Source organism: Frateuria sp. GZRR33, assembly GCF_051900425.1.
Taxonomy (GTDB): domain Bacteria; phylum Pseudomonadota; class Gammaproteobacteria; order Xanthomonadales; family Rhodanobacteraceae; genus Frateuria_A.
The window spans coordinates 107,156-164,826 of record NZ_JBHZGK010000001.1; the positions used below are offsets into that span (position 1 = coordinate 107,156).

The 57,671-nt window shown below is 67.5% G+C and carries 44 protein-coding genes (2 of these 44 running past the window's edge); 26 read left to right on the forward strand and 18 right to left on the reverse strand.

What is annotated here, in order from left to right:
* On the reverse strand, nt 1–197 hold the beginning of the coding sequence (locus ACFWZU_RS00590) for a PilT/PilU family type 4a pilus ATPase (protein WP_231349682.1). It extends 919 nt beyond the left edge of the window; the window shows 197 of its 1,116 coding nt (coding positions 1–197); it begins with the start codon at nt 195–197; the stop codon falls past the left edge of the window.
* Between the two features lie 97 nt (nt 198–294).
* Here ACFWZU_RS00590 and ACFWZU_RS00595 point away from each other — a divergent pair, with 97 nt between their 5' ends.
* The 5 genes from ACFWZU_RS00595 (at nt 295) to glmS (ending at nt 5,521) form a co-directional block, all read left to right on the forward strand.
* Nucleotides 295–870 (forward strand): DUF4398 domain-containing protein, encoded by a 576-nt coding sequence (locus ACFWZU_RS00595; RefSeq protein ID WP_439699467.1) that lies wholly within the window; start codon nt 295–297, stop codon nt 868–870.
* Nucleotides 867–1,526, forward strand: coding sequence for a hypothetical protein (locus ACFWZU_RS00600; RefSeq protein ID WP_439699468.1), 660 nt, complete (start codon nt 867–869; stop codon nt 1,524–1,526). The genes ACFWZU_RS00595 and ACFWZU_RS00600 overlap by 4 nt, the downstream gene beginning before the upstream one ends.
* A 345-nt stretch (nt 1,527–1,871) precedes the next feature.
* Nucleotides 1,872–2,099, forward strand: a complete 228-nt coding sequence (locus ACFWZU_RS00605; protein WP_209622183.1) for a YdcH family protein — start codon at nt 1,872–1,874, stop codon at nt 2,097–2,099.
* A gap of 151 nt (nt 2,100–2,250) precedes the next feature.
* The gene (locus ACFWZU_RS00610) at nt 2,251–3,621 is read left to right on the forward strand and encodes a pyridoxal-phosphate dependent enzyme (RefSeq protein ID WP_439699469.1); all 1,371 of its coding nucleotides are present in this window, start codon (nt 2,251–2,253) and stop codon (nt 3,619–3,621) included.
* Between the two features lie 70 nt (nt 3,622–3,691).
* Nucleotides 3,692–5,521, forward strand: coding sequence for a glutamine--fructose-6-phosphate transaminase (isomerizing) (gene glmS / locus ACFWZU_RS00615; protein WP_439699470.1), 1,830 nt, complete (start codon nt 3,692–3,694; stop codon nt 5,519–5,521).
* 8 nt (nt 5,522–5,529) lie between these two features.
* Here the strand turns inward: glmS and ACFWZU_RS00620 are convergent, their stop codons facing one another.
* The 7 genes from ACFWZU_RS00620 to rfbB form a co-directional block, all read right to left on the reverse strand.
* A complete protein-coding gene (locus tag ACFWZU_RS00620; protein ID WP_439699471.1) occupies nt 5,530–7,203 on the reverse strand; it encodes a hypothetical protein in 1,674 nt (557 codons plus the stop codon).
* A 93-nt stretch (nt 7,204–7,296) separates the two neighbouring features.
* A complete protein-coding gene (locus ACFWZU_RS00625; protein WP_439699472.1) occupies nt 7,297–7,458 on the reverse strand; it encodes a hypothetical protein in 162 nt (53 codons plus the stop codon).
* Nucleotides 7,459–7,926: 468 nt separating this feature from the next.
* The gene (locus tag ACFWZU_RS00630; protein WP_439699473.1) at nt 7,927–10,110 is read right to left on the reverse strand and encodes a TIR domain-containing protein; all 2,184 of its coding nucleotides are present in this window, start codon (nt 10,108–10,110) and stop codon (nt 7,927–7,929) included.
* 112 nt (nt 10,111–10,222) lie between these two features.
* A complete protein-coding gene (gene rfbD, locus ACFWZU_RS00635; protein ID WP_439699474.1) occupies nt 10,223–11,143 on the reverse strand; it encodes a dTDP-4-dehydrorhamnose reductase in 921 nt (306 codons plus the stop codon).
* Complete coding sequence (gene rfbC, locus ACFWZU_RS00640) at nt 11,140–11,697, reverse strand: dTDP-4-dehydrorhamnose 3,5-epimerase (protein WP_439699475.1); 558 nt, start codon at nt 11,695–11,697, stop codon at nt 11,140–11,142. Before rfbC ends, rfbD begins: the two co-directional genes overlap by 4 nt.
* Entirely contained in the window at nt 11,694–12,581 is an 888-nt protein-coding gene (rfbA, locus tag ACFWZU_RS00645; protein ID WP_439699476.1) for a glucose-1-phosphate thymidylyltransferase RfbA, read from the reverse strand. The genes rfbC and rfbA overlap by 4 nt, the downstream gene beginning before the upstream one ends.
* A gap of 10 nt (nt 12,582–12,591) precedes the next feature.
* Nucleotides 12,592–13,641 carry a dTDP-glucose 4,6-dehydratase gene (gene rfbB, locus ACFWZU_RS00650; protein WP_439699477.1) on the reverse strand — a complete coding sequence of 350 codons (1,050 nt, stop codon included), beginning with the start codon at nt 13,639–13,641 and terminating at the stop codon, nt 12,592–12,594.
* 152 nt (nt 13,642–13,793) lie between these two features.
* Here rfbB and ACFWZU_RS00655 point away from each other — a divergent pair, with 152 nt between their 5' ends.
* The 12 genes from ACFWZU_RS00655 (at nt 13,794) to ACFWZU_RS00710 (ending at nt 33,399) form a co-directional block, all read left to right on the forward strand.
* Nucleotides 13,794–14,957 (forward strand): cystathionine gamma-synthase, encoded by a 1,164-nt coding sequence (locus ACFWZU_RS00655; RefSeq protein WP_439699478.1) that lies wholly within the window; start codon nt 13,794–13,796, stop codon nt 14,955–14,957.
* A 26-nt stretch (nt 14,958–14,983) separates the two neighbouring features.
* The gene (locus tag ACFWZU_RS00660) at nt 14,984–15,805 is read left to right on the forward strand and encodes an ABC transporter permease (protein WP_439699479.1); all 822 of its coding nucleotides are present in this window, start codon (nt 14,984–14,986) and stop codon (nt 15,803–15,805) included.
* A gap of 3 nt (nt 15,806–15,808) precedes the next feature.
* A complete protein-coding gene (locus ACFWZU_RS00665; RefSeq protein WP_439699480.1) occupies nt 15,809–16,522 on the forward strand; it encodes an ABC transporter ATP-binding protein in 714 nt (237 codons plus the stop codon).
* Between the two features lie 28 nt (nt 16,523–16,550).
* Nucleotides 16,551–17,288: a glycosyltransferase gene (locus tag ACFWZU_RS00670; RefSeq protein WP_439699481.1), complete on the forward strand. Its 738-nt coding sequence runs from the start codon at nt 16,551–16,553 to the stop codon at nt 17,286–17,288.
* A gap of 92 nt (nt 17,289–17,380) precedes the next feature.
* Entirely contained in the window at nt 17,381–18,013 is a 633-nt protein-coding gene (locus ACFWZU_RS00675; RefSeq protein WP_439699482.1) for a hypothetical protein, read from the forward strand.
* 283 nt (nt 18,014–18,296) lie between these two features.
* Nucleotides 18,297–21,986 (forward strand): glycosyltransferase, encoded by a 3,690-nt coding sequence (locus tag ACFWZU_RS00680; RefSeq protein ID WP_439699483.1) that lies wholly within the window; start codon nt 18,297–18,299, stop codon nt 21,984–21,986.
* A gap of 110 nt (nt 21,987–22,096) precedes the next feature.
* Nucleotides 22,097–22,465, forward strand: a complete 369-nt coding sequence (locus tag ACFWZU_RS00685) for a hypothetical protein (RefSeq protein WP_439699484.1) — start codon at nt 22,097–22,099, stop codon at nt 22,463–22,465.
* A gap of 123 nt (nt 22,466–22,588) precedes the next feature.
* On the forward strand, nt 22,589–24,172 hold the full coding sequence (locus ACFWZU_RS00690; RefSeq protein WP_439699485.1) for a ShlB/FhaC/HecB family hemolysin secretion/activation protein: 1,584 nt from the start codon (nt 22,589–22,591) through the stop codon (nt 24,170–24,172).
* A gap of 304 nt (nt 24,173–24,476) precedes the next feature.
* A complete protein-coding gene (locus ACFWZU_RS00695) occupies nt 24,477–26,087 on the forward strand; it encodes a filamentous hemagglutinin N-terminal domain-containing protein (protein WP_439699486.1) in 1,611 nt (536 codons plus the stop codon).
* 191 nt (nt 26,088–26,278) lie between these two features.
* Entirely contained in the window at nt 26,279–28,075 is a 1,797-nt protein-coding gene (locus ACFWZU_RS00700) for a sulfotransferase (RefSeq protein ID WP_439699487.1), read from the forward strand.
* A 299-nt stretch (nt 28,076–28,374) separates the two neighbouring features.
* Nucleotides 28,375–31,125 (forward strand): LTA synthase family protein, encoded by a 2,751-nt coding sequence (locus ACFWZU_RS00705; protein ID WP_439699488.1) that lies wholly within the window; start codon nt 28,375–28,377, stop codon nt 31,123–31,125.
* 171 nt (nt 31,126–31,296) lie between these two features.
* Nucleotides 31,297–33,399: a hypothetical protein gene (locus ACFWZU_RS00710; RefSeq protein WP_439699489.1), complete on the forward strand. Its 2,103-nt coding sequence runs from the start codon at nt 31,297–31,299 to the stop codon at nt 33,397–33,399.
* Nucleotides 33,400–33,580: 181 nt separating this feature from the next.
* On the opposite strand, the gene ACFWZU_RS00715 is transcribed toward ACFWZU_RS00710, so the two are convergent.
* Both ACFWZU_RS00715 and ACFWZU_RS00720 read right to left on the reverse strand, forming a co-directional pair.
* Nucleotides 33,581–34,660, reverse strand: a complete 1,080-nt coding sequence (locus ACFWZU_RS00715) for a glycosyltransferase family 2 protein (RefSeq protein WP_439699490.1) — start codon at nt 34,658–34,660, stop codon at nt 33,581–33,583.
* Between the two features lie 20 nt (nt 34,661–34,680).
* Nucleotides 34,681–35,625 carry an NAD-dependent epimerase/dehydratase family protein gene (locus ACFWZU_RS00720; RefSeq protein WP_439699491.1) on the reverse strand — a complete coding sequence of 315 codons (945 nt, stop codon included), beginning with the start codon at nt 35,623–35,625 and terminating at the stop codon, nt 34,681–34,683.
* A 463-nt stretch (nt 35,626–36,088) separates the two neighbouring features.
* Here ACFWZU_RS00720 and ACFWZU_RS00725 point away from each other — a divergent pair, with 463 nt between their 5' ends.
* A complete protein-coding gene (locus tag ACFWZU_RS00725; protein ID WP_439699492.1) occupies nt 36,089–36,952 on the forward strand; it encodes a lysylphosphatidylglycerol synthase domain-containing protein in 864 nt (287 codons plus the stop codon).
* Nucleotides 36,953–36,965: 13 nt separating this feature from the next.
* On the opposite strand, the gene ACFWZU_RS00730 is transcribed toward ACFWZU_RS00725, so the two are convergent.
* Together ACFWZU_RS00730 and ACFWZU_RS00735 are read right to left on the reverse strand one after the other, a co-directional pair.
* Nucleotides 36,966–37,580 (reverse strand): class I SAM-dependent methyltransferase, encoded by a 615-nt coding sequence (locus tag ACFWZU_RS00730; protein ID WP_439699493.1) that lies wholly within the window; start codon nt 37,578–37,580, stop codon nt 36,966–36,968.
* 87 nt (nt 37,581–37,667) lie between these two features.
* Complete coding sequence (locus ACFWZU_RS00735) at nt 37,668–39,893, reverse strand: phosphoadenylyl-sulfate reductase (RefSeq protein ID WP_439699494.1); 2,226 nt, start codon at nt 39,891–39,893, stop codon at nt 37,668–37,670.
* Between ACFWZU_RS00735 and ACFWZU_RS00740 the strand changes: the two genes are divergently transcribed.
* On the forward strand, nt 39,887–42,499 hold the full coding sequence (locus ACFWZU_RS00740) for a beta strand repeat-containing protein (protein WP_439699495.1): 2,613 nt from the start codon (nt 39,887–39,889) through the stop codon (nt 42,497–42,499). The genes ACFWZU_RS00735 and ACFWZU_RS00740 overlap by 7 nt on opposite strands.
* 69 nt (nt 42,500–42,568) lie before the next feature.
* On the opposite strand, the gene ACFWZU_RS00745 is transcribed toward ACFWZU_RS00740, so the two are convergent.
* Both ACFWZU_RS00745 and ACFWZU_RS00750 read right to left on the reverse strand, forming a co-directional pair.
* Nucleotides 42,569–43,513, reverse strand: coding sequence for an electron transfer flavoprotein subunit alpha/FixB family protein (locus ACFWZU_RS00745; protein ID WP_439699496.1), 945 nt, complete (start codon nt 43,511–43,513; stop codon nt 42,569–42,571).
* Between the two features lie 27 nt (nt 43,514–43,540).
* Nucleotides 43,541–44,287 carry an electron transfer flavoprotein subunit beta/FixA family protein gene (locus tag ACFWZU_RS00750; protein ID WP_439699497.1) on the reverse strand — a complete coding sequence of 249 codons (747 nt, stop codon included), beginning with the start codon at nt 44,285–44,287 and terminating at the stop codon, nt 43,541–43,543.
* A 135-nt stretch (nt 44,288–44,422) separates the two neighbouring features.
* Between ACFWZU_RS00750 and galE the strand changes: the two genes are divergently transcribed.
* Nucleotides 44,423–45,397 carry a UDP-glucose 4-epimerase GalE gene (gene galE, locus ACFWZU_RS00755; RefSeq protein WP_439699498.1) on the forward strand — a complete coding sequence of 325 codons (975 nt, stop codon included), beginning with the start codon at nt 44,423–44,425 and terminating at the stop codon, nt 45,395–45,397.
* Here galE and ACFWZU_RS00760 read toward each other — a convergent pair.
* From ACFWZU_RS00760 to ACFWZU_RS00770, 3 genes are all read right to left on the reverse strand, one after another.
* Nucleotides 45,391–47,457, reverse strand: a complete 2,067-nt coding sequence (locus ACFWZU_RS00760) for a glycoside hydrolase family 99-like domain-containing protein (protein ID WP_439699499.1) — start codon at nt 47,455–47,457, stop codon at nt 45,391–45,393. The genes galE and ACFWZU_RS00760 overlap by 7 nt on opposite strands.
* Before the next feature lie 8 nt (nt 47,458–47,465).
* Entirely contained in the window at nt 47,466–49,484 is a 2,019-nt protein-coding gene (locus ACFWZU_RS00765; RefSeq protein ID WP_439699500.1) for a glycosyltransferase, read from the reverse strand.
* Between the two features lie 71 nt (nt 49,485–49,555).
* Nucleotides 49,556–51,172, reverse strand: coding sequence for a 4Fe-4S dicluster domain-containing protein (locus ACFWZU_RS00770; RefSeq protein WP_439699501.1), 1,617 nt, complete (start codon nt 51,170–51,172; stop codon nt 49,556–49,558).
* Nucleotides 51,173–51,321: 149 nt separating this feature from the next.
* Between ACFWZU_RS00770 and ACFWZU_RS00775 the strand changes: the two genes are divergently transcribed.
* From ACFWZU_RS00775 to ACFWZU_RS00800, 6 genes are all read left to right on the forward strand, one after another.
* Complete coding sequence (locus tag ACFWZU_RS00775; RefSeq protein ID WP_439699502.1) at nt 51,322–52,719, forward strand: amidase; 1,398 nt, start codon at nt 51,322–51,324, stop codon at nt 52,717–52,719.
* Nucleotides 52,720–52,723: 4 nt separating this feature from the next.
* Complete coding sequence (locus ACFWZU_RS00780; protein WP_439699503.1) at nt 52,724–53,311, forward strand: alpha-ketoglutarate-dependent dioxygenase AlkB family protein; 588 nt, start codon at nt 52,724–52,726, stop codon at nt 53,309–53,311.
* Between the two features lie 123 nt (nt 53,312–53,434).
* Nucleotides 53,435–54,535, forward strand: a complete 1,101-nt coding sequence (gcvT, locus tag ACFWZU_RS00785) for a glycine cleavage system aminomethyltransferase GcvT (protein WP_439699504.1) — start codon at nt 53,435–53,437, stop codon at nt 54,533–54,535.
* A gap of 85 nt (nt 54,536–54,620) precedes the next feature.
* Entirely contained in the window at nt 54,621–55,016 is a 396-nt protein-coding gene (gene gcvH, locus ACFWZU_RS00790; RefSeq protein WP_231321437.1) for a glycine cleavage system protein GcvH, read from the forward strand.
* Between the two features lie 465 nt (nt 55,017–55,481).
* Nucleotides 55,482–56,030, forward strand: coding sequence for a met regulon transcriptional regulator MetJ (metJ, locus tag ACFWZU_RS00795; protein WP_439699505.1), 549 nt, complete (start codon nt 55,482–55,484; stop codon nt 56,028–56,030).
* Between the two features lie 275 nt (nt 56,031–56,305).
* Nucleotides 56,306–57,301, forward strand: coding sequence for an energy transducer TonB (locus ACFWZU_RS00800; RefSeq protein ID WP_439699506.1), 996 nt, complete (start codon nt 56,306–56,308; stop codon nt 57,299–57,301).
* Between the two features lie 66 nt (nt 57,302–57,367).
* Here the strand turns inward: ACFWZU_RS00800 and ACFWZU_RS00805 are convergent, their stop codons facing one another.
* Nucleotides 57,368–57,671, reverse strand: partial view of a serine hydrolase domain-containing protein gene (locus tag ACFWZU_RS00805; RefSeq protein ID WP_439699507.1) — the 3' end only. The gene runs 992 nt beyond the window's last position; only the last 304 of its 1,296 coding nucleotides appear in the window; its start codon lies off the right edge, out of view — the gene reads right to left on this strand; its stop codon occupies nt 57,368–57,370.

Genomic DNA, 57,671 nt, shown 5'->3' on the forward strand with positions numbered 1-57,671 from the left:
TCGCGTTCGAACTGCGGTACCTGGCCCTCGTCCATCAGCGAATAGGCGATCTTCTTGACCATGCCGCCGGGCAGGCCGGTGTTGCCAAGCGGGTAGAGCTTGCCCTCGACCTTGATGTTCACCGGGGCGCCGGTGGTCAGGAACATGTCCGACGCGCCCTTGTCTACCATCAGCTTGAGGAAGTAACCGATATCCACGAAGGACCCCTGATGTGATCGCGCCGCCGTTTGGCGCGTTGCAAAGCGAGATTATGCCTGCCCACAATACGCGGCGACACTGCGCGAGGAATGAGTGATGGTGCACATCTTTTCCCGGCCGCCCGGGCGCAGCAAGCGTATCGGCAGGGCGGCGGGTGGCTTGACCCTGGGGGTGCTGATGCTGGCGCTGGCCGGCTGCGCCACCGTGCCTCCGCCGGACGCTTCGATGAACCAGGCCCAGGCCCTGCTGCAATCCGCCCGCGATGCCGGCGCGGCCGACTACGACCCGGTCGACCTCGGGTTCGCCCAGGCCAAGTTCCAGCAGGCGCAGACCGCGATGGCGGCCCGCAAGTACGCCGACGCCGCCAGCCTGGCCGAGGAGGCCCGCGCCGACGCCGAACTGGCCCGCACGCGTGCCCAGCTGGGCAGTGCACGGGCGCAGATCCAGGCCAAGGTCGAGGAGAACACCCGCCTGCGCGAGCAGACCGAGGCCCACGCGCAGCCGGCCCCGGCGCCCGCGCCGGCTCCCGCCAGCAGCGCGCCCGATACCCTGCAGGACATGCCTGCCCCGTCGGCGTCGGTGCTGTCCGCACCGTTGCCTCAGGACGGCGGCTTCCAGCCGGTGCCCGCGCCGGCGACGAGCACCCAGGCGAATGACGGAGGCCAGCGATGAAGCGCCTTGCCACTACGGTGTTGATCGGCCTGATGGCGCTGGCCGGCCCGGCCCTGGCGCGCCAGGACGACATGGACGTGAACCGGCTCAACTCGAGCCTCAACCAGTTGGCCAGCGATCCCACCCTGGGCACCTATGCGCAGGCCGAGCAGGCGCTGGCGCACGCGGCGATCGACCGCCTGGAACAGGCCAGCCGCAGCGAACGTCCGCATGCGCTGTACCTGGCCGAACGCCGGGTCGACCTGGCCAAGGCGGCCGCGCAGCTGCAGGACGCACGCGAAAAGCTCGACCAGCTCGACCGCGAGCATGCCCAGATACTGCTGGACGCCAGCCGCCGGGAGGCCGAGGCCGCCCGCATGGAGCTGGAACGCCAGCGCATGCAGTACCAGATGGCACAGGAAGAGGCCGCCCGCCTGCAGCAGCAGGGCATGGAGGCCTCGCAGGCGGCCGAGCAGGCGCGTGCCGAGGCCGAGCGCGCCAAGAAGCTGGCCGCCGCGCAGAGCCGCGTTGCCCGTGCCGCCCGCCGCGAGGCCGAAGCGGCCGCCCAGGCCGCCCGTGCCATGCGCTCGCAGATGCAGGGCGATGAGTCCCTCGCGCCTGCGACCGGGAAGCCCGCGCCGAAGAAGAGCTCCAGCAAGGGCAGCAAGGGCCACTGAGCTGGCGCAAGCCCCTGTAGGAGCGCACCTGTGCGCGACCGTGATGGCGGTCGCGCACGGGGTGCGTTCCTGCAGGAAGTCGCTCGCAACAGGCGAGCCCGACCGTGCAAAACCGCATCCCGCGGCGGCTTCCCGCGGTGGCTTGCGCGGCCCCGGGGGCGAGAGTAGGGTCAGGGCTGCCACGGCACATCCGTTCCATGGCTCACTGACCTGAAACATGCGCCCATTTCCCCCGCACTGTTGGTCCCTGATTCGCGACATGCGTACGGGGCGTGGGCGCGCGCGCTTCATCCGCCCGCGGGCGTGCCGATCACGCGCCCGCTCATCTCGCGAGGAGGTCGGATCATGTTTGAAAACCAGCAGCGTGACGATGTCGAAGCCTTGATGAAAGCCGACGCCGAATTCCGCCGGCTCTTCCAGCACCACCGCGAACTCAAAAGCAAGGTGCACGATGCCGAAATCGGCGTGCTTCCCATCGACGATGTCACCTTGGCAGGGATGAAGAAAGAAAAACTCCACGCCAAGGAACGCCTGCAACGCATGTGGGATGCGCGAGTCCCGCAGATCCACTGAATCCACCGTTTCCCTGGCGGCCCCGGCCCTTCACCGAGAAGTGCCGGGGCCGCGTGTTTTCCGGCTTCGGAAAAAGCAGCCTGACTTGACGGCTCGGTTATCATTGCGGGCTTGTCCAGCGCCCGCGGGCGCCGCCAACGACGGAGTCGCCATGACGGTCCACCAAAGCGTGCTCGAACTGATCGGGAACACCCCGATGGTGAAAGCCCAGCGCCTCGACACGGGGCTTTGCGAGTTGTTCCTGAAGCTCGAGAGCGCCAATCCCGGCGGTTCGATCAAGGACCGCATCGGCCTGTCGATGATCGAGGGCGCGGAGAAGGCCGGCAGGATCAAGCCGGGCGCCACCCTGGTCGAAGGCACCGCCGGCAACACCGGGCTGGGCCTCGCGCTGGTCGCACAGGCCAAGGGCTACCGGCTGATCCTGGTGGTGCCGGACAAGATGAGCCGCGAGAAGATCTTCAACCTCAAGGCGATGGGCGCCGAGGTCGTGCTGACCCGCTCGGACGTGGCCAAGGGCCATCCGGAGTACTACCAGGACATGGCCGAGCGGATCGCCCGCGAAACGCCCGGCGCCTACTTCATCAACCAGTTCGGCAATCCGGACAACCCGCGCGCGCACATCCAGACCACCGGTCCGGAAATCCTCGAGCAGATGGACGGCCGCGTGGACGCGGTGGTGGTCGGCTGCGGCTCCTCGGGCACCATGACCGGCCTGTCGCAGTACTTCGCCGAACATTCGCCGGACACCGAGATCGTGCTGGCCGACCCGGTCGGCTCGATCCTGGCGCAATACATCAACGAAGGCACGCTCTCGGACAAGTCCGCCAGCTGGATGGTCGAAGGCATCGGTGAGGACTTCCTGCCGACCATCAGCGACTTCTCGCGCGTGAAGAAGGCCTACGCCATCTCCGACCGCGAAAGCTTCCTCACCGCCCGCGAGCTGCTGGCGAAGGAGGGCATCCTCGGCGGCTCCTCCACCGGCACGCTGCTCGCCGCCGCGCTCAGGTACTGCCGCGAGCAGGGCACGCCCAAGCGCGTGGTGACGCTGGTCTGCGACACCGGCAACAAGTACCTGTCGAAGATGTACAACGACTACTGGATGCTCGACAACGGCTTCATCGAGCGCCAGCAGCACGGCGACCTGCGCGACCTGCTGCTGCGGCCGTTCGCGCAGCGCGACACCGTGGTGGTCGGGCCGAACGAGCTGTTGATGACCGCCTATACGCGCATGAAGCTCTACGACGTGTCGCAGCTGCCGGTGATGGACGGGCAGAAGCTGGTCGGCATCCTGGACGAGTCGGACGTGCTGATGCACGTGCACGCCAACGAGGTGCGCTTCCGCGATTCGGTGTCCACCGCCATGATCACCTCGCTCACCAAGCTCGACGTGCATTCGCCCATCGAGGCCTTGCTGCCGGTGTTCGAGCGCGGCCACGTGGCCATCGTGGTCGACGGCGACCAGTTCCTGGGCCTGATCACCCGCATCGACCTGTTGAACTACCTGCGCCGCAAGGTTCACTAAGGTCGTCGCGACGCCGTCTTCGCAAAACCGTAACTACGCTGCGCCCTCGCCCCGAAGGAAGCCAGACCCCATGTGTGGAATCGTTGCCGCCACCGCCCAGCGCGACGTCGCCCCGCTGTTGATCGCCGGCCTCAAGGCGCTCGAGTACCGCGGTTACGATTCGGCCGGGCTGGCCGTACTCGACGGGGGCGACATCCGTCGCGTGCGCGCCAAGGGCAAGGTGCGCGAGATGGAGGCGCTGTACCTGGCCGACCCGCTGCGCGGTGGCACCGGCATCGCGCACACGCGCTGGGCGACCCATGGCGTGCCGAACGAGACCAACGCCCACCCGCACATGGTCGGCCGCGTGGCGCTGGTGCACAACGGCATCATCGAGAACTACGCCGAGCTGCGCGCCGAGCTGCAGGCGCGTGGCCATGTGTTCACCTCCGAAACCGACACCGAGGTGATGGCCGCGCTGATCGAGGAGCGCATCGCCGGCGGCATGGCACTGCGCGAGGCGGTGCTTGCCACCGTGCGTTCGCTGGAGGGCGCCTACGCCATCGCGGTGATCAGCGCCGACCAGCCCGGGCACGTGGTCGGCGCCCGCCGGGGCGCGCCGCTGCTGGTCGGCATCGGCATCGGCGAAAACTTCCTGGGCTCCGACGCGCAGGCGCTGATCCAGGTGACCAACCGCATGGTCTACCTGGACGAGAACGACGTGGTGGAAATCACCCGCGACCGCGTGCAGGTGTACGGCCTGGACGGCACGCCGGTCGAGCGCGCGGTGCACCAGAGCGAGCTCTCCACCGACGCGGTCGAGCGTGGCGACTACCGGCACTACATGCAGAAGGAGATCCACGAGCAGCCGCGCGCGGTCAACGACACGCTTGAGGCGCGAATCGGCCCGCACGGCGTGCTGCCGAACATCTTCGGCGTCGGCGGCGACGAGCTGCTGGCGAAGGTCAAGGGCATCCACATCATCGCCTGCGGCACCAGCTACCACGCCGGCCTGGTCGCCAGGTACTGGATCGAGGAGCACGCCCGCCTGCCGGTCAGCGTCGAGGTGGCCAGCGAATACCGCTACCGCGACACGGTGGTGCCGGCCGACACGCTGTTCGTGGCGATCTCGCAGTCCGGCGAAACCGCCGACACGCTGGCCGCGATGCGCGAGTCGCGCCATCGCGGCTACCTGGGGACGCTGGCGATCTGCAACGTGCCCGAGTCCTCGGTGGTGCGCGAGGCGGACCTCAAGCTGATGACTCGCGCGGGTCCGGAGATCGGCGTGGCGTCGACCAAGGCCTTCACCACCCAGCTCGCCGCGCTGGCCCTGCTGTGCCTGAAGCTCGCCGAGCAACGCGGGCTCGACAAGGCGCGTTACGCCGACCTGTGTGCCCAGCTCGCGCACCTGCCGCGCGCGATCGAGCAGGCGCTGAAGCTCGAGCCGCAGATCGTCGAGCTGGCGGCGCTGTTCGTGCCGCTGGAACACGCGCTGTTCCTGGGCCGCGGCGCGCAGTACCCGGTCGCGCTGGAAGGCTCGCTCAAGCTCAAGGAAATTTCCTACATACACGCCGAGGCCTACCCCGCCGGTGAGCTCAAGCACGGTCCGCTCGCGCTGGTCGACGAGGCGATGCCGGTGGTCGCGGTGGCGCCCAACGGCCCGCTGCTGGACAAGCTCAAGTCCAACCTGCAGGAAGTACGCGCCCGCGGTGGCCGGCTGATCGTGTTCGCCGATGGCGACGCGCCGATGGATGGCAGCAACGCCAGCGGCACCACGCTGCGCATCAACGGCGGCGGCGACTTCATCGCCCCGGCGGTGTTCACCGTGCCGCTGCAGTTGCTCGCCTACCACGTCGCCGTGCTGCGCGGCACCGACGTCGACCAGCCGCGCAACCTGGCCAAGTCGGTCACGGTGGAATAGGCCCGCCCCTACATGGGGCCGTGTTCGACCTGCCGTTCGCGTTGCATGAGCGTCCATTGGGCGTGTTCGGTCAGCGCAGCGTGGCCGAGCGCGCGCAGGATCGAGCGCTGCTCGGCCGGGTCGTCGGTCTGGTCCAGCGCGTTGCGTGCAGTGCCGAGGATGCGCTCCATGAAGCGGTACTGCTTGAGCAGCACCTTGTCTGCCTTGCGGTAGGCGTAGGCCTCGCGCACGGCGGCGACGATCGAGAGGATGCCCATCACCGCGACCAGGGTGGCCTTGGTCTCGTCCTCCAGGCGCAGCGCGAATAGCGCCAGCAGCACGCTGATCGATACGCCGCCCCACAGGCTGAGCGCGCCCAGCGCCTCGGTCACGCGGTGCAGTCCGGCGCACTCGATGCTCTTGCGTTCGTAGTAGTGGAGCTGCCCCGAGCGGCCCGATTCACCCACCCATTCGGCGATCACGCTGGCCAGTTCGCCGGCCGTGGCCGGTGGCGCGTGGCTGGGTGGCAGCCCCGAGGCGCGCATCACGTTGCGGATCCAGCCCAGCTCCACGTTCTGCCGCTGCAGGAAATCGTCGTGCGCGAACGCATGGTCGCGGGTCAGCGAGATGCCGGCCCGGCGCCAGTACGACTGGATGCGCAGGCCCTCGGCCAGCGCGCGGTAGTCGAGGTATTTGCGGTGCCAGCCGCGGCGCTTGGCGATCGCGGTCATCGTGGTGCCGAGCGCGAACAGCAGCAGGAACAGGTAGATCAGGTAGTTCTGCGCGGCAAAGTGGGCGTAGCAGGTGAAGGCGATGCCCATCAACGCGGCCAGCGTGTAGATCGTGCGCATCGCCAGCAGCACGCGGCGCTGGAAGTGCATGGCCAGCCAGTCGGCTTCGCGGAAAGTGCGCTCGATGCCCATGCGGCTCGTGCCCGTGTCGCCGGCAGGCGCTGAGCCGTCGATCGCATCGGCATACCTGGTGCACTCGTCGTTGAACTCCGCCATGCGGTCGAACATCAGCCGGAATGGCGTGGGCAGGTGGTCCTCCGGCGTTGCCGCCAGGGCATGGCGCCATGCCGCCTTCACGGCCGGTCGCGTGTCGTCCGCCACGTCCGCCCGCGCGCAGAGCACGTGGTAGAGCAGCCGCTCGTCGCCCGCGGCCAGGATATGGTGCGGGTCGCGGTCCTCGCTGGGCGGGCCGGGCAGGGTCCCGCGCAGGTGGTAGCGCACGATCTGCGCGGTGCCGCCGAGGCGGTCGGAGGGCTGGCCGTCCCAGATCGCCAGCAGGATGTGGCAGTGGCTGGCGATGTACACGCCTGCCTGCGCGTACTGCTGGTCGCGCGCGGTGCCCGGGTTGCCGACCTCCCGGTGCGAACGTCCCTTGCGCACGGGCAAAGCCATGACTTCGGCCTGCGCGCAAAGGGCCTCGAAGCGCGTGCGCGCCCCGGGGTTGGTGAAGTCCTCCACGTAGAGCTCGCGCGGCAGCGGCAACGGAGCGATCAGCCGCGCACCCTGCGCCAGCGCCTCCTCGGCCACCAGCTGGTCGCCGCCCTCGGCCAGCGCGGAGAGCACCACCAGCGGCAGCGAAGGCCAGGCGGTCCGCAGCGTCCCGAACAGTTGCCGTACGGCCGCGCGGACGGCCTCGACGTCGGCCGGCGGCAGGTCGCGATGGCTGGTCACGCCGATCACCAGGGGCGTCATGGATGCTCCAGGACTTGCGGCCGGAGGCGCCACGGCGGCCGACGGATCGACCGCCGTTCCCTGCGCAACCGGGGCGCGGTTGCGCGGCGAGTGCTAGCTGAAGCGGTTGATGATCGTCGGATCGCGCGTGGTGCTGGCCGACGCCAGCGTGTCGTCCGGAATCCTGGGCTTCGGCGGCGGGTTCTCCGGCGGCTTGCGCTCGACAGTGGACTTGGGTGGGTTCGGGGTGCCCTGGTTGGTGCGTGGCTTGGCCATGGTAAGCCTCCGATGGGCCTGGGGCGGCCGGCTGGCCGCCGTGAGCGTGTACGTCTTGCGGGGTTACGGTCCGGTGATGCCCGCGCGACGGCCATCAGTTGTTCTTGATCGACGAGCAGCCGATGGTGCCGGTCCGGACGGTTCCGAGCGTCGAGTAACCCCTTGCCTTCGAGCATCAGGCTCAGCCTGAAGATCCGGGTGCGGCAGATCCGACTGTCGCTGAGGTCGGTCAAGGTCATGCACTGCCCGTTGGCGGCCACCTCGGGCGACGGGCGGCGGGCTGGCCCATTGCAGCGGCTGCAGGTCGCCGCCGGCGGCATTGCCGGTCAGCCCCCCAGGCCGGGATCTGCGGCTGCGGCCGCCCTCGTTGTTGCGGCCGCGCGGGTCGATATCGACCGACCGGGGCGTGGTGGACGTGTCCAGGCTGACCCTGGTCCATGGTGCGGTCTCAGGCGGGGTGGAGTCGGGTCAGCGCGCGAAGGCGAGCGCGCGCCTGTCGAGGACATCCTGCAGGCGTTGTTCGAAGGCGGGGTTGGGCGGAAACGCGATGTGCGCCCGCGCCAGGCGCCGGACCAGCGCCGGTTCGCGATACCCCGACGTCCACAGCCGCCGCGCCAGTGGCCGGGCCTCGTCGGGGCGCCCGAGCGCCAGCAGTGCGTCGACCTGTGCCGCGAGCAGGCGCACGTCCCCCGCACCGCTGTCGACCGCGCGCAGGTCCTTCAGGACGGCCAGCCGCAGGGCCTGGGCGTCCTTGCCCGCCTGCAGGTCGGCCAGTTGCAGGCGGGCGCGCGCGGTGGACAGCAGCAGGCTGCGTTCGTCCGGCTGGTCCGCCAGCATGGGCGTGAGCCCCGCCAGGGCGGCCTGCGCATCGGCGCGGGCTGGTGCTTCTTGTCCGGTCGCCTGCCGCCAGGCCGCGCGCTCGATGCGCGCCTCGGCCAGGTCCTGCTGCCAGGCGGTGTTGCTGGGATCGTGCCGCGCCAGTTCCTCGAGCGTCTGCACGGCACGCGCCAGCAGGGCGCGCGGTGAACGGATGTCGCCCTGCGCGCGCCGCAGGCGGGCGAGCTGGGTCGAGTACAACCCAAGGCTTTCCCTGACGTCGGTGAGAGTGGGATCGAAGCGGTGCAGCTCCTCGATCACCGCAAGCGCCTCGCCGGTCTCGCGGTCCGCCTGTTCGGCACGGCCGGCCAGCGCCAGCGTGCGCGCCAGGATCGCGCGCACGCGGGCCATGTTCTTGCGCTGGTCGTTGTCCTGCGGGTGGGCCTGGCTGAGCTGCGTCTCGATGGCGTCGTCGGCCGAGTATTCGCCGATCGCGGTGAGCAGGTCGCCGCGCATCAGCGCCAGCTTGCCCAGGTTGTTGTGCGCCTCGCCGAGGTGCTCGAGCCATTCGCTGCGCGGCGAGGCATGGGCGGCCAGCAGGCGGCAGCGCTCGAGCATGCGCTGGTAATGCGTCGCCGCGTCGTCGAGCCGGCCACGTGCTTCGAGGACGTGGCCGATGTCGTTGTCCAGCGTGCTCAGTTCGAACAGCACCCGCGGGTCCGTGCGCGCCGGCGCACCCATCCGTTCGAGCGTGGCCTGCGCGGCGGCGAAGTAGCGGCCGGCTGCCTCGAGGTGGCCCTGGTACCAGTCGCTCATGCCGAGAAACGCCTGGACGCGTGCGTAGGCGATCTGGCGTTCGACGTCGGCCGGTGCGGCGTGGGCGAGCGCGCGCGCCAGCGGTTCGGCTGCCAGGTACGCGCTGGTGGCCGCGGCCAGGCGACCCTGGTCCAGCCGCACGCTGCCGATCTTTTCCAGCGCCTTGGCGCGCTGTTCGAGCACGTCGTCGGTCACGTCCGTCGCGGGCAGCGACTGGAAGTAGGCCATCGCCTTGTCGTCGACCGCTTCGAGGATGTCCAGCCGCTGCACCTGGGCCAGCTTGTCGTTGAGGTCGCCAAGCATGAAGCCGATCAGTGCCTCGGCCTGCTTCTGCCGGCGCTCGGCGGCGCGGCGCGCGATCACCGCGTCGATCGCCAGCAGCGTGGTCACCAGCATGATCAGCGTGGACAGCGCCGCGATGGCGGCGAGGCGCCGGTTGCGTCGCTGCAGCTCGCGCCGGCGCAACTGGTCCAGCTCCAGCCCGAGCAGGCCGGCGACCAGCTTGAGCTTGGCGGACTGCCGGCCATCCTTGCCCGGGCGTACGTCGGCGGCGACCGGCTCGCGCCCGCCTGCGTCGGCCTCGTCCAGCGGGTCGCACAGGGCGGCGGAAAGGCATTCCTCGCCGTGTTGTGCCGCGGGCGCGTTCGGCTCGCCGGCAACGATCAGGCAGAAGATCCGGTCGCCGCGCCCCAGTCGCCGGAACGCCCGGACCTCGGCGCCGACCCAGCGGGACGCCGCGGCCGCCGGAGAGCACACCACGATCAGGTTCGCCGATTGCGCCAGCGCGAGATCGACCTTTCCGCCCAGGTCGCTGGAGCTGGCCAGTTCCTCGCGGTCGCGGAAGATCGGGGCGAGCCGGCGCGGCACCGGACCGGCGGCGGTGACCAGGCCGACCAGCCGCGCGGGCACGCGGTAGGTTTCCAGGGCACGGTGCAGCCATTTGGCCCAGCGCCGGTCACGGTGGCTGTAGCTGATGAAGGCGCGGTAGCGGAAATCGCCGGTGGGGGAAACCTGGTTCATGCGCACGACCCTCGCGAGTCGCACAGCCCCCTGGCGCTGGCGGCGCGGCGGAAGCTAGCACTCCACGCGTGATGCCCGCTTCACGTGCGCGCCTGGCTTCCGGCCCGCGCGGTCATCCGGACAGCCGGTTCATTACCTCGCGCAGGCCATCGCGCCAGTCCGGCAGCGGGCTGCCCAGCTGCCGGGCCAGGCCGCGGTTGTCCAGTACCGACCAGGCCGGCCGGCGGGCCGGCGTGGGGTAGTCGGCGGTGGCGATCGGCTGCACGCGCGGGACGCGCGGGAGCAGGCCACGCGCATGGGCTTCGGCGAAGATCGCGCTGGCAAAGCCGTGCCAGCTGGTATGGCCGCTGGCGACCAGGTGGTGCGTGCCGCACAGCGACGCGCGCGCACCCGGCTGCGCGAACCAGCGATCGAGCAGCGCCAGGCTCGCGCGCACGATCAGCCCGGTGGACGTGGGCGCGCCGTATTGGTCGGCGACCACGCGCAGTTCGTCGCGTTCGGCCCCCAGGCGCAGCATGGTGCGCATGAAGTTGTGCCCGTGCGGGGCATACACCCAGGCCGTGCGCAGGATCAGGTGGTCGGCGCCGCTGGCACGCAGGGCGTCCTCGCCAGCGAGCTTGCTGCGGCCGTAGGCGCCCAGCGGGCCGGTAGGCGCGTCCACCGGGTAGGGGATCTGCGCGCTGCCGTCGAACACGTAATCGGTCGAGTAGTGCACCACCAGCGCACCGTGGGCGGCAGCCCAGTTCCCCAGTTCGCCCACGGCGGCGCCGTTGATCCGCGTGGCCAGGGCCTCTTCCTGTTCGGCGCGGTCGACCGCCGTGTAGGCAGCCGCGTTGACGACGACGTCCGGCTGCAAACGATCGAGCAGCGCGCCCAGGCCGGGCGCGGCCAGGTCGGCGACTTCGGCCCGTGCGCCGTCCCACAACGTGCCATCGCGCGTCGCTGCCGCCAGCTCGCCGCGCGCGGCCAGCCCGCCGTCTTCCACGAAGCTGCGGCCAAGCTGGCCGTTGGCACCCAGCAGCAGGATTTTCATGGCGCGTAGACGGGGAGGCGCTCGGGCGGCACGTCCTTCAGGAACGGCGCGCGGGTGTCCTTGTCCGACAACAGCGGCGCGCTGATCGGCCAGTCGATGCCGATCTCCGCGTCGTTCCAGCGGATGCCCGCGTCGTGTTCGCGCTCGTACAGCGCGGTGCACTGGTAACTGAACGTGGCAAATTCCGACAGCACGCAGAAGCCGTGCGCGAACCCCTCGGGGATCCAGAAGTGCCGGTGGTTGTCGGCGGTGAGCATGGCGCCGACCCAGCGGCCGAACGTGGGCGAGCCGCGACGGATGTCCACCGCGACGTCATAGACCTCGCCCTCGAGCACGCTGACCAGCTTCCCCTGCGGGTCGGGCCACTGGTAATGCAGGCCGCGCAGTACCCCGCGCGCAGAGCGCGAGACGTTCGACTGCACGAAGCGGAGGTCGATGCCGGCCTCGCGGTATGCCGCCTCGTTGAAGCTCTCGTAGAAGAAGCCCCGCGCATCGCCGAACACCTGCGGCTCGATCACCACCGCGCCCGGGATGGCCGTCTGGATGACCTTCATCGGACCAGGCCCTGCTTGACCAGGTTCTTCAGGTACTGCCCGTAACCGGTCTTGGTCAGCGGTTCGGCCAGCCGCAGCAACTGCTCCGGACCGATCCAGCCCTTGAGGAAGGCGATCTCCTCCGGGCAGCACACCTTCAGTCCCTGCCGGTGCTCGATGGTCTGGATGAAGTTGCCCGCCTCCATCAGCGATTCGTGCGTGCCGGTGTCCAGCCAGGCGTAACCGCGGCCGAGCTGCTCCAGGTGCAGGGCGCCTTCGGCGAGGTAGCAGCGATTGAGATCGGTGATTTCCAGCTCGCCGCGACCGGAGGGTTGCAGCGAGGCGGCGAAGTCGCAGGCGCGGCCGTCGTAGAAATACAGGCCGGTGACGGCGTAGTTGGATTTCGGCCTGGCCGGCTTTTCCTCCAGCCCGACCACGCAGCCGTCGCCATCGAATTCGGCCACGCCGTAGCGCTCTGGATCGCGCACCCAGTAGCCGAACACGGTGGCGCCGCGCTCGCGCGTCGCCGCGCGCTGCAGTCGCTCGGTCAGGCCCACGCCGTAGAAGATGTTGTCGCCCAGGACCAGGCAGCTCGGCGCGCCGGCGAGAAATTCGCGGCCGATCAGGAACGCCTGCGCCAGCCCGTCCGGCGAGGGCTGCACGGCGTAATGGATGTCCATGCCCCACTGCGAACCGTCGCCCAGCAGGCGCTGGAACAGCGCCTGCTCGTGCGGCGTATTGATCACCAGCACCTCGCGGATGCCGGCCAGCATCAGGATCGCCAGCGGGTAGTAGATCATCGGCTTGTCGTACACCGGCAGCAGCTGCTTGCTGATGCCCTGGGTGATCGGATACAGCCGCGTGCCGGAACCGCCGGCCAGGATGATGCCCTTGCGTGCGCTCATGCTGCGGTCCTCACGATCCGAGCCGTTCCATGCGATAGCTGCCGTCCAGCACGCGCTGCACCCACAGCTGGTGGGCCAGGTACCAGTCGACGGTGTGCGCCATCCCGCTCTCGAACGTGTGCGTCGGCGACCAGCCGAGCTCGCGCTCGAGCTTGCCCGCGTCGATGGCGTAGCGGCGGTCGTGGCCCGGACGGTCCTTGACGAAGGTGATCAGTGACTCGCGCGGGCGGCCGTCGGCCAGCGGACGGCGCGCGTCCAGCAGCGCGCAGAGGGTCTTCACCACCGTGAGGTTCTCGCGCTCGGCATTGCCGCCCACGTTGTAGGTCTCGCCGATACGGCCGGCATCAAGCACGCGCCGGATCGCGCTGCAGTGATCGCCCACGTACAGCCAGTCGCGGACGTTGCGGCCATCGCCGTAGACCGGCAAAGCTTCGCCTGCCAGCGCTTTCTGGATCACCAGCGGAATGAGCTTCTCGGGAAACTGGTAGGGCCCGTAGTTGTTCGAGCAGTTCGTGGTGAGCGTGGGTAGGCCGTAGGTGTGGTGGAACGCGCGCACCAGGTGATCGGAGGCCGCCTTGGACGCCGAATAGGGCGAGTTGGGCGCGTACGGCGTCGTCTCGCTGAACTTGCCCTCGGCGCCGAGCGAGCCATACACCTCGTCGGTGGAGACGTGCAGGAAGCGGAACGCTTCCCGCGCAGCGCCCTCAAGCCCACGCCAGTAGTCACGCGCGCACTCGAGCAGCCCGAGCGTGCCCACCACGTTGGTCTGGACGAAGGCCGCCGGGGCGTCGATCGAGCGGTCCACGTGCGATTCGGCGGCGAAATTGACGATCGCCTGCGGCCGATGCTCGGCCAGCAGCTTCGCCACCAGCGCGCGGTCGCCGATGTCGCCCTGCACGAACAGGTGCCGGTCGCTGCCCTCGAGCGGGGCCAGGGTGTCTAGGTTGCCGGCGTAGGTCAGCTTGTCCAGGTTGACCACGCGCAGGCCGTCGGCGACCGCCTGCAGCACGAAATTGGCGCCGATGAAGCCAGCGCCCCCGGTGACGAGCAAGGTATCCATGAGCCCTTTCGCTTGGGTTCCAGACACCTATTGTGCCTGATCGCTCCCCCGGCAGCCGCCGGCGGCGGCGCGTCCGGCTGACTGGAAATTAAGGAAAAAGCGGGCTTCGCGGTAAGATGGCGGCCCGACATCCCCGCCTGTTTGCCCACACGATGACCAAGAAGCACGCCGCCTCTCTCGGACTAGGAACGCGGTCGATCCATGCCGGCCAGTCGCCGGATCCGAGCACGGGCGCCATCATGACGCCGATCTACGCCACCTCGACCTACGTGCAGGAGAGCCCCGGCAAGCACAAGGGCTACGAGTACTCACGCACGCAGAACCCCACCCGCATGGCCTACGAGCGCTGCGTGGCCGACCTCGAGGGCGGCGTGGCCGGCTTCGCGTTCGCCTCTGGCCTGGCCGCGGCGGCCACGGTGCTGGACCTGCTCGACTCGGGCAGCCACGTGATCGCGATGGACGACCTGTACGGCGGCAGCTACCGCCTGTTCGAGCGCGTCCGCCGACGCTCGGCCGGGCTGGACTTCGACTTCCTCGACCTCAACGACGCCAAGGCGCTGAAGGCCGCGCTCAAGCCCAACACGCGCATGATCTGGGCCGAGACGCCCACCAACCCGATGCTCAAGCTGGTCGACCTGGCCAAGGTCGCCGCCTTCGCGAAGAAGCACGGCTTGATCCTGGTGGTCGACAACACCTTCTGCTCGCCGATGGTGCAGCGGCCGCTGGAGTTCGGCGCCGACCTGGTGCTGCACTCGGCCACCAAGTACCTCAACGGCCATTCGGACATGGTCGGCGGCATCGTGGTCGCCGGCAACGAGGAACTGGCCGAGCGGATGGCCTTCCTGCAGAACTCCGTGGGCGCCGTGGCCGGCCCGTTCGACGCCTTCCTGGCCATGCGTGGCCTGAAGACGCTGCACCTGCGCATGCAGGCGCACTGCCGCAACGCCATGGAGCTGGCGCAGTGGCTGGAGAAGCATCCGGCGATCGAGCGGGTGATCTACCCTGGCCTGAAGAGCCATCCGCAGCACGCGCTGGCGCGCCGGCAGATGCACGGTTTCGGCGGCATCATCTCGATCGAGGTCAAGGGCGGCCTGCGCAAGGCACGCCGCATGCTCGAGCGCTGCGAGCTGTTCGCGCTGGCCGAATCGCTCGGCGGCGTGGAGAGCCTGATCGAACATCCCGCCATCATGACCCACGCCTCGGTGCCGCCGGCCAACCGCAAGCGGCTGGGCATCAGCGATGGACTGGTCCGCCTTTCGGTGGGGGTGGAAGACCTCGCCGATCTAAAGGCCGAACTCGAGGTGGCCCTGGCCTAAGCCCGCCGCGGCGAACTGACCGACCTATGGATACCAAGAAAAAACTCATCACGGGGAGCTCTTCCCGGCCCCGCCTGGCGCTTGCCGACATCGTCGATGGCGCCAGGAACTACCCGGTCTGGTGGATTCTCGCCTGGCAGGACATCCGCCAGCGCTACCGCCGCTCGGTGCTGGGCCCGTTCTGGATCACCCTGACCATGATGGCGACCATCGCCGGCATGGGACCGCTGTATGCGGCGCTGCTGAAGATCGACGCGCGCGACTTCATCCCTTACCTGGCGCTGGGTCTGATCGCCTGGGGACTGGTGTCGAGCATCATCCTGGAAGGCTGCCTGACCTTCACCGGCGCGGACAACATGATCCGCTCGGTACGGCTGCCGCTGAGCATGCACGCCTTCCGCTTGATCGCGCGCAACGTGGTGATCTTCCTGCACAACATGCTCGCCTACGTGCCGTTCGCGATCTACCTGGGCATCCATCCGAGCTGGCTCTGGCTGATGGCCATTCCGGGCATGCTTATGATCGTGCTGGCCTCTGTCCCGGTGGCGATCATCCTGGGCATCTTGTGCGCGCGTTTTCGCGATATGCAGCAGATCGTCGCCAGCGTGGTGCAGCTTGCCTTCTTCCTGACACCGATCCTGTGGAAGCCCGAGTTGCTGGGCGCGCGCGCCTACATGGCGAAGTTTAACCCGCTCTACTTATTCATCGACGTGCTGCGCGGGCCGGTCTACGGCTACTTGCCTGGGGCCAAGGTCTACCTGGGGGCGGCCGCGGTCACGCTGTTTCTGTATGTGTTGGCCATTCCGCTGTTCTCACGCTACCGCCAGCGCATCGCGTTCTGGGTCTGAACCATGGCATCGATCATCCTCCAGAATTGCAGTCTGGCATTGCCGGTCTACGGCACGGGCAACCGGTCGCTCAAGCAACTGGTCATGTCCACCGCCACCGGCGGCCGCATCGCCGCGGGCAGCCGCAACATCACCGTGGTCAACGCGCTCACTGACGTCAGCCTGACCATCGGCGCTGGCGATCGCGTCGGCTTGGTGGGTCACAACGGTGCGGGCAAGACCAGCCTACTGCGCATGCTCGCCGGGGTCTACGAGCCGAGCGGCGGCGTGCTGCAGGTGGAAGGCACGGTCACCAGCCTGATCGACGTGACGCTGGGCATGGACCACGAGGCGACCGGCTATGACAACATCCTGATCCGCGGGCTTATCCTGGGTCTGACGCGCAAGCAGATCCGCGAGTTGACGCCCGACATTGAGTCCTTTTCCGAGCTCGGCCAATACCTTTCAATGCCGGTGCGCACCTATTCCAGCGGCATGGTGCTGCGCTTGGCCTTCTCCATCGTCACCTGCATCCATCCGGACATCCTGCTGATGGACGAATGGCTGAGCGTGGGCGATGCCGGCTTCGTCAAGAAGGCCGAGGACCGCCTGAAAGGCGTAGTGGATAAGGCCAGCATCCTGGTGATGGCCTCGCACAACCCGCGCGTGATTTCTGAACTGTGCAACGTCGTGGTCACGCTCGAGCACGGCCGACTAGTGAGCGTGGAGCGAAAGTAGCCGATCCGCCCGCAGTCCGAGGAGTGCCATGTCCGAAACCGTGATCCCCAACCTGATCAGCGCCGTGGTCACCTTCCATCGCGAGCGCGAACTGGCGGTGCCGACGCTGCACGCGATCGAGCGCATGCGCCGGCACGCCGAAGCGCAGGGCCTGCGCGTGGAGCTGGCGATGACGCTCGACGGCGACGATGCGCAGACCGAGGAGGCGGTACGCTCGCACCCGGTGTTGCGCGAAGGCGACTTGCTGCACAAGGTGCAGCTGTTCGACCTGTCGCTGTGCCGCAACTACTCGATCGAGCGCGTTCGCGGCGAATTCATCGCCACGCTCGACGGCGACGACCTCTTCAGTGAAAACTGGCTGGCCTCGGCGGTGCAGACCATCCGGGCGCACGGCGCGGCCACCATCACCCATCCGCAGTGGATGATCGCCTTCGGCACGTGGAAGGCGTACTGGGAGCAGATCGACCAGACTGACCCGCGCTTCGTGCCCGAGACGCTGATGTCGTTCAATCACTGGAACGCCTGCTCGGTGGCCCGCCGCGAGGTCTTCGTCGAACATCCCTACGTCTACGCGCGCGCCGGGGAGACCGGTTTCGGTTTCGAGGATTGGCACTGGAACTGCGAGACGATCGCGCATGGCTACGTCCATCGCGTCGTGCCGCGCACCTTTCGCCTAGAGCGGCGCAAGGCGCAGGGGTCGCTCAACGTGGCGCACCAGAGCCATGCGGCGATCCTTCGACCGACCCCCTTCTTCGACTCGCTATGAACGCATACTCTCTCGTTCGCGCCGTATATCGCTTCGGTGACCGCGTATTGCTGCGGTGGCTCCCGGCCTCCGCCCGTAGCCGCGTGCAGGGCGTGCTGTTCCGCCTGGCGCGCGGCACTTATCCCGAACGCATCGAGGCGCGCTCGGTCGCTGAATTCGCCGGCAACGCACCCAGCAACAAGCTGGCCGCCTCGCGGCGATTGCCATCTTGGGCGGAGGCGGAGGTCGCCGTGCTGGTGGAGCTGGAGCCGGAACTAGCCGCGCTGGTCGGCGAGGAGGCGTCGCTCGAGCCCTATTTCATCCCCTGGGATATGACGTACGTGGGCGTCCGTTACGCGGACGCTCGGCGCCAGCTTGCCGGCGACTACGGCAGCTTGGTGCTGGTCGGTGGCGGCCGGATTGATGCTGCAGCGCTTGCCGATGCTCCCCGGCCACTGGCCGTGATCGACATCGACCGCGACCAGACAGTCGCCGCCTTGGCGCGCAAGGCGGGCGCGGTCTACGTCGCCCTGCCGGCCGAACACCTGGACCAGAACGACCACTGCGCCGTACTCGCCCGCTTGGTGCTGCAGATCGCGCCGCGGCAATTACGCCATGCGCGCCATCCGCTGCTGGACCGCTGCATCGAGCGGCATGGGCTTGCGCTGGCGTCGGTGACCGAACTCCGGCCGCTGCAAACTTCGGTACCCGGGAACGGCATGGCAGAGCGTTTGCCTGGGCTATGATCGGTGGCTGCGCGTTGTACTGGCAACGCGTGGGTGATGGTAGCGCCTGACCGGCAGCCGACGAGGAGAGGGCGGTTACTGAACGCGGCGAGGCGTCATTGGCGCCATGGCTGATCGCCGATCGTTGCACCGGGGGCTCTTGTCCCCGGGCGCGGGTCCTGTGGCGCGTGCACTGATCATGCTGGCAACTGGACTGCCGCTCGCGGCAACACAGCATTGAAGGCAATGGTGGCGGCGCTCAACGCCACGCCTGCGAGAGGAACGAAGAGGGGATGGTGACGACATGAGTGGAGAGCCCGTGGCGATCGGTCGCCCGATGATCCTCGTATTGGGTATGCATCGCAGCGGCACCTCGGCCGTTGCCGGCACACTCTCGCACCTGGGTGTGGATTTTAGCGAACGGCTGATCGAGGCCTCGCCGGACAACCCCAAGGGCTACTTCGAGCACGCCGACGTCTGGCGCCAGGACCACGACATCCTGCAGGCCCTGGGCTCGGCCTGGGACGATCCGCTGCCGCTGCCCGAAGGCTGGCAGCAAAGCGATGCCGTACGGCAGGCGGAAGCGCCCATCCGGGCCATCCTCGAGCGCGACTTTGGCGGTTCCGGCCCGCTCGGCGTCAAGGATCCGCGCATGTGCCGGCTGGTGCCACCGTGGCGCAAGCTGCTTGCGCGCGAAGGCTTCTCCGCCCGCGCGGTGCTGGTGGTGCGCCGGCCAGAGGAAGTGATCGCCTCGCTGGCCAGGCGCGACCACCTGCCCGCCGATCAGGCTGCCTGGGTCTGGCTGCGGCACGTGATCGAAGCCGAAGCGGCCACGCGCGGGATGCCGCGCGTGCTGGTGCGCTACGAGCAGCTGCTCAAGGACTGGCGCACCCAGGCCGCGCGGATGGCGCGCGCACTGGACATCGCCTGGCCGCGCGAGCCTGGTACGGTCGGCGCCGACATAGACGCGTTCCTTGAACCGGCCTTAAGGCATTACCGCGCCGGCACCGGCGCCGGTCTTGCAGTCGGCCCGTTGAACGGCTGGCTGGAACGCACCTATGCGGCGATAACCGTTGGAGACGGCGAAGACACTGCCGCGCTCGATGACATCGCCGCGGAGATCGCGCGCGCCGACCAGACCGGTGCGGCGAACGCGGCGGTACTGCGCGCCACGCGCCGGCTCAGCCTGCAGTTCCAGGACACGCTCACCTGGTCCGAGACAGAGCGGCAGGGATTAGTCGCCGGCAGTGCGCAACTGCGGGAAAACCTCGACCGGCATGCGCGCGAACTGGCTGCCGCCAAGGCCGGCAACGCCCAGCTGCGGGAAAACCTCGACCGGCATGCGCGCGAACTGGCTGCCACCAAGGCCGGTAACGCCCAATTGCAGGAGAACCTCGACCGGCATGTGGATGAGTTGGCCGCCATGCGGAAGGGCAATGCCCAATTGCGCGAAAACCTCGAGCGGCATATCGCTGCGTTGGATCAGATGAAACATACCAATACCCGGTTGCAGGAAAACGTCGAGCGGCACGCCGTCCGGCTATCTGAGATAAGCAGGGAACTGGCAGGCGTTGTGGCCGAGCGCGACCTGCTTTTGGGCCAGCGCGATCGACTGGCGGACGAGCTTTCCAGGGTCTATGCCTCCCGCTCGTGGCGCATTACCCGCCCGATGCGCGGCGCCGTTCGCATGGGAGGGCGAATGCTCCGGCCGCCGGCGCCGGTGCCTGCCGCGTTGGCGCCGGTCGAGCCGCCGGTGCCCGTCATGCCGGTGGCCGCTCCGATCGACGATCCGGCAGCCGCCCTCGAAGCGGCCTTCGCCGCGGCCACCGGCCCGCGCATCCTGATCGTCACCCCGGACATCCTCGGGCCGATCCGTAACGGCGGCATCGGTACGGCGTTCCACGCGCTCGCGGTGACGCTGGCCCAGGCCGGCCGCGCCGTCACCATTCTCTACACCCTGGGCCAGCACAACGAGGATGGCGCCGGCATCGCCCGCTGGGAGGCGTACTACGCCCGCCAGGGCATCCGTTTCATCCCGGCCACGCTGGAGCATGGCGAGCCGCGGCTGGACGCCCCTCACCATTGCTGGCGCGCCTATCGCGTGTACCTGTGGATGAAGGCACACCAGGCCCAGTTCGACATTGCCTATTTCCCAGAGTGGAAGGGCGAGTCCTACTACGCCTCGCAGGCGAAGCGGCTTGGGCTGGGCTTCGCCAGCCTGACCATCGCCGTGGTCACGCACAGCTCAACTACCTGGGCCGAATCGGGCAACTATGTGCTGCCGCGCCAGTTCGACGACCTAGTGCTCGAGTACCTGGAGCGCCGTAGCACCGAAATGGCCGACGTGGTGATCAGTCCAAGCCAGTACATGTTTGACTGGATGGCCCAGCGCGGTTGGCAGATCAACGCACCCACGCACGTGATCCAGAACCTGATGCCGGCCGAAGCCATCGCCGATGAGCATGCCGAGCCGGGCGCCTTCGCCGTCACCGAATGGGTGTTCTTCGGGCGGCTGGAGCGCCGCAAGGGGCTGCACATATTCCTCGACGCGCTGCGCCGCGTCCCGCCGAAACTGCGCGAACGCGTGCGCGTCACGTTCCTGGGCAAGGCCGTTCAGACGGCCGACTTCGATTCGTTCGCCCTGATCGCCGAGAAGACTGCCGATTGGCCGCAGCCGCCGCAGATCCTTACCGACCGCGACCGCGACCAGGCGCTGGACTACCTGCGCCAGCCCGGTCGCGTGGCGGTGATCGCCTCGCTAGTGGAAAATTCGCCCTATACGGTGCTCGAGTGCGTGCTGGCGCGTATTCCGTTCGTTGCCGCCGACGTCGGTGGAATCGCCGAACTGGTGCATCCGCAGGATCGCGAACGCGCACTCTTCAAGCCCACGCCGACTGGCCTGGCACAGACCCTGGTGCAGTTGGAGTCCGGCCGCTACAGCCCGCCGCGCCCGGCGCAGCCGGCCACGGCCACGCGCGATCGCTGGCTGGCCCTGCAGGACGAACTGGCTGCCGCTGCCAAGGCCGGCGCGGAGGCGGAAGCGCCGAGCGCCGATGGCCCGCACATCAGCGTCTGCCTGGTCCATTACGACCGCCCGCACCTGCTAGCCCAAGCGCTGGACTCGCTGCGCCAGCAGACTTACCGGCACTTCGACGTGGTCTTGGTCGACGACGGCAGTCCCTCGCCTGAGGCGAAGCAATACCTGGACGGCTTGCGCGAGGAATTCGCCTGGCGCGGTTGGACCCTGCACCGGCAGGCCAACGCCTACCTCGGCGCCGCGCGCAACGCGGCGGTGCGCCTGGCGCGCGGCGAGTACGTGCTGTTCATGGACGACGACAACCTCGCCAAGCCCGACGAGCTGGCCGTGTTTGCCCACGCCGCGGCGCACTCGGGCGCGGACATCCTCACCACCGTCAGTGATGTCTTTCGCGACGACGAGAACGCCGGCCGCCCGCCGGCTCGCAGCCGCGAGCTGTGGATACCGCTGGGCAACGCCGCTGGCCTGGGCGTGTTCCGCAACGTCTTCGGCGACGCCAATGCACTGGTGCGGCGCAGCCTGTTCGAACGCCTGGGCGGCTTCACCGAGGACTACGGCGTGGGCCACGAGGACTGGGAATTCTTCGCCCGCGCCACGCTTGCCGGCGCCGACCTGCAGCTCGTGCCCGAACCGCTGTTCTGGTACCGCGTGGGCGAGGCCAGCATGTTGCGCGCCGGGCAGGCGCAGACCGACCACGCGCGCAGCGTGCGGCCGTACTGGGAGGGCCTGCACGAGGGCGTTGGCCCGGCGCTGGCGTTCGCCCTGCATCTGCAGCGCCAGCCGCCCTCAGGCATCCCGTCGGCGGACGCCGCGCCGGCGCGCTCGCGCCTGGCGCGCCTTGCGCACGCCGTGCTGAGCGGCCAGGCGCATCGGCGCTTCCTGCACCTGCTGCGCACCGAGGGCGTGCGCGTGGCGGCAGCGCGGGCGCTCCACTATAGTGGCCTGCGCCGGCGCTGAGCGCCCGCTTCCCTGAGGAAAACCGAATGCCAAGCCCGCACGACCGTCCAGCGGCCGTACCCGCTTTCGTGGGCCTCTTGCCACGCCGGCCCAGGCGCTGGTTGTCGTCCGTGACCCTCGCGTGCGGCCTGGCGGCCTGCGCTGCCGTCCCACCCGGCGCCAGCGTGCAGCGGCTGACCGACCAGCAGTTCGCGCCGACGCAGACGGTGGACGTGCTGGCAACCGCGCCCGCGGCACCGTTCGTGCCGATCGCCCGCCTGCGCGTAGCCGACCCCACCGGCGCCGCCACCCGCGAGCAGCTGGTCGCCCAGCTCTCCGACACCGCGCGCGGCCTCGGCGCCGACGCCCTGGTGATCGAGCGCGTCGAGCGCAACGACACCTCACGCGTGGCGTTCGACCCTGCCGGTGGCCAGATGCAGGGTGGGCAGGCGGTCGCCTCGATCGCGGTGACCGCGCTGGCCATCCACTACCGTCCCTAGTGCGGCGCGCCTGCATCGCGCAAGCCGCGCCTTGTGCCGCGAAGAGCGCCACGTAGAATGACCCGCTTTTGTGGTCGCCGGCGCGCGGCTTGATCCCTTCCCAACCCGGAGGCCAGGCCACCGATGCCGATGCTGCCCCTGTTCCATGCGCTGTTCCTGCAGTCCGCGGCGCAAGCTCCTGCCCAGGTGATGGCGCCCGCCGCCGCGTACGCGCCGGCACAGACGCCAGCGGCCATCCAGCAGGTGGAAAGCCACGGCTACACCTACCAGGTCCAGGGCAATACCCTGCTCGCCACCGCCGACGTGCGCGCCGCGCTGCAGTCAGCCGACTCGCCGCGCGAAGCGCTCACCGCGCTGCGCCGCGCGTTCATCGCCAAGGGGCATTTCCTGGTGGCGATCGTGGCGCGGGTGGAGGACCGGCAGGTCCTGCTGCACGTGGTGCAGGGGCGCCTGACCCGGGTGGAGGGCCCCACGGCGCTGGCCCGCTTCTTCGAGGGCCTGAAGAACGACGAGCAGGTGCTTTCCAGCGACGTGATCCGCCAGGGCATCCTGGCGCAGGCCTATGCATCCACCAACGGCATGCAGCCGCAGGTCAGCTTCAAGCCGGCGCCCGAAGCCGGCGGCAGCACCATGGTCATCGGGCAAACCGCCCAGCCTGACGCCAGCCCGCTTGGCGGCAGCTTCACCGTCGGCAATTTCGGCAACCGCTACGCCGGCCACCAGGTCGCCCAGGCGCAGGGTTACGTCCGCCATGCCGGGGTCACCCTGCAGGCCAGCTACTCGCGCGCACTGACCGGCCTGGACCAGGACACCCGCGGCGCGTACTACGCGGCGGCGGGCGCCACGCTGTCCTGGGTCAGCCCCTGGGGCACCTACCAGCTGGACGACCAGTACACCAAGTACGAACTGGGTGATGCCTTCGCTCCGCTGTACCCGATCGGCCACATCCACGCCTGGGGTGTTTCCGGCACGCAGTTCCTGTACGCCGATGACACCAGCCGCTGGACGCTGAGCGAAGGCGTGCATGCGGTGCGCACCCGTGACACCGTCTTCAAGTACGCCTACACCCTGCGCGACCAGAGCTATCTGGTCGCCAACCTCGGCACGGATGTGTCCTGGCGCTTCGGCGGCCTGTTCGGCCGCCCGGCGAGCCTCGCGCTGGGCGGGCAGGTGAAGCTTGGCGGCGCCCGCGCGCGCAACGGGTTCGATCGCGGTACCGGCAATCCCACGCCCCACTTCCGCGCGTACAGCGCCAATGCCAGCTTCACCCAGGCGATCGCCGGCGGTTGGGTCGGCACGTTCGCGCTCAGCGGGCAGGCCAGTACCGACATCCTGCCGTCGCACGAGCAGTGGGTGCTGGGGGGCTTGAACAACATGGCCGCTTACCTGCCGGGCACCCTGGTAGGCGACCGCGGATACCTGGCGCGGCTGTCGGTCACGGCACCGCAATGGTCGTTCGGCGCGTTGCGCATGCAGCCGAGCGTCTTCGGCGAACAGGCCGCCGTGCGCTACAGCTACATCGCGCCGCGCGCGCCCACCTGGCAGGCGCTGAGCGACGCCGGCGTGAGCCTCAATCTCGACTTGCCGGCCGCGGGCGTGAGCAGCCAGTTGACCTATGCCTGGCCGCTGGACTCGCGCGAGGTTCCACGCAAGCTGCGCGCCGGCCAGCGCGCCCACCTGTTCTTCTATCTCCAGGCCGCCTTCTGACCTCGCGGCGGGCGCCGCGTGCGCCCGCCGTGCGCGAACGGCACACATTTCCTTCATACGCACGCTTCGCTCCCTGCGAAGCGCGGACTGCGCGTGCGCCTGATACGCGCGCTACATGAGTCCGCTTTGCGGAACACGCTGCCTTCACCGGCATATGAAGAGGCTAGCGCTCAGCCAACCGCCGAGTTCGCCGACCACCCATGGACGGTGATGCGTGGTGGCAGGGGTCGCGGTGGCCGGTGCCGGTGAGGGCGCCGGCCGGAGCGCGCAGTCTTATCCAGGATCGAGCTTTGAAGGAGAACTCATGAACAAGCATGCCAACCGTGCTTCGCTCGCCCTCGCGCTGAGTGCAGCGCTGGGTGTTACCACCACGATGGCGCAGACGGCACCGCCTGCGGCCACCCAATTGCCGGGCAAGGGAACGGTCGTCGCCGGAAGCGCCACCGCCGGTGCCGTCAGTGGCGGCGCGCAGACCATCACCGTCGGCAACGGCACGGTGATCGACTGGGGCAGCGGCACCGACCTCAACTCCGCTGGCGTGGGCGGCTTCAACATCGGTTCCGACGCGTCGCTCACGTTCGCCGGTGGCAACGGCGTGCTGAACATCGACAGCAGCGGCAATCCCTCGCAGATCTTCGGCAACCTGACCAGCACCGGCCCGAACGTCTTCGTGGCCAACCGCAACGGCATCGTGGTCGGCGCCGGTGCGACCGTCTCCTCGCCGGCGGCGATCGGCCTGATCGGCAATGCGCTCAACAGCACCGGCGGCTTTGACGGTACGGCCGGCTCGGTCGACTACAACGCCACCACCGGCGGCGACGTGACCGTGCAGCAGGGCGCCTCGATTTCCGGCGCCACGGTCATGGTGACCGGCGGCGACGTGGTCTCGATCTCCGGCGCGGTCAACTTCCAGAACACCGCGCAGATCAGCGGCAGCCAGGTGAACATGCTGGCGAACATCACCGGCGCGACCGGCAGCTCGCTGACCGTCAGCGCCGGCGCCGCCCGGAGCGACTATGCGGTGCGCGTGGGCAGCGGCAAGACCGTCAGCGCCGACACCGTCACCATCATGGGCATGGACAACGGCAGCCAGCGCGGCACCAAGCCGAACATGATCATCCAGGGCACCGTGCGCGGGCAGACGATCAACCTCGGCGGTGCCGTGGGGGACTTCAGCCATTCGATGAGCGACGTCTTCTCCGGTCCCTCCGGCAGGCTGGTCGCCTCGAACGTGCGCATCGCCTTCACCGGCAAGGTGAAGAACGCGCCGTACCTCAACACGTCCTTCCGCTACAACTACCTGCCGATCACGCAGCTCACCAGTGGCGGCGTCTCCCTCGAACTGGAGCCGGTGAACTACACCACCAATGGCACCTCCAACGGCAAGGCCGCGGCGAACATCCTGGTCACGGGTGACGTGAGGCTGGTCTCGCCGGTCTACATCGCGAACGTGGGCAACTACGGAACCACCACGGCGACCACCGGCGCGCTCGTCCTGCCCAACACCCATCTGGTCCTGCAGTCGACCGGTGACATCAGCACCCAGGGCAGCTTCTACTGGCCGGGCTATGTCTACCTGGGCAACATCGGCACCAACAGCAACGGCTCGGCCGCGCCGGGCACGCTCGGCGCCGGCACCATCACGCTGGCCGGTGGCTACTTCAGCAACGTGCTGCCGGGCAGCGTCGACGCCGGTGGCGGTCTCCACTTCGTCACCCGCAACCCGCTGAGCCTGGCGAACGGTCTGGAAGTGCGGACCAACGCCAACAGCTGGATCAACCTGGGTACGGACGCGCTCACCACCGGCTATCGCAACGGCACCTATGGCGGCATCTTCATCGCCGGCGTGCGCGGCGATGGCGTGGTCAACTACGGCCCGATGGATCCTTCGCGGTTCCACACGCAGCGCCAGTAAGCGTCGCGGCAATGCGGTGACGGAAGGGGGCTTCGGCCCCCTTCTTCTTGCCCGACGTCGCGCGGCTTGTGTGGTGGCGATGCCTCAAGCGGTTGCATGTGGCGTCTCCCGCGTTGTCCCTGCGCGGATGAGGCCGTTACCATCACCAGCCCGCCACGGTCACTGCCATGGCCTGCGTTCCCGGAGTTCACATGACCGAAGCCGCGCATCCTGAAGCCCACGCGGTCGTCCCACCGAGCGTGTGTTTCGTCTGCGAGCCGGGCCGCCTGGAGATGCAGGCCTTGTTGCTTGCCGCATCATTGCGGGAAGACCATCCCGATCTGGTTCTGGTGGCGGCCACGCCGCGCGAGTTGCCGCCAGCGACCGCCGAGGGGCTTGCGCGCCTTGGCGTCAGCTGTGTGCCGATCCGCAATCCGCTGGCCGCCGATTACCCGATCGGCAACAAGGTGGCTGCGCTTGGAGCCGGAGAGCCACGGGGCCTGCGCGTGTTCCTGGACTCGGACATGCTTTGCATGCGGGCGCTGGAGTGGGGGCCGCTGCGTAGCCACGCGATGGCGGCCAAGCCGGCGGACCTCGCGACCTTCAACGATGCCGCCATGTGGGAGCGGCTGTACGGCAGGTTCGATCTCGATGCGCCGCGCGCGCGCACAGTCACGACCGTCAGCCTCGAGTTGACCTTTCCATACTTCAATGCCGGCCTGGTGGCCAGCACGCGCGCAGTCGAACTGGCGCGGCAGTGGGAGCGCATCGCGCGCGACATCGACGCCATGGACGACATCCATCCGCGCCGGCCCTGGCTGGACCAGATCGCCCTGCCGCTGGCCGCAGCGGCTCTGGACATGGAGCCTTGCTGCCTTGGGGACGCGTGGAATTACCCGGCCCACATCAAGCCCGTACAGGACGACCCATACATCGTTCACTATCACCATGCGACCGCCATCGCGCGCGACGATGCCATGCTCGCCCGCGTCGCGGTGATCTGCGAGCGCCACCCCTGGCTGGAGGAACGGCTGGCAGCGGAGCCGGGCTGGCAGCGCGTGCATCACGCGTTGCTGCGCCGGAACCGGACCGGAACGCGTTCGCGCTGGTCGTGGCAAGGGCGGCGGTCCAGGGCGGTACCTGGCAACCTGTTGATCACCGGCGTCCCGCGCAGTGGTACCAGCTATCTCTGTCATTGCCTGGATCGCCTGGACAACCTCGCAGTGATCAACGAGCCGCAGATCCTGTTCGACGGGCTGCGGTTCGGACCCGAACCGTGGATGGTTCCGGTCGTCCACGCGGACCTGAGAGCGGCGATCGACGCGGGCGAGCCGGTCGAGAACAAACTGGATTCCAGCGGTTGCGTGACCGAGGACACCGCCGTCGAAGAGGCGAGGACCGAATATCGGCCGCGCCTTCGCAACCGGGACTGGGTGATGGCCAGCAAGAATACGCTTGCCTACATGGCCCGCCTCGATGGCCTGCTGCACGTCATGCCGGAGGCAAGGGTGGCGATGTGCATCCGCCACCCGGCCGATACGCTCGCCTCATGGAAAGTAACCTTTGCCCACCTCGCTTCCGGCGATCCACGCGAGCTACCGGTGGGAGGACTGGCCGATCCTTACTTGCCGGCGCGCCATCGCGGTGCGCTGGAACGGATCGCCGCGCTTGAGCATCCCGCCTGGCGCAGGGCGGCGTGGTGGCGCATGTTGGCCGAGGAGGTGCTGCGCTGGCGCGACCACCCGCGCGTGACGGTCGTGCGTTACGAGGAACTCGTCGCCCACCCGGCTGCGCGGATCGCCGCGTTGCTTGGACCCCTGGCGTCGCGTGCAGGCCGACCGATCGCCCCGTTCGAACCATCGCAGGTGCGCACGCGGCGGCGGCGGGGCCTGGATGCAGAAGACTGGCGTGCGTTGCAGGCCCTCTGTGGTGGCCTGGCAGCCGCACTGGGTTACCACCTGATCGAGCCCGATCTCGGCGTCGAGGACGGCAGGCAAACTGCTGGGTAGCGCCAGTCCCGCCTGACCGTGGTGTGCATCCGGCGAGGCGGCGGGGCTGCATGCTGTTACCATGGCGGGCTTTGTTCCACCGCGACAACGGCCGCTGCGCCGGGTGCGCTTATCGTGCCAGGACCAGCAGAAAGGGGGCGACGGGTTTTGCGTCGCAGCTGCGAGCCACGTGCGCGTTCCAACCATGGCGCTCCTCCCGGATGGATTCGGGTCCATCGTCGATACACGACCGCGCTGGCGGTCGCCGCCTGGCCACCGGGGGGAGGGCCGGACGGTTTTTTTGGCTTTGGAGAGCCTCGATGAACAACACGCCCAACCCCCGGTCCGCATGGAAGGCAGCGGCCAGGGTCGTCGCTGTCCTGGTGCTGGCCGTATTCATGTCGACCGTGATCGACCCCTACCTCGGGCTCGCGAGCCCGTTGCCAGCGCAGCTGACCAATGCCGTCATTCCGCTGCTGGCGATGTTGCTTGCGTGGGGCTTGAGCGGCCGTGCCTGGCTGGCACTTGCCGTGGAGGCCGGGTTGCTTGCGGCGTTGGCGTATGCGGACCACACCAAGGTCACCTTCCTTGACACCGACCTGGTGTACGCCGACTTCACCGTGATTGGCGGGTTGCTCAAGGATCCCCAGCTCGTCCTGGGTTTCCTGCACCCGGCCATGCTGGCCGTTGGCGGGCTGGCGCTGATCGGCGTCGCCATTGCGTTGTGGTGGGTGTCACGGCGGGAACGCCGGGCGCACTGGGCATTCCGCGCTGGCTTGGTGGCGGTCGCGGTCACGGCAGGCGTGCTGCTGTGGAACCGGCGCGCGCCGGACGTGATCCGCCCGCTGCGCTGGGAGGTTTTCCAGCAGGTGGTCGGTGCGCAGCGGGTTGGCGTCGCCGGCAACATCCTGCTGGGCCGGATGACTGCGCGCGACGTCAAGCGCCCGCCGGACCCGGCGGCGATCAAGGCGTTCTGGAACGAACCGCTGGTGCGCAAGGCCGAGCGGGAGGTGAATGCCGCGGGCACCGGCGTGCGCCCGGACATCGTGGTGATCCAGAGCGAATCGCTCTTCGAGCCTTCGCAGCTGTGCGGCTTCTCCGACACGCCGGTACTCCAGCGGGTAGCGGGCGTCGCTCCGGGGTTGCCGGGCAACCTGCATGTCCCGGTATTCGGCGGCCGCACGCTGCAGACCGAGTTCGAGACGATCAGCGGCGCGCCCATCGCCTACTACCCGGGTTCGATGTTCGCGTACTACGAACTGGTCGACCACCCGATCGACGCGCTGCCGCGCGTGCTCGACCGGCTCGGCTACACCACCCTGGCCATGCATCCGAACAAGCGCGGGTTCTGGCGGCGCGATACCGCCATGCCCGAGATGGGCTTCGGGACCTTCCAGGACATCGGCAGCTTCGTGTATCCCCGGGACTTCTCCGAGCGAGGCCACGTGACCGACGCGGCGCTCACGCGGGCGATCCTGTCCGAGCTCGATTCGGCCACCGGGCCGACCTTCGTGATGGCGGTCAGCATGGACAACCACGGGCCGTGGGGGCAGTTCGCGCCAAAGGACGACTCGGCGCTGGGCCTGCCCGACAAGGTGACCGGCGAGGCGAGGGCCCAGCTGGCCGACTACGTGGCGCATGCCATCGACGCCGACAAGGCCTACGGCTTTCTGCTCGATGCGCTCAAGCGCCGCGGGCGCCCCACCATTGTGCTGTTCTACGGCGACCACCTGCCCGCGCTGCCGCCGGTCTACGAACAACTGTGCTTCAAGGACGGCAAGCCGCCCCAGAAGCATTTCCCGCCGTACCGGCTGTGGGCCAATTTCCCGATCCCGCAGCCGCCCGACGTGGAATGGGCGTACCTGCAGCAAGGCCTGCTGATGCGCTCGGCCGGCCTGCCGCTGCAGGGCCACGTGCTGGCCAATGCGCTCGCCGGGATGATTGCGCAGGACCCGACGGTCGACGCGAAGGACCGTGCGCGCGTGCTGGCCGAATACGCCAACATCGCCGCCGCCAACGTGGCGCGGGTGGCGCCCACGACGGACAAGCCGCGGACGGTGTTCGTGGGGCAGGACCACGCCCTGGACACGCTGATGAAGCTCGAGGCCGGGCGCCAGGTGGGTGGAGAGATCGCGCTGCGCTACGGTGACCTGCACCTAGCGCCCAAGGGCGCCGATGCCTCGGCCATTTCCTTCGACCTCAACGGGGGGATGGCCTCGCTCACGCTGCGGCCAAGCATGGCCCAGCCGACCGCCGAGTGCATTGGCAACCCGCAGGCAAGCGCGGCAGCGATCACTGTCGAGGCCGACGGGCGGGTCCTCTACCGCGCCCGCCTGACGCCCAGAACGCTGCGTCTGGCGACGCTCGATACGCGCGGCATCAGGTGGCTCACCCTGCGCGTCGACCAGGGCAACCAGACCGACATCTGCGACCGGGTGAACGTGCGCGTGGCGCAGATGCTCTGCTACACGCCCGGCTGCAATGTGCCGGCCTCCACGCCGATGGTCGAGGTCGCCCGCCATGCTCCTTCCCGGTTGCTGGCCGCCGACCCGATCGACGGTGACATCGCGGCCCTGGGCAGCCTGGTGCCCAACCGGCGCAAGCAGGTCGCCTCGAAGATGGCCAACCTGACCTGGCTGGTCGGACGCGAGAAAGGCCAGCAGGCGGGCGCAGCGCCCTTCCGCATCGACCAGGACGCCCAGCTGTTCATGCATCCGTCCGAGGACCACAGCACGTGGATCGACTTCGACGTGACCGGCGCGGACGACCTGGAGCTGACGCCGCAGATCAACCGGCTAACTCCCGAGTGCAAGGCGATGAACTCGCCGGGCAGGGAGGGGGGCCTGGTCGGCCTGACCGTGACGCTGGACGGCAAGCCGGTGGTACCGCGGCTGCTGGTCGACCGCGACTACGCGAGGAAGCTGCCGGTAAAGCTGGCTGGCGGCCACACGCTCCGCATCGAGGTGGACAAGGGCAACCAGGTGTCCTCGTGCGACTGGTTCTCGGTCGGCGTGAGCAAGCTCGATGGCCCGGCGCTGGATCAGCCGACGTCGCTGTCCGGACTTCAGTAGCCGGTGATCGCCCCCGCCCCGGCCGGCGGTGGGGGCGTCGTCGGGCCCGGCCACCAGCCATGCGTTCGCACCAGCAGCGGCGGTTCCATGGTCGCACCAGCCGGTTTTCAGGATCGCGCACCGTTCGGTACAGTGGCGGAGCCTAATGGGGCAAAGGGCATTGGGGAGCGAATGAATATCGACCGGAAGCGACTGCACGCATCCTTCGGATGGCTGGCTTTCCTGCTATTCCTGGTGCTGGGTGGCGTCATCAGTCTCCTGCGCGGGCAGGACAACTGGTGGGACATCACCAACTACCACATCTACAACCCGTGGAGCCTGCTGCACGACCGCTGGGGCAAGGACCTGTACGTCGCCGGGTCGCAGGGTTATTTCCATCCCTGGCTGGACATTCCCTACTACCTGGCCGCCATGGAGTGGTTCCCCTCGCGGCCCCGGCTGGTGAGCTTCCTCGCCGGGCTGCCCTACGGCTTCCTGATCTTCGTCGTCTTCCACATCACCCGGAAACTGTTCAGCACCGCGCTTGCCGTCGGGCCGTGGGAGCGGCGCTGCCTCACCGTGGCCACCACCGTGCTCGCGGTGACCGGCGTGTCGGCGTGGACCCAGGCGGGAACGACCACGAACGAGGTGACGGTCGCAGCGCTGGTACTGTCCGCGGTCTACCTGCTGTTGACTACGCCTGCCGCCCCGCAAGGGGGCCGCGTGCCGATGGGCCGCTTCGTCGCCATGGGTGCGCTGGTCGGTGCCGCGGCCGGGCTGAAGCTCACCGCCGCGGTGTACGTGCCGGCGCTGGGCCTGGCGATCATCTTCCAGCAGTGGAGCTTGCGACCGGTCGTGCGCGCCCTGGTGGCCTATGGGGTCGGCTTCCTGGTGCTGTTCCTGATCACCTACGGGCCATGGGCCTGGCACCTGTACCAGACCACGGGAAACCCGCTGTTTCCCATGCTCGCGAACGTATTCGTCTCGCCCTTCAGCGCGCCAGCATCAGGCCAGCTCGTCAAATACCTGCCGTCCAACATCGGTGAATGGCTTTTCTACCCGTTCTACTGGCTGAACGACAAGCCAACCGTATACAACAAGCTGCCGTTCCGAGATGGCCGTATCGCGGCGTTCTATGTCGCCTGCATCGTTTACTTCTGCGCAGGTCGATGGCTGCGTAAGAAGGAAGGGACAAGGACCTCGACCAGAAGCCTCTCGGTGATGGTGTTCTTCTGTGCCGCGTCATACATCGTATGGCTGGTGCTCTTCTCGATGCTGCGTTACGCGATCGTCATCGAAGCCATGGCTTCGCTCTGCACGGTCGCGATCATGGTGGCGCTACTGACCCGCGCGGGAGTCGAGAGACTGGCGGCACCTAGATCCTGGGCTGTGGCTGCATTCACGTTCCTTCTGTTGGGGTTCACGCACTACCCAGAGGTGCCGCGGATCGGCTATAGCCAGAAAACGTTTTCCTCCAATGCGCCGCAACTGCCGAAAAACTCCCTAGTGATAATGGCAAACCAGCCCATGGGTTTGCTTGCTCCACTCATCCAGGCGAAAAACCCGGGCGCCTCCTTCGTGGGGATCCCCGAATGCTTCAAGACGGGCCTGTGGTGCAATCAGCAGTTCTTCCACTATGGCCTTGGTGACCAGATCCGAAACAAACTGGCCCACCACCGTGGTCCAATCTTCGTCGCTTTCTACACCAGCAGGAACCCGCCCCTGCCGCAATTGCCGCTATTCGGCATCCAATTCTCGAGACAAGATTGCCTACAGATGCGGACTAACACCACGGGGCCGGTCTCTCTGTGCGGTGCGCGTTACAAGGATTCGGGTGGGGTGACGGAGCCGGTCGCGGCGGCCGTGCCTCCAAAATTCGATTTGGTTTACCCGAGCGATGACGTGGAAAAGTCGCTGCGGCTCAACTACAAGACCTACCAGCGCCTCACTGACGGATCTATTGAAGTAGTGCCGCTTCCGCCCGGGACCGCAATCGGAACACTGGTCAGTCTGACCGCCCCTCACAAGGGCAGCCTCCACGTCGAACTGAGCCGGCGTGAATGCGCGCCGGGCGTCGATATTGCAGCCTACCGGGCAGACCAGCGCGAACCCTTCTATCAAGGTCAGATGTCATACGCGAGCCACCGACAGACGGTCGACATCAAGATCGACGCCGACCGCTACCCGGCCGAATTCATCCTTGACCTGGCCATGCCAAGGACCGCGCAGCACAACTGGTTCTGCAACGTGTCGGTGACCTGGCAATCGCACGCATCCCGGTATGGGAATCGTTGACTAACAGTTGGCCCCATACTCACGGGGTATGCGCGGTGGCACATGGCCTGCGCGACCCCTCAGCCGCCCGGGGCAAGTAACCTGTACAGCAGATCTCCCATCAGCGGGCAGCGGATATACATCAGGTCACGCGCGTCGGCGGCGGCAGTCTAAGCGGACGCCGCGGGCGCGATGTGTCGCGCTATCGGTAGCGGATCCATGAAAAAAACAGTACCGAGCAGAACTTGATTGCGTAGAACAGATCGTTCCCTTTCTTGCTTTTCCCCGAGTGTCTCTGTTTGAAGTGAATGGGCACCTCACGGAAGCGGGCGCCAGTCTTGGCCGACAGCATAAGGAACTCGGACGCCTGGAACTGATCCTCATAGAGGTTGAGTTTCTTCAGTGAGGTCACTTTGATGGCCTTGAATCCGCTGGAGATGTCGGTGATTTTCTGGCCGCTCAAAAGGTTGAACAAGGCAGTGAAGAACTTCACGCCCCAATGCCGCCAGATGACAGTTATGTCGTGCTTGCCGAGGATGCGCGACCCGATTACAACGTCGGCCTCGTCGCGTGCGAGCGGCATGATCAGCGAGGGAATTTCCTCGGGGTTGTTCTGTCCATCAGCGTCGATCGTGATCGCGTACATGTAGCCCAGGTCGATGGCCAGGTTATACCCGGAGCGGAGCGCAGAGCCCTGGCCGCGGTTGGTCAACTGTCGGAAGTAGACACATCCGGACGCCCGGACCACTTCCTCGGTGTCATCACTGCTGCCATCGTCCACAACTACGACAGTAAGCGTTCGTCCAAACTCGCGCAGTGCAGCGAAGCGCTCGATGAGATGAACAAGATTGTCCGCCTCGTTGTAGGAAGGCACGATGCACAGCGTCTCACGTTGCGCCTTGGGCGGGACCTTCGCGAACTCTTCGGACGCCCGGAAATGCTCCAGCGAGCAGGCTCGATTCAGAAGATCGAGCTTTCGCTTGTTGACCTCGTTTCGATCGAGTGACTGGAGATTGAGCACGAATAGGATGCCGATGGCGAGCATCATCGCGAGGATGATGCCACCGTTCTGAGATGGTGGTAGACCAAATCGGGTAGCCACCACGCGCAAGAGCGCAGGTAGCACGCTGATGATGATCAGCAGGAGACCGAGGACGAAAAGATACTGATCACGCGCTCGTGCGGTCGCGAAATCACGCAGACGCCGAGCAGAGAGGATCAGCATAACCGCGCCCATGATGATGCTGACCGGGCGAAAGGAGTTCAGAAAAAAGTCTTGCATAAGGAGGCTTCCCAGATGAATCAACGGAGCACGTGCTGACGGTACCAGTTGACGGTTTTCTCCAAGCCCTCGCGAAGCGATAGGTGTGGTTCGAAGCCAAGCGCCTTTTGGGCTTTGGCATAGTTGGCGAAATTCTTGTCCACCTCGCCTGTCCTGGCGGGTTCGTGCCGGATGCGGCGCGGCCTGTCCGGGAAGAAAGAGTAGATGAGGTCCGCAAGTTCGGAGATGCGCGTTCCCGATCCGGTAGCCAGGTGGAAAACGTTGAAGGATCCCGTGTCTTGTGCCAAGGCCTTGAGGATGCCCCTGCATAGATCTCCAACGTAAATGTAATCCCGCATCGATTCACCATCGCCATAGATTGTGATCGGCTGGTCCAGGTGTATTTGGTTGATATAACGTGTGATGACGCCTTGCTTGTGAGCGCTGTATTCGCCGTAAACATTGCCGAAGCGGCAGCACGCGGTATTCATGCCGTATGACGTGGCGTACGCACTGCAATAGCCCTCGCCTGCCAATTTGCTTGCACCATACGGTGAAATCGGTTGCGGAACGGAGTGCTCGTCCACAGGCGGAGGAGCATTTCCCATGAGGGCGCCGCCGGTCGAAGCCATGACAAATTTTTCGACCCCGGCCGCCCGTGACGCTTCCAGCACATTCAGGGTGCCTTGCGCATTGACTCGGAAATTCTCGACAGGAGACTGGATCGAATCGACCACGTTGCCATAGGCGGCCAAGTGGATGACGGCGTCCACGCCGTCGAAACACGGCAAAAGATCATCTGGATTGCGGATATCTTTTTCGTAAAGTTCGACATCCAGCCCCTCGAGATAGGCTCGGTCGCCGGTCGACAGATTATCGACGACAACCACCTCTGACTCCTGGTCCATCAGCATGCGTATAAGATTGGCACCGATGAAACCCGCTCCGCCAGTCACCAGAACGCGTTTATATAGCATGTCAGCCATTAGGGTGCCTTTTTGTCAATGGTTCGTCTGAGGCGCTCCACGCCACGCGCCGCCGGTAGATTACCTGAGCATCAGGAGCTTATGCGTTGAGCTGCCGCTTGCAAGCGGTGCCTGGCTCACTTATCGGCCGCCCGCCGGCAGCCACGTTACCCATGGTAAACAAAGTGGGCGAAACAAAGCGAATGTCGCTAGTTGTCGCGCGAAGAGGCCCCGCCCTTGCCGTCGGCTTCGCTGCATAGCGGCATCTCACGTGGGCGTGGACGCGCACGTGCTCGATCCTCGACACCCTCCCCGGGTGACCAGGCATGCGTATGTTCAGCTCGAAATCGGTCCGGGGCCCGCTCTCTGAAGTGCGTGCTGTATAGTTGGTCGCCCATCGACCTCGTGGTTACGATCCGTGCCGCATATCGGTACTTTCTGCTGCGGGCAACAAGCGGCCGCCACGGGACAATAAGGCGATGCCATGAAGAAGTTCCTGCAGCGCGCCATTCGCGCGCTTATTCTGCTGCTCACCGTTGTCGTATTTTGCGATTATCTGTGGCGCCATCCTGAGTTGGCCGCTCAGCTAAGGCACACGCCGCTGCATGTGCTCGCTGAGGTGTTTTTGCTATACCTGGCGTGGTTCGGCGCGGCGGGCTTGGCCCTGCACGCAACATTGCGCGTGTGCGGTAAGCCGTTGCGCGCGAGCGAAAACATCATTCTTAATGCGTATTCCACGCTCGTGAACTTTTTCCTGCCTGGGCAGGGCGGGGTCGCGGTGCGTGGGCTGTATATGAAAAAAAGGCATCAACTGTCTTATAGTCGCTACATACTGGCGACCCTGCTCTTTTACGTTTGCTACGCAATCGTTAGTGCTGTAATGCTTCTGGTGTCCAGTCGCCCGTGGTGGCAAACATGCGTCGGGATTGCGGCAGTGATAGCCGGGAGCTGTTTCGTATTCGGTATCTATCAACGCCGTACGCAAGCCACCGTGACGGAAGGAGCCAGCTTGCTCAACATCGCGTTGTTGTTTGCGGCCAGTTTTTGTCAGGTGGCAGCGCAGGCGGCAATTTTCGGGCGCGAGTTACGTACGATCGACGCGAGTATCACGCTGTCGCAGGTCGTGACTTACACCGGCGCCGCGAACTTTTCCATATTCGTTGCGCTGACCCCTGGGGCGATCGGCATCCGCGAATCGTTTTTGATGTTAACCAGAAGCTTGCACCATATCGAGACCGCCACAATCATGGCCGCGAGCGCCTTGGATCGAGCCGTCTTCCTCGTGTTTTTGGGCGTGCTCTTTCTTCTTAGCCAGGCCTTTCACGCACGAAGACATCTCGGCGTGTGATTGCCCGCGTTCATCACGTTGAGAGCTTTCTCAGCACAGCGAGCTGGTTTCCCCCGAGCTGGAACTTGCTGTAGTGCTCCAATTTGAAGCCAAACTCCTCACACACATGACGGAATAGCGTCTTGTTAAAAATGGCGACATGATCGTTGACGACGTCCTTGCGTACGAGCCCCAAGAAGGCAAGGCTTCTCAGAACGATGTGGTTTCCGTACGGAGTCGGCGTGGTAAGGATGAATAGTCCGCCGTCCACCAGTGCCTTGTTAACGTTCTGAAGAAACGATTTCAGATTCCACAGGTGCTCGATCACCGCAAGCGCCAGCACGCAGTCGAACTTGTCTTCGATCGGCCAATCGGCCGAATCCAGGTCGACAGCGACGAAATGATGGGCAGGGTACCGGCTTTTAAGCTCATCCACGCTGCTCTGGAGAGCTTCCACGCCAGCGTAGGAGCTAATGGAGTCGCGGATAGCTTTCGATTCGAGAAGCGATGCTGCTCCGCAGCCAAGCTCCAGGATGCGGCCCTTGAGAAATGGAGCGACCCGCTTGGATCTGGCGCGGGCCAACCATGTGGTCAATGGTGCAGCGTTGTTTTGCCCAAGATATGGGACCGCTTCGGTTTTTTGCTTCATTGCGTAGGTAGCTCATCCAGTTTGCCAGCTAGGCAGGTTGGTGGCGTTACACAGTAGCCTGCCTAGCCGGCGTGCAGGCAGGTAGGGCTATGCTTTGTCCGTCTGCGCTCGGGCCTCGGTTTTGTTGTTCCACAGCGAGACGCACGGGATCTTGGTGCGGTCGCAGCGGCCGGCATATTTCCTGGCGATCTCGGTCACTTCCTCCATCAAACCCTCGCTCAGGGTGATGGGGTTGAGGCCGAGATGGAGGAAGCGGTCGTTGGCCACGAACAGGTCGTTCTCGTCGGCCTCGTTGCGCGGATTGGGCAGGTTCTCGATGGTCGCGCCGGTGCGCTCGGCGATCATCCGCGCCAGGTCCCGCACACGGTGGGTCTCGGTCATCTGGTTGAAGATGTGCACCCGGTCACCGCGCTTGGGCGGGTTCTCCAGCGCCAGCTGGATGCACTTGACGGTGTCCTGGATGTGGATGAACGCGCGCGTCTGCCCGCCGGTGCCATGCACCGTCAGCGGGTGGCCGACCGCGGCCTGCATCAGGAAGCGGTTCAGCACGGTGCCGTAGTCGCCGTCGTAATCGAAACGATTGATCAGGCGCTCGTCCTTGCGCGTTTCCGCCGTCTGCGTGCCCCACACGATGCCCTGGTGCAGGTCGGTGACGCGCACCTTGTCGTTCTTGTTGTAGAAATGGAACAGCAGCTGATCCTGGGTTTTGGTCATGTGGTAGATGCTGCCGGGGTTGGCCGGGTAGAGGATCTCGTTCTCGACCAGCTCGCCGCCTTCCACCTCGACCTTTACCTTGAGGTAGCCCTCAGGAATCTTCATGCCGGCGGTGCCGTACCCGTAAACGCCCATGGTGCCCAGATGGGCGATATGGATGTCCTGGCCGCTCTCCACCACCGCCGCCAGCACGTTGTTGGTGGCGTTGAGGTTGTTGCTGACCGTGTAGCGTTTGTGCGCACTGCTCTTCATCGAATACGGCGCGGCGCGCTGTTCGGCAAAGTGGACGATCGCGTTGGGGCGCCACTCGCGCAACAGGTCGAGCAGGCGGCGGTAATTCACCGCGACGTCGATATTGTGGAACGTGATCTCCTTGCCGGAGACCTCCTTCCATGCGCGCAGGCGCTCGCTCATCGGGCGGATCGGGGTGAGCGAGTCGCACTCGAGCTCGACATCGATCTTGCGCCTGGAAAGGTTGTCGACGATCGCCACCTCGTGGCCTTGCTGCGAAAGGTGCAACGCAGTGGGCCATCCGCAGAAGCCGTCGCCACCGAGGATCAATACTTTCATCTTCGCTCTCCCGGCCGCAGAAGTCGGCCTTTTCCCTGAAAAGTTCGAGTTTGGCATTAAAGTGCCGGGCTCGGCCAACACGGGGCGTGCCTGCATGCGCTGGAGGCGCCCGGTAGCGGGGTCGAAATGCAGCCCGCACTCCTTCGGCGTGTCGTTTTCCCACCACCACCGTCCCGCCCGTTCATGCTCGCCTTCGGCAACCGCGCGCGTGCAGGGCGCACAGCCGATGCTCGGATAGCCCTTGTCGTGCAGTTCGTTGTACGGCACGCCGTGCCGGTGCAGGTAGGCCCATACCTCCTCGCGGGTCCATTCCAGCATGGGATTGAATTTGTACAACCCGCGCGCCTCGTCCCACATGACTTCCTGCAGCGCGGCACGGCTGGCGTTCTGTTCGCGGCGGAGCCCCGTAATCCAGGCGCGCTTGCCCCGCAGCGCCCGGCGCAACGGGTCGACCTTGCGCACGCGGCAGCAGGCGCGGCGCAACGCCGGACTGTCGTAAAAGGCGTTCGGCCCGTTTTCGGCGACCCATGCGTCGAGCTCGGCGGCCTCCGGATGGACCAGCCGCACCTGCACTCCGTAGCGCCGCCGTACGCGCTGGATCAGCACGTGGGTTGCCTCGGGCAAGCGGCCGGTGTCGACCGAAATCACCTCCAGCGCTACGCCATGGCGTGCCGCCAGGTCGATCAGCACCATGCTTTCCGGGCCAAATGCCGTCGACAGGGCGGCCGGCTGGTAGATGGCCGCGATCTGCCGCAGCAGGTCAAGCGTATGTGCCAGCTTCGCTTCTGGCGTCCGGGCGGGGCTCGGCGCGTCTTCGTTGGCGTCCATCGGTCCCATGCTCGTCGATTTGCTCCTGATGTGCGACTGGTGCCGGTCGCCCGACGACACGGTCGGGCGAGCGATGGAGTAAGCTCGCGTCCGCTTGGGGGCGCGCCACCGCAAGGGTGGCGCTCGATAGTGGGCGAGGTGACCGGGCCCGGCCCGGCGGAGAGGGCATTGCAATGGGCAAGGACGTGAAGGCGATGTCAATGGCGGCCTCGATCACGCTGGCGCTGGCAGGCCAAGCGGCCGTGGCAGGGGTGACGCCAACGGCCGCCCAGTTGCCGGGCAAAGGTACGATCGTTGCCGGCACGGTACAGGCGGGCGCGATCGCCAACGGGGTGCAGACCATCACCGTCGGCGACGACAGCTCGGGCATCGCGGTGGTGGACTGGGGCAGCGGCAGCCTCAACGCCGATCAACCCGCGGGCTTCAACGTGGGCGCCAATGCCACGCTGCATTTCGCCGGCGCGAACGCCACCAGCAACGCTGTGCTCAACATCGACAGTAGCGGCCAGGCATCGCAGATTCTCGGCACGGTCGACACGCAGGGATCGAACGTCTCCGTATTTGTCGCCAACCGCAACGGGATCATCGTAGGCGCGACCGGCAACATGACGGCCAGCGGGCAAATCGGGCTGATCGCCAACGCCATGGATGCGACGCAGCAGAGCACGTTCAATGGCTCGCCGGACTACGCCGGCAGCGGTGGCGACGTCAACCTGGTGCAGGGTTCCAGGCTGGCCGGCTCGTCCGTATTGGTGACGGGTGGCAATGTGGTCACGGTCGACCTGGCGAGCGTGTCTGGCCCGGCTCCGGTGAGTCTGCGGTCAGGCCTGCCCAGCTCGGGTACGGGTGCGCAAAATCCGTCGGCCCAGTTGAACCTGGGTGCGGGCGCGCCTGCTGTCTTCGGCGGCGGCACCATCGAATCGGCCGGCAGCGCCACCAGTACCGGTGATATCGACCTGGCCAGCTCGTTCGTCACCGTGCAAGTCGCCGGGACCTTCACCAACGCCGGCGCGCTCCGCCTCGGGTTCAACAGCTTCACCGGCGTGCTGGACAACGAAGGTGTCGTGAACGCATCGGGCAGCGGTGGCGACCGGCTTACCGTAGGCGGCCTGATCAACAACGGCAGCTTCGGAAGCAGCACCGTGCCGTTCGACAGCATCACCACCACCGCGGGCGGCATCGAGAACCACGGGCCACTGTATGGCGGCCTGGTAGCCACGCAAGGAGGCGGGCTGGTGAACTCCGACCACATGGAAACCGACGGGTTGGTGATCCGCGGCGCACTGACCAACAGTGGCTATCTGGGCGTCACCAACGACGGCATCTACAACATCCAGATCGTCGGCGGCGACGTGGACAACAGCGGCATCTTCGCCGGCGGCGGGGCGGGTACCTGGATGCAGGTCTCGAACGGCAGCGTGGTCAACACCGGCCGGATCGAGGCGATGGATGAGATCCAGACCCTTTCCGATGCGTCGGCGGCAAGCTTCCGTCCGGGCGCGGACTACTCGATCAGCAACAGCGGCACGATCGTGGGCGTCGCTGGTTTTTCCGCCAACACCGACCATGAAGGGCCTGCCGCCGATAACGACTCGACCGGCAGCTTCAGCAATACCGGCACGATCGACGTCAGCGCGGATGGCGGGCTCGCGATCGATGCATGGAACGACGCCATGCTCGCCGGAACGGTCCGGGTCGCAGGCAATCCGATTGGCGGCAACAACAGGATCAATGCCGCGTCCGTCGTGGCTCACAATGGCGTCATGACGCAGCTCGCGCCGCTGTATGCATCGCAGGGAATTACCCTCGGAGGAGGCCAGGTCAAAGTCATGGCGGACGTGGACACGGTCAACTACGGGGTCTACATCGATGGCGGCCACCTCGCCGGTTCGGACTACGACATCCGCATCGCTGCAGGCAAGACCGTGTCCGGTCCGGAAGTGCGGATCGAAGGCAGCGATGCCGACACACACCCGAACCTGATGCTGCAGGGCACCGTGGCCGGCGGTACCGTGGCGATGGGCTATCGCTCGCTGACCGGCCGGACGTTGCTGCCGCTGGGCGACGTATTTGCTGGGCCGAACGGGCGCATCCTGGCGACGGGTGCCCATCCGTGGGTGTCGTTCAACGTCACTGGCCGGGTAAAGATCGCGCCGTACCTGAGCACCAGCTTCCGCTACAACTACCTGCCGATCACGGTGACCGACGTCGGCTCGCTGGCGCTCACGCTCGATCCGGTGGCCTACCAGACCAATGGCACCGACAACGGCAAGGCGACCTTCAACATCCTGGTCAATGGCTCGGTGGTCCTCAACGACCCGGTGCTTGCGACCGTGCACGCCGGCGATACCGTGGCGTCGGGCAGCTGGCCCAACACCCACCTGGTGCTGCAGGCCACGGGCAACATCCAGACTGCCGCCGCTAAGGACTTCTACTGGCCCGGCTACATCTACCTCGGCACCATCGCCAAGGACGCCGCCGGCCACGCGCTACCGGGCACGCTCGGCACCGGCACGATCACCACGGGTGGGGAGTTCAACAACGTCCTGCCGGGCAGTTCGGCCAGCGGCGCGGGCATGCATTTCATGAGCGGCCACCCGCTGGTGCTCGGCGGCAACGTAATCACCAACGCCAGCGCATGGATCAACTTCGCGCTCGATTCGGTGACCCGGGGCTACGCCGACGGCAGCCTCGACACGCAAGGCCACGCCTTCTACGGCGGCACACGCTCCGACGATGGAAGCGTCACTTACGGGCGGTTGGCGCCATCGCGCTTCCACACGCATCCTGTCGACAACCGGCGCTAGGCGGTCGCGTCTGCGGACCGGCCACGGGCGCCACCGTTCCCGCCGAGGGCAGGAACGGTGGCACGGGGATCAACCCAGCACCTGCTCCAGCTCCGGGAGCAGCTTGAACAGGTCGCCGACCAGGCCGATGTCCGCCACTTCGAAGATCGGCGCTTCGGCGTCCTTGTTGATCGCCACGATGGTGCCGGCGTCCTTGATGCCGGTCAGGTGCTGGATGGCGCCGGAGATGCCGATGGCCATGTACAGCTCCGGCGCGATGATCTTGCCGGTCTGGCCAACCTGCATCTCGTTCGGCACGTAGCCGGCGTCCACGGCGGCGCGCGAGGCACCCACGGCCGCGCCGATCCTGTCGGCGAACTTGTAGATGATCTCGAAGTTTTCCTTCGAGCCGACGCCCCGGCCGCCGGAGACGACCTTGCTGGCGCTCTGCAGGTCCGGGCGGTCGCTCTTGCCCTGCTTCAGTTCGACGAAGCGGGTGTGCGAGGGCAGTGCCACGTCGAGGGTCAGGGCTTCCACCGGCGCATTGTTCGCGCCGCTGGCAGCGGCCGGCCAGGAGGCGGTGCGGATGGTCGCGACCACGGCCTGCGCCGGGTCGGCCTCGACCGTGACGATCGCGTTGCCGGCGTAGATCGGGCGCTTGAAGGTGTGGGCGCCTTCGACCGCCATCACGTCGCTGACCTGCGCCACGCCGAGCAGGGCCGCCACGCGCGGGGCGAGGTCCTTGCCGAAGGTGGTGGAGGGGGCGAACACGTGGCTGTAGCCGGCGGCGGCCTTGGCCACCTGCGGCGCCAGCACGGCGGCGAGCGCGTGCGCGTTCTCGGCGCGGGTCGCGGTCAGCACGCGGCTTACGCCTTCGATCTTCGCGGCCTCGGCGGCGACGGCATCGGCGTTGTCGGCCAGCACCAGCACGTCGATGGCTTCGGGTTTGACGGCCGCGGCGGCGCTGACCGCGCGAGCGGTGGAGGAGTTCAGCTTGCCGTCCAGGTGTTCGGCGATGACGAGGATCTTGCTCATGTCTTGTCTCCTGTTCCCGGCGGCCGCTTACAGCAGGCCCTTCTGCTTCAGGGTGGCGACCAGTTCGGCCGCGTCCTTCACCATCACGCCCTTGCTGCGCTTGGGCGGCGCGGCGTAGTGGGTGGTTTTCAGGTGATCGCCGCCTTCGACGCCGAGCGAGCCGAACTCGATCACGTCGATCGGCTTGGACTTGGCCTTCATGATGTCCGGCAGCTTGATGAAGCGCGGCTCGTTCAGGCGCAGGTCGGTGGTGATCACGGCCGGCAGCTCGGCCTCGATGGTCTCCAGCCCGGCGTCGACCTCGCGCGTCACCGTGGCCTTGCCATCGGCGATCTCCACCTTGCTGGCGAAAGTGGCCTGCGGGCGATCCCACAGCGCGGCCAGCATCTGGCCGGTCTGGTTGGCGTCGTCGTCGATGGCCTGCTTGCCCAGGATCACCAGGCCCGGCTGCTCCTTCTCGACCAGCTTGAGGAACACGCGCGCGGCGGTGAGCGGCTGCACGGCATCGGCGGTGGTGACGTGGATGGCGCGGTTGGCGCCCATCGCCAGCCCGTTGCGCAGGTGCGCAGTGAGGTCGGCCGGGCCGATGCCGACGATCACCACCTCTTCGGCGACGCCCTTCTCGCGCAGGCGCAGGGCCTCTTCGAGGGCGATGTCGTCGAACGGGTTGGCCGAGAGCTTGACGCCCTCGGTCACCACGCCGGTGCCGTCAGGCTTGACCTGGATGCGGACGTTGTAGTCCACGACGCGCTTGTAGCCGACCAGAATCTTCATTTCGGTTCCTTGGATGTGCCGCTCCGCGCGCGGCAGGGGAAGGGACATGAATCGCCGATTCTAACCCGAGCGGCCATGCGCCGGCGTATGCGGGTTCATCGGTAGAATGGCGCGTTGGCGCATATGGGAGCGTGCATGAAGGTCTTGGTTTGCGGCGGTGCCGGCTACATCGGCTCGCACATGGTTCGCCACCTGCTGGCGAGTGGCCACCAGCCGGTGGTGCTGGACAACCTCTCCACCGGGCACCGCGAGGCGGTCGGAGACGCGCCGCTGGTGCAAGGCGACCTGATGGACCGTGCGGCGCTCGCCGGACTGTTCGCGGGCACGCGCTTCGACGCAGTGATCCATTTCTGCGCGCGTTCGCTGGTCGGCGAATCGGTCGAGCAGCCGTACGCCTATTACGACAACAACGTCGGCGGCACCTTGAACCTGCTCCAGGCGATGCGCGAGGCGGGCGTGGCGCGATTGGTGTTCTCCTCCACCGCCGCCGTGTTCGGGCAACCGCAGGCGCCGCTGATCGACGAGCAACACGCCACCGCGCCGATCAACCCCTACGGCGCCAGCAAGCTGATGGTCGAGCGCATCCTGGCCGACGCACACCGCGCCTACGGCCTGCGTTCGGTCGCGTTGCGCTACTTCAATGCCGCCGGCGCCGATCCGTCCGGGGACATCGGCGAATCGCACCAGCCGGAGACGCACCTGATCCCCAACGTGCTGCGTTCGGCGCTGGGGCAGGGCGCAGGGCTGAAGGTGTTCGGCGACGACTACGCGACCGCCGACGGTACCTGCGTGCGCGACTACGTGCACGTGAACGACCTGGCTGCGGCGCACCTGCAGGCGCTGGGCTTCATGGACGCCCACGAGGGCGCGCATGTGTTCAACCTGGGCAACGGGCAGGGGTTCACTGTGCTGCAGGTGATCGAGGCGGCGCGCCGGGTCACCGGCGTGGAGATTCCTTTCGAGCGTGCGCCGCGTCGTGCCGGCGATCCGGCGGTACTGGTGGCCTCCAGCGCGCGGGCACGCGAAGCGCTGGGCTGGGCGCCACGCTACAGCGACATCGGCGCGATCATCGAGACCGCCTGGCGCTGGCACCGCGCGCCGCGTTACTGACGCGCGCCCGCCCCATCGGCAGCGGCATAGGGAAAAGGCCGCTGCGACGTCGGCAGGCCCAGCAGCTCGCCGGCCTCCAGCGTGCGGAAGCCGGCATGGCGCGCGGCCAGCATGAAGATCCGTTCGATGGCATGGGCGAACGTGCCGTCGAGCTGGCCCGCCTCGGCTTCGAATTCCCATGGGCCGAGGTGCGCGTCCAGCAGCGGGCGCAGCGCTTCCAGCCGTGCCCAGAACATGCTGCCGGCGATGAAGCGGTCGCGCTCGACCTCGGGCTCGGCCAGGCCCAGCCGCGTGGCCAGGTAGTCGACCGTGTCGCGGTTGGCGCCCCAGTAGAAGCCGAGCGGCTGGACGTGACCGTCCGCTGCGACCAGACCGAGTGACGGTTCGGCGGCGAACGCGGCCGTCACCGCATGCGCGCGCACCGGCGAGACCAGCCCGTCGAGCAACTCTCGCCGCCAGTGCTCGCCATCCTGCCGATGCACCGAGCGCTTGGTATGCAGTTTCAGCACCACCTCGACCCCTTCGTCGAGCAGCCGGTTGGCCACGTGCAGGAAGGGCAGGATGTCGCGGCCGCGGTTCTCGAACACGTGCAGCTCGGCCTGCGCTCCCAGCGCGTCGAGCCGTTCGCGCACGGCCGCGGCCCGCTCGTGCGCGGTGGTGACGACGATCCGCCATGGCAGGCTGGTGGCTTCGAGCGCGGCCAGGATCTCGTCCAGCACTTCGACGTACCACACGTGGATGACTGCGCACGGCCGCGTGGTCGGCGCGGCGGGCGCCTCGCGCAGGGCGTCCCGGGTTGCCTGCAGCCAGGCGTGGCCCAGCCGCGCGTCCGGCTCGAGCACGGCACCCTCGGCCCATTCGTTCCAGGCGTTGACGAACACCAGCGGCTGGGCGGGTTGGCGCCGGCGCGCCGTGGCGATCGCCTGGCGCAACCAGTCGCGGTAGCCGCGCGGCGAGGCGTGCGCGAATACGCGGCCCTTGCCGCTGCGCCGGGGCTCGTTGTCCCAGCCTGGGTTGACGCCGGGGTAGCGCAGGTACGGCGGCTCCGGTTGCGCCACGGCCTGGCGCGCCAGTTCGCGCCAGTCGTGCACGTCGCCGTGGAAGTCGGGGTTGAGCAGCCGCTGGCGCGCGGTGATCGGCGCAAGCGTGGTGTTGTTGGGCGGAAACTCGACCGCCGCGTCAAAGCCGATCTCGCGCGGGTCGACCCGGTCGAAGCTCTGCACGTAGGCGAGTTGGATTTCACCGATGCCCGCCTCGCGGCACCACTGGCGCCAGCGTGCCGCGGTGGCCTTCGGGTCGGGCAACAGGCCGGGACGGTAGACCAGCAGCAATGGCTTGCCCTGCACGCGCAGGTAGCGCGGGTCGCGCAGCCAACGCGCGACGTACGCGATGAAGGCCAGGTCGTCCTCCGGGCTGTGGCGCTGGCCGATCAGCAGGTCGTCGGCACGGCCGTCCCAGCGCCGAGACCAGTTCTCGTTGGCCCAGCACAGGCACAGCGGCAGATCCAACGACGGGTCATCCAGCCACTGCAGCAGTGGCTGCTCGAGCAGCCGCTCGCCGCCGAACCAGTAGAAATAGCTGCAGAACGCGCCGACGCCGTACGCACGGGCCAGCGCCATCTGGCGGCGCATCACCGCGGGCAGGCGCAGGTCGTAATACCCCAGCGCGCCCGGCAGGCGCGGCTGCGCGTGGCCTTCGAACTGCGGCAGTGCGCGCGTCACGTTGGTCCATTCGGTGAAGCCCTCGCCCCACCACGCGTCGTTCTGCGGAATCGGATGGAACTGCGGCAGGTAGAACGCCACCAGTGTCGCCGGAAGCGGCACGGGCAGCGCCTCGGCGCGCGCTTCGACGAAGCCGATCGCGCGTCCGGCGGCGTGCCGGTGCGGCCGGCGGCCGGCGCCGGCGGTGGCCTGGCCGCGCGGCCCCGCGGGGACCAGGTTGACGTAGCGCTCCAGAAAGCGCTGGCGCAGCCGGTCGCGCATGGCGGTGGGCAAGGGCAGGGCGCGGAAACCCAGCCGCAGCGCGCGGAAGAGGTAACGCTTGGCAGCGGAGGACGTCATCGTGCGGATCAACCCAGGACGCGCTCGAGGGTGGCAGCGGCGGCTTCCACTGAAAAGTGCCGACGCACGTTTTCCAGGCCGCACTCGGAAAGTTGTCGCCAGAGCCTGGCGTCGCGGCTCAGGCGCAGCGTCGCTTCGACGTATGCGGCCGCGTCATCGGCAACCAGCACATCGACGCCGTCAGTCAGTTGCATCCCTTCCACGGCGATGGTGCTGGCGATGACGGGCAGGCCGTAGCTCATCGCCATGTTGATCTTGCCCTTGACCCCGGCGCCGAAGCGCAGCGGCGCGAGCGACGCCAGGCAGCCGTCCAGCCACGGCTCTAGCGCGGGCACACGGCCGTGCAGTTCCAGGCCGGGGCGGGCGAGCTCCGCGCGAGCCTCGTCCGGCAGGTCACCCAGTACGTGCACGCGCAGGTCCGGCAGGGCGTCGCGCAGGCGCGGCAGGATTTCCCCGGCGATCCAGCGGATCGCGTCGGCATTGGGCGGATGGCCCCAGCCGCCGATGAACACCAGGTCCCTGCGCGCCTCCTGCGGTTGGCGGCAGCCATGCACCTTATGGATGTTGGACAGCAGCTCGACGCGCGCGCCGGGCAGCAGTTCCGACAGCAGCGCCTGCTCGTGCGCGCTCACTACGAGGGTCGCGTCGCAGCGCTCGATCAGGCGCAGTTCGCTGCGCCGCGATGCGGCGGCCTGCCGCGCCAGTCCCGGGTGCCCGGCGAGGTCCGCGGCGCGCCCCTCGCGCAGGAAATGCAGGTCGACGGTGTCGAACACCAGCCGCGCCTGCGGCGCGTACCGGCGCACCAGTCCGGCGTACTGGCCGGCGACGGTGTGGCGGCAGAGGATCACCGCGTGCAACTGCCGCCCGTGCCGGCGCAGCCACTTTGCCAGCTCTTCCTGGCCGAGCACCTCGCAGCCCAGTTCGCCCAGCGCGAGCCGGTCACGCCGGCTCGCGCGGCGGTCGTCGGGGAAGAAGCAGGTGCTCCAGCCCTGCTGGTCCAGCAGGCGCAGGATGCCGCACAGGCGCAGCGAGCCGGAGTCGCGCGTCGGGTCGGGCACGGTGCCGTCCACCACCAGCACGCGGCCCCGTGCCTGCCAGCGGACCGCCTGCTCCAGCGGCGTGCCGGGTGGTGGCTGCAGGGCGAGCTGTTCGGCCCACTTGGCGGCGAACGCGGCCTGGTTGATCACCTGGTGGCGCTTCGTGCCGCTGCCGGGGTCGGTGCCGGAGGTGATGCCCTCGCAGTGGACCACCGTGCTGGCCGGCTCGTAGTACACGGCAAGGCCCAGTTGCCGCACCGCGAAGGCCAGGTCGGTGTCTTCGTAGTAGGCCGGTCGGTAACGGGTATCGAAGCCGCCCACGCGGTCGAACACCGCGCGCCGCACGAGCAGGGCGGCGCCGGTGACGTAATCGGTGCGGCGGCGATACTGGAAGGCGGGGGCGTCGCGGTCCTCGAAGCGCCCGGTGTTCCAGCAGCTGCCGTCGGCGAACACCAGCCCACCGGCCTCCTGCAGGCGCCCGTCGGGATAGACCAGCCGCGCGCCGGCGATGCCGCAGTCGGCGCGCTCGGCGAAGCAGGCCAGCAACGCGTCCAGCCAGCCGGGCGTGACCTGCGTGTCGTTGTTGAGGAACAGCAGGAACCCGCCCTTCGCCGCCGCGGCGCCCGCGTTGCAACTGTCGATGAAGCCGAGGTTGTGCGGGTTGCGCAACAGCCGCAGGTTCGCCACCCGGGACAGTACCTGGGCGGTGTCGTCCGGCGAGGCGTCGTCCACCACGATGACCTCGAACGCCGCGTGCGCATCCTGGAGCGCGAGCGAACGCAGGCAGGCGAGGGTGTATGCGAGCTTGCCGTGGACCGGGATGACGATCGACACGAGCGGCGCGTCCGCACCGGGCAGGGCAAAAGGCTCGAACGGCACGTCCAGCGGCAGCAGCGCCAGGCCCTCGTCGGCCGCCGGCTCATGCGAGAAGTGCTGGCGCACGCGCGCCAGCGTGCCGCCCCAGCCGCGCAGTGCGATGCTGCCGCGCACGCGTTGCCACTGGTAGCCAAGGCGCCGGAAGCGCCATTGCAGGTTGCCGATCAGGAGCGTGGCCTCGCGGCTTACATGTTCTGGTAGTTCGGGCCGGAGCCGCCCTCGGGCGTGACCCAGGTGATGATCTCGTACGGATCCTTGATGTCGCAGGTCTTGCAGTGCACGCAGTTGGCGGCATTGATCTGGAGCCGCTTGCCACTGCTGCCATCAGGCATGGCGTCTTCGACGATCTCGTAGACGTTGGCCGGGCAGAAACGCGTGCAGGGGTTGTCGTATTCGACGCTGCAGCGCTCGATGCAGATGTTGGTGTCGGCCACGTGCAGATGGACCGGCTGGTCCTCGTCATGCTCGGTGGCGGCAAAGTAGACGCCGGCCAGGCGGTCGCGCGGGGGCAGCTCGCGGGCGACGTAGTCGCGCTTGGGTTCTTCGTACTCCCCGACTTTCTCCAGTGAGCACCAGTCCGGCTTGTTCTTCAGCGTCCACGGCGAGGCGCCGCGGGTGAGCGTTTCCCACGCGGCGTTGGCCATGCCGAACCACAGACCCTTCTTGAAGCCAGGCTTGATGTTGCGCACCTGCTTCAGTTCCGCCATCGCCGGCGAGGCGCGCAGGGTGGCGTCGAAGCCGGCGGCGTTCAGGCCGTTGGCGGCCAGGTGCTCGGCGGCGAGCATGCCGCTGCGGATTGCCTGGTGGGTGCCCTTGATCTTGGGCACGTTGAGAAGGCCCGCGGTGTCGCCGATCAGGATCGCGCCGGGCATCTCGACCTTCGGCAGCGACTGGTAGCCGCCGGTGACGATGGCGCGGGCGCCGGCCGAAAGGATGTTGCCGCCCTCGAGCAGGGGCTTCACGTGCGGATGGTTCTTCCATTGCTGGAAGGCTTCCCAGGGCTTGTACTCCGGATCGCGGTAGTCCAGGCCGCTGACGTAGCCGAGCGCGATGCGGTCGCCGTCCAGGTGATAGAGGAAGCTGCCGCCGTAGGTGCTGGTGTCGGCCGGCCAGCCGAAGCTGTGCACGATCTTGCCGGGGGTGACGCGTCCGGCGGGCACCTGCCACAGCTCCTTGATGCCGATCGAGTAGCCCTGCGGATCGGAGTCCTTGTCCAGCGCGAAGCGCTTGATCAGCTGCTTGGTCAGGCTGCCGCGCGCACCCTCGGCCAGCACGGTGACCTTCGCCTTGATGTCGATGCCCTGGGTGTAACCGCTCTTGTGCGTCCCGTCCTTGGCCACGCCCATGTCGCCGATGCGCACGCCGGCGACCGAGCCATCCTCGTTGTAGACGTTGTCGGCGGCGGCGAAGCCGGGGAATACGTCCACGCCCAGCGCCTCGGCCTGCGGCGCCAGCCAGGCGCACATGGCGCCGAGCGAAACGATGAAGTTGCCGTGGTTGTTCATCCCCGGTGGCACCGGCAGCTTGCGCCCGCCGGTCTTGCTGAGGAGCCAGAATTCATCCTCGCCGGCGGGCACGCAGATCGGCGGCGGGTTGTCGCGCCAGCCGGGCAGCAGCGCGTCGAGCGGACCCGGTTCGATCACCGCGCCGGACAGGATCTGCGCGCCGATGGTGGAGGCCTTCTCGATCACGCAGACGGTGGTGTCCGGCTGCAGTTGTTTCAGGCGGATCGCGAACGACAGCCCGGCCGGGCCTGCGCCGACCACGACCACGTCGTATTCCATCGTTTCGCGCTCGCTCATGGCGGACTCCGTGCGGCGTACTTACAAGGAAGGACCGGCATTGTCCGGTTTCGCAGGCCCGGCGGCAAACCGGGCTCTTCACTAACGACCGCTTGCAATCGCTTTGCAGGCCGTGGCGATAATCGGAAATACACCCCGAAGGACGAGGCATGAATTCGACTCCGCCGATCGCCGACATCGACCTGCGCCGCGCCAGCGTGTGCCAGCTCCTGCACTGGCTGGCGGTAGGTCGCGTGCAACCCCAGGCGCTGGCCGACGTCTACCAGGCGGCGATCGAGCGGATCAATCCCGAGCTCAACGCCTACGTCGACCTGCGCCCCGGCCTGCTGCAGGAACAGGCGCGCACCGCGACACATCGGCGGCGCGACGGCGTGCTCGGCCGCCTCGATGGCATACCGATCGCGCTGAAGGACAACTTTGACATGGCCGGCTGGCCCACCCGCGCCGGTTTGCCGGGACGCGAGCAGCCGGTGCAGGACGACTCCCACGTGGTTGCGCGGCTGCGCGCTTCCGGCGCGGTGCTGGTGGGCAAGACCAACATGGACGAGGCGGCGCTGGGCGCCGCTACCGACAATCCGCACTACGGGGCGACGCAGAATCCGTACAAGCAGGGCTACAGCGCGGGCGGTTCGTCCGGTGGTGCGGCCGCGGCGGTGGCGGCCGGGCTCGCGGCGGCGGCCGTGGGGTCGGACAGTCTCGGTTCCATCCGCATCCCGGCCAGCTACTGCGGCGTGTATGCACTCAAGCCCACGCACGGCGAGATCTCCGCCCGCGGCATGCTGCCCGCGGCACGGCGGCTCGATGCCGTGGGCCTGCTCGCGCGCAGTGCCAACGATCTGACCGTGCTGCTGCAGGTGCTGGCCGGCTACGACGCCGACGACGCGCGCTCGCGCCGGCGCCGCGTGGCGTTCTCGCCGCCGGACTGGGAGCCGGGCAACCTGCGCGCCGGCCTGCTGCCGGACCTGGCGGCGGTGGGCGTGGAGCCGGAGGTGATCGAGGTGTTCGAATCGGCGCTGGCCCGCCTGCCGCGCGAGCTCGGCGAGCGGCGCACGGTCGACTTCTCCGATTGGAACTTTGCGCGCACCCGCCGCGCCGGCCTGCTGCTGATGGAGGCGGAAATGCTCGGCACCTTCGCCGAAGACCTGGCCGATACCGCGCGCCCGGTCTCGCCGCGCCTGCGCGAGATGCTCGGCTACGCCGCGCGCAAGAGCGCGGCCGACTACGCCATTGCCGACCGCGTGCTCGACGCGGCCACGCTCAAGATGCGCCGCCTGTTCGCGCAGATCGACGTGCTGGTGCTGCCGACCACGCCCCAGGGCGCGTTCCCGCTGGACGGCCCCGCGCCCGACTCGGCGGCCGACCTCACCAGCTTCGCCAGCCTGGCCGGTTGCCCGGCGGTGAGCATCCCGATGGGGGCCTTGCCGGACGGACGTCCGATCGGCATGCAGTTCGTCGGCGCGCGTGGTTCGGACCTGCGTCTGCTGGAACTGGCCGCGGTATGCGCCTCGACGCTGGACGTGGAGCCGACCTACCCGGCGATCGCCTGAGCGCGTGGGCTGGCAGCCGCTCGCGCTGGAGGGCGCGGACCTCGCGCTCCGGGCAGACTGGCTGCCGCCGGCCGAGGCGGATGCGCTTTTCGGCGAGCTGCTCGAAACCATTCCGTGGGAAACCCATGTCATCCGGATGTTCGGCCGCGAGGTCGCCTCGCCGCGTCTGAGCTGCTGGATCGGCGACCCGGGCGCCGGCTACGTCTATTCGCGCACGCGCTTCGAGCCGCACCCCTGGCCACCGGCACTGGCCGCGCTGCGCCCGCGCCTGGAGCGGGCCTGCGGCAGCGCTTTCAACAGCGTGCTTGCCAACCTCTACCGCGACGGCCGCGACGCGATGGGCTGGCACAGCGACGACGAGCCCGAACTGGGCGCGGCGCCGGTGATCGCCTCGCTCAGCCTGGGCGCGGCACGTCGCTTCCTATTGCGTCGCAAGTCCACCCGCGGTCCGGTGGCGCTGGAACTGCCACTGCCGCATGGCAGCCTGTTGCGCATGGCCGGCGCAACCCAGCGGCTCTACCAGCACGCGCTGCCGCGCATGGCGCGCGTGCAGTCGCCACGCATCAACCTCACCTTCCGCCGGATCCTGTAGGAGCGCACCTGTCCGCGATGGGGATGCATGGCGGTCGCAAAGGAGCTCCTGCCGGAGGGCATGCACCTTGGCTTGCTCCCGGACGCCGGCGATAATCGCGACTTTCCCCAAGGTGCCCGTGCGATGACCGAGAAGACCGTACTCAACGACACCCATCGCGCGTCGGGCGCCCGCATGGTCGACTTCGGCGGGTGGGACATGCCGATCAACTACGGCTCGCAGATCGAGGAGCACCACGCGGTGCGCCGCGACGCCGGGATGTTCGACGTCTCGCACATGACCGTGGTCGACCTGCACGGTCCGCGCACGCGCGAGTTCCTGCGCCACCTGCTCGCCAACAGCGTCGACAAGCTCAAGGCGCAGGGCAAGGCGCTGTACTCGTGCATGCTCAACGAGCAGGGCGGGGTGATCGACGACCTGATCGTGTACTTCTTCGACGAGGCGCACTTCCGCCTGGTGGTGAACGCCGCCACGCGCGCCAAGGACCTGGCCTGGATCGAACGGCAGGCCAGGGCGTTCGACGTGGAAGTGAAGGAGCGTCCCGACTTCGCGATGATCGCGGTACAGGGTCCCAACGCCCGCGCGAAGGTGATCGGCCTGCTGCACGAGGTCGACCGTCCGCGCATCGAAAAGCTCGGCCGTTTCGCCGCCGCCGCCGCGCAGGGCCCCCACGGCATGCCGCTGTTCATCGCGCGCACCGGCTACACCGGTGAAGACGGCTTCGAGATCATCGTGCCCCGCGAGCAGGCGGTCGCGCTGTGGCAGGCGCTGGTCGACGCGGGCGTGAAGCCGGCGGGCCTGGGTGCGCGCGACACGCTGCGTCTGGAAGCGGGCATGAACCTCTACGGCCAGGACATGGACGAGACGGTGTCCCCGTGGGAGGCCAACCTGGGCTGGACCATCGCATTGGACGAGGGGCGCGACTTCATCGGCCGCAAGGCGCTGGAGACGCAGAAGGCCGCCGGCGTGCCGCGCGTGATGGTCGGCCTGGTACTCGACGAGAAGGGCGTGCTGCGCCACGGTCAGAAGGTGCTCACCGCCAACGGCGAGGGCGAGATCCTCTCCGGCAGCTTTGCGCCCACGCTGGACAAGGCGGTGGCCTTTGCGCGCATCCCGGCCGGCGACCCTGGCGAGGTGCGGGTGGATATCCGCGGCCGCGAGGTGCCGGTGCGCGTGGTGAAGTACCCGTTCGTGCGTGACGGCAAGCCCTGCGAAGGCATCTGATTCACGCGCGCCATCCCTTTATGCGAGTTCCCGCCGAGCGGCTAGAATCGCCGCTCCATTCCACGACCAACGACTGGACCCGACCATGAGCGAGATCCCCGGCGACCTGAAGTTTCTCAAATCCCACGAGTGGGCCCGCGTCGAAGACAACGGCGTGGTGCGCGTGGGCATCTCCGACCACGCGCAGGGCCAGCTCGGCGACCTGGTCTACGTGGAGCTGCCGGAAATCGGCGCCAGCGTGCAGGCCGGCACGGGCGTGGCGGTGGTCGAATCGGTCAAGGCCGCTTCGGACATCTATTCGCCGGTGTCCGGCGAGATCGTCGAGGTCAACGAGCTGCTCAACGACAAGCCCGAGACGATCAACGAAGACGCCTTCGGCGACGGCTGGATTTTCGCCGTGCGCATTTCCGATCGCGCCGAACTGGATGAACTGCTCGATGCCGACGCCTACGCCGAGCAGATCGAGAACGAGGACCACTGACGGTCCGAAGATCGTGCGCCGCATCGTCGGCGCACGATCGGCCACCGGCCTCCTCGACTCGCGGGGAAGACCGGCTCGGGAAGCGCCACGAACCACCCGCGATCGCCATCGGTCGTGCCGCTGGTCGACTTCCATTCATTCGAACGAAGCCCCTCGTTGCCCGTCGACTGACCTGTCGGGCGAGCCGCGGTAGCGCGCGAACGACGCGGGGGTCGAAGGTGGGCGACGTGGCGTAAACCCTTGTGGTGCAAGGCTTTGCGCGGCATCGGCTAATTGAGTGGTTATTTTGATTGGACGTTTATACGTCCATTTGAAAATGCCCTTATTGCTCCGCAAGCCCTTGCCCCGCGGCCCTTTGCGGCCTCGGGGAGGGGCTTTCGACAGGTCAAATTTTCTGGTCGAAATCAATTGACAGTTGAAATCTTCAGGAATAGCTTTCGCTTCAGATCAGGGGAACGGGTCCACATGGCAGCATCGAAATTCATAACGCCTTATGTCGATCACGGCGAAAAGGCCGGCGCGGTGCGCAAGATCACCGTGTCGATTCCGCTGCATGTCCTGCGTCTGCTTTCCGACGAGCGCACCCGCCGTCAAGTCAACAATCTTCGGCACGCCACCAACAGCGACTTGCTGGTGGAGGCGTTCCTGCACGCTTTTACTGGGCAACCACTGCCAACTGATGAGGAGCTGAGACGAATGGCCACTGCCAAGAAAACCGCTGCGAAGAAACCGGCCGCCAAGAAGGCGCCCGCCAAGAAGACCGCTGTGAAGAAGGCCGCCGCGAAGAAGCCGGTTGCCAAGAAGCCGGCGACCAAGAAGGTCGCTGCCAAGAAGGCCGCCCCGAAGAAGGCTGCCGCCAAGAAGCCGGCCGCCGCCAAGAAGGCTGCCGTCAAGAAGGTTGCCGTGAAGAAGGTTGCCGCCAAGAAGCCGGCCGCCAAGAAGGCTGCACCGGCCAAGGTGGTCAAGGCCACCAAGACCGCCAAGGCCACCAAGACCGCCAAGGCCAAGAAGTAAGCGTTTCCAGAAGACCAACTAGCGGTATCGACTTTCTCTCCCTGCGGTGCCCAGCGCAGGGAGGGTACTTCGAAGAGCGATTCGTCCCGGCCCCGGCCGGGACGCTTCGTTTCAGGACCCCGAAAAAGCAGGGTCTGCCAGCGGCCCAAGTATTTGCCGCAACGGCACATTGGCGGTAAGTTGTGCGCACTCGCGCCGCGCACGTCCAGGGGGACGGCCGCTCCTACAGGGGGAAAAAGCGCGGGTATCTCATGCCAGCCAATGGTGAACGTCCCATGGATACCCGTACCAGTTCGATGCGCGCGCACGCGCGCGGGGCCGCCCGGCCCACCTTGATCGCCGTTATCGCCATTTTCGTCCTGCTGGCCGTGGCCAGCTGGTTCCTGATCCTGCAGCCGCACCAGGAACTGGTCATGCAGGACGGCGGCGGCCATCCGTCGACCCCGGTCTCGACCGACAAGATTGCCGTGGCGCCGCCAGCCAATGTCGAGGCGATGGACTTGAACCAGTTGCTTGCCGAGGCGCGCAAGGCGATGAACGATCATCGCGTGCTCGCCCCCGCGGGCAACAACGCCTTCGAGTTCTACCTCAAGGCGCTGGAGAAGCAGCCAGGCAATCCGGTGGCCACCGATGCCCTGCGCGAGACCTTCCCGTTCGCAGCCAGCGGCGCGGAGCAGGCGATCAACGGGCGCGACTTCAACGAGGCGCAGCGCCAGATCGATCTGCTGGCCAAGGCCGATCCGGCCAACTACACGCTGACCATCCTGCGCTCCAAGCTCGACGCGCAGCGCAAGCTGCTCGACAAGGAACAGCAGCAGGCGCTTGAGCAGCAGCGCCAGCAGCAGCTGGCCGCCGACAAGGCGGCGGCGGACAAGGCGGCAGCTGACAAGGTCGCCGCCCAGCAGAAGGCACAGCCGTCCGAGCAGAAGGCGCAGACCGAGGTTGCCGCGACGAACGCGCCCGCCACCGCCGAGCCGGCGAAGCCGACGCCGCAGCAGGTGGTGAGCACGGATCCGGTGATGACCAAGTACGTGCAGCCGCGCTTCCCGACCCAGGCGCAGCGTACGCGCACGCAAGGCTGGGTGCTGGTGGGCTATACGGTCGATACCGAGGGCAACGTCAGCGGCGTGCAGGTCGTCGACGCCCAGCCGCGCCACCTGTTCGACCGCGAGGCGATCAACGCGGTCGAGCGCTGGAAGTACAAGCCGGCCACGCGCAATGGCACGCCGGTGGAGGCCAAGCTTCAGAAGAAGATCGAGTTCAAGCTCTGAGCTGACGCGCGGGACAAAAAAGGCGGCGCTCGTGCGCCGCCTTTTTTTATGCCTTCGGGGCGCGCATCAGTGGCGCCGATGGCGCGCGGCGCGAGCCCGCCGCGGCTTGGCCGGCGCGCGGTCCGGGACGTTCCTCTCCAGCCCGGCCCAATCCACGTGCGGCAAGCCGAGCAGGCTGTCGAACACCATCGGCATCAACCCCGACGGCGTGGGCACGCCGGCATTCCACATCGTCACCACGCCGGCGTGGTACTTGGGGAAGAACCCGATCATCGTGCGGTAACCCTCGACCGCACCCGCGTGGTAGACCAGTGTTTCGCCGCCGTAGGTGAAAACGCGCCAGCCCAGTGCATAGGCTGCGGAGGTGAGG

What these genes read in the sequence shown, in the direction of transcription:
- ACFWZU_RS00595 (WP_439699467.1), top strand. Translation starts at nt 295, where the DNA reads ATGGTGCACATCTTTTCCCGGCCGCCCGGGCGCAGCAAGCGTATCGGC.
- ACFWZU_RS00600 (WP_439699468.1), top strand. Translation starts at nt 867, where the DNA reads ATGAAGCGCCTTGCCACTACGGTGTTGATCGGCCTGATGGCGCTGGCC.
- ACFWZU_RS00605 (WP_209622183.1), top strand. Translation starts at nt 1,872, where the DNA reads ATGTTTGAAAACCAGCAGCGTGACGATGTCGAAGCCTTGATGAAAGCC.
- ACFWZU_RS00610 (WP_439699469.1), top strand. Translation starts at nt 2,251, where the DNA reads ATGACGGTCCACCAAAGCGTGCTCGAACTGATCGGGAACACCCCGATG.
- glmS (WP_439699470.1), top strand. Translation starts at nt 3,692, where the DNA reads ATGTGTGGAATCGTTGCCGCCACCGCCCAGCGCGACGTCGCCCCGCTG.
- ACFWZU_RS00620 (WP_439699471.1), bottom strand. Translation starts at nt 7,203, where the DNA reads ATGACGCCCCTGGTGATCGGCGTGACCAGCCATCGCGACCTGCCGCCG.
- ACFWZU_RS00625 (WP_439699472.1), bottom strand. Translation starts at nt 7,458, where the DNA reads ATGGCCAAGCCACGCACCAACCAGGGCACCCCGAACCCACCCAAGTCC.
- ACFWZU_RS00630 (WP_439699473.1), bottom strand. Translation starts at nt 10,110, where the DNA reads ATGAACCAGGTTTCCCCCACCGGCGATTTCCGCTACCGCGCCTTCATC.
- rfbD (WP_439699474.1), bottom strand. Translation starts at nt 11,143, where the DNA reads ATGAAAATCCTGCTGCTGGGTGCCAACGGCCAGCTTGGCCGCAGCTTC.
- rfbC (WP_439699475.1), bottom strand. Translation starts at nt 11,697, where the DNA reads ATGAAGGTCATCCAGACGGCCATCCCGGGCGCGGTGGTGATCGAGCCG.
- rfbA (WP_439699476.1), bottom strand. Translation starts at nt 12,581, where the DNA reads ATGAGCGCACGCAAGGGCATCATCCTGGCCGGCGGTTCCGGCACGCGG.
- rfbB (WP_439699477.1), bottom strand. Translation starts at nt 13,641, where the DNA reads ATGGATACCTTGCTCGTCACCGGGGGCGCTGGCTTCATCGGCGCCAAT.
- ACFWZU_RS00655 (WP_439699478.1), top strand. Translation starts at nt 13,794, where the DNA reads ATGACCAAGAAGCACGCCGCCTCTCTCGGACTAGGAACGCGGTCGATC.
- ACFWZU_RS00660 (WP_439699479.1), top strand. Translation starts at nt 14,984, where the DNA reads ATGGATACCAAGAAAAAACTCATCACGGGGAGCTCTTCCCGGCCCCGC.
- ACFWZU_RS00665 (WP_439699480.1), top strand. Translation starts at nt 15,809, where the DNA reads ATGGCATCGATCATCCTCCAGAATTGCAGTCTGGCATTGCCGGTCTAC.
- ACFWZU_RS00670 (WP_439699481.1), top strand. Translation starts at nt 16,551, where the DNA reads ATGTCCGAAACCGTGATCCCCAACCTGATCAGCGCCGTGGTCACCTTC.
- ACFWZU_RS00680 (WP_439699483.1), top strand. Translation starts at nt 18,297, where the DNA reads ATGAGTGGAGAGCCCGTGGCGATCGGTCGCCCGATGATCCTCGTATTG.
- ACFWZU_RS00690 (WP_439699485.1), top strand. Translation starts at nt 22,589, where the DNA reads ATGCCGATGCTGCCCCTGTTCCATGCGCTGTTCCTGCAGTCCGCGGCG.
- ACFWZU_RS00695 (WP_439699486.1), top strand. Translation starts at nt 24,477, where the DNA reads ATGAACAAGCATGCCAACCGTGCTTCGCTCGCCCTCGCGCTGAGTGCA.
- ACFWZU_RS00700 (WP_439699487.1), top strand. Translation starts at nt 26,279, where the DNA reads ATGACCGAAGCCGCGCATCCTGAAGCCCACGCGGTCGTCCCACCGAGC.
- ACFWZU_RS00705 (WP_439699488.1), top strand. Translation starts at nt 28,375, where the DNA reads ATGAACAACACGCCCAACCCCCGGTCCGCATGGAAGGCAGCGGCCAGG.
- ACFWZU_RS00710 (WP_439699489.1), top strand. Translation starts at nt 31,297, where the DNA reads ATGAATATCGACCGGAAGCGACTGCACGCATCCTTCGGATGGCTGGCT.
- ACFWZU_RS00715 (WP_439699490.1), bottom strand. Translation starts at nt 34,660, where the DNA reads ATGCAAGACTTTTTTCTGAACTCCTTTCGCCCGGTCAGCATCATCATG.
- ACFWZU_RS00720 (WP_439699491.1), bottom strand. Translation starts at nt 35,625, where the DNA reads ATGGCTGACATGCTATATAAACGCGTTCTGGTGACTGGCGGAGCGGGT.
- ACFWZU_RS00725 (WP_439699492.1), top strand. Translation starts at nt 36,089, where the DNA reads ATGAAGAAGTTCCTGCAGCGCGCCATTCGCGCGCTTATTCTGCTGCTC.
- ACFWZU_RS00730 (WP_439699493.1), bottom strand. Translation starts at nt 37,580, where the DNA reads ATGAAGCAAAAAACCGAAGCGGTCCCATATCTTGGGCAAAACAACGCT.
- ACFWZU_RS00740 (WP_439699495.1), top strand. Translation starts at nt 39,887, where the DNA reads ATGTCAATGGCGGCCTCGATCACGCTGGCGCTGGCAGGCCAAGCGGCC.
- ACFWZU_RS00745 (WP_439699496.1), bottom strand. Translation starts at nt 43,513, where the DNA reads ATGAGCAAGATCCTCGTCATCGCCGAACACCTGGACGGCAAGCTGAAC.
- ACFWZU_RS00750 (WP_439699497.1), bottom strand. Translation starts at nt 44,287, where the DNA reads ATGAAGATTCTGGTCGGCTACAAGCGCGTCGTGGACTACAACGTCCGC.
- galE (WP_439699498.1), top strand. Translation starts at nt 44,423, where the DNA reads ATGAAGGTCTTGGTTTGCGGCGGTGCCGGCTACATCGGCTCGCACATG.
- ACFWZU_RS00760 (WP_439699499.1), bottom strand. Translation starts at nt 47,457, where the DNA reads ATGACGTCCTCCGCTGCCAAGCGTTACCTCTTCCGCGCGCTGCGGCTG.
- ACFWZU_RS00770 (WP_439699501.1), bottom strand. Translation starts at nt 51,172, where the DNA reads ATGAGCGAGCGCGAAACGATGGAATACGACGTGGTCGTGGTCGGCGCA.
- ACFWZU_RS00775 (WP_439699502.1), top strand. Translation starts at nt 51,322, where the DNA reads ATGAATTCGACTCCGCCGATCGCCGACATCGACCTGCGCCGCGCCAGC.
- gcvT (WP_439699504.1), top strand. Translation starts at nt 53,435, where the DNA reads ATGACCGAGAAGACCGTACTCAACGACACCCATCGCGCGTCGGGCGCC.
- gcvH (WP_231321437.1), top strand. Translation starts at nt 54,621, where the DNA reads ATGAGCGAGATCCCCGGCGACCTGAAGTTTCTCAAATCCCACGAGTGG.
- metJ (WP_439699505.1), top strand. Translation starts at nt 55,482, where the DNA reads ATGGCAGCATCGAAATTCATAACGCCTTATGTCGATCACGGCGAAAAG.
- ACFWZU_RS00800 (WP_439699506.1), top strand. Translation starts at nt 56,306, where the DNA reads ATGGATACCCGTACCAGTTCGATGCGCGCGCACGCGCGCGGGGCCGCC.